The sequence below is a fragment of the Brevundimonas sp. GW456-12-10-14-LB3 genome (genome assembly GCF_059424365.1).
Genome location: NZ_JBWKZJ010000014.1, coordinates 1 through 57,671, shown reverse-complemented (window position 1 = coordinate 57,671; position 57,671 = coordinate 1). Strand labels below are relative to the sequence as shown.

The window sequence follows — 57,671 nt, the reverse complement described above, 5'->3', positions numbered from 1 at the left end:
CATGGTTGCGGCCTTGCTGGCGAGTTCGGCGCTGGTCGCGCCGGCCTACGCCCAAACGGGGGCCCAGACCGCTGAACCGGCGGCGACGCAGGAACCGACCGAGGTCGGCGAAATCGTCGTGACCGGCATCCGCGCGTCGCAGACCCAGTCGATCAACGTCAAGCGCAATGAGACCGCTTTGGTCGATGCGATTTCGGCGGAAGACATCGGCAAACTGCCTGACGTCACCGTGGCCGATGCCCTGCAACGCATCGCCGGCATCCAGATCCGCCGCACCGCAGGTGAGGGCTCCACCGTCAACATCCGCGGCCTGCCGCAGGTTGTGACCCTGCTGAACGGCGAACAATATCTGAGCCCCGGCAACCTGGGCAGCGCCCAGCCGAACCTGAACGACGTGCCGTCGCAGCTGATGAGCTCGATCGTCGTATTCAAGTCGCAGGACGTGACGAACGCCCTGTCCGGCATCTCCGGCACCATCGATCTGCGCACCCGTCGTCCGATGGACTTCAGCTACGGAACGACCGTCACCGGCGCCGCCGAATACCAGACGGGCGAACGCACTCGTCAGGACGACTACCTGATCAACGGCCTGCTGAACTGGCGCGGCGACCGCATGGGCGTCATGGTCTCGGGCGTGCTCAGCAATTCGAACCTGGGCAATAACTACGCGGGCACCGCCGGCAGCCTGTTCGGCAGCAACGACTGGGGCGGTTCGGGCAACGCTTGGCTGGCGCCCCACGGCTACGAAATGTTCAACCGCGTGGTCGAGCGCGAACGGGTCGGTCTGAACGCCGCCTTCCAGTTTGACATCGAAGACGGCATTCGTCTGACGGCCGAGGCCTTCTACACCAAACAGGACGAGTACAATCGCGCCGCCGGCCTGAACGTCTCCAACCGCTGGAGCGGGCTGGGGTGGACCACCCCGACCGAGTCGACCGACACGGGCCTGGGTTGGCTCGACGTCGAGGAATATGATCTGGACGCCTGGTGGGTGAACTCCTTCACCGTCAACCGCGTCACCAACAATGAGTCCAAGAACTTCAACCTGGAGCTGGACTACGACAAGGGCGGTCCCTTCACCTTCAATGCGCGGGCGATCAAGGCCGAGGCCTCGCTGCTGAGCATGAACGGTCAGGTCCAGGGCGACCTGTCCAACTGGGAGTACGGATCGGACCGCGCCTTCACCCTGTTCCGCCAAGCGGCGGACCGCACCCGCGGCACCTTCTACCCCGCCTCGATCGCCGCCCTGTATCCGGCCTCACGCTATTCCAACAACGTCGTCGGCAGCCAAGGCGGTCGCTACATCACGCCCAACCCCTTCGGTTATGGGGCGGACCCGCAACTGCATATCGATACCGGCGGTTCGAAACTGGCCTGGAGCGGGTTCGAAAACAACATCGTCGGCGGCTTGGGCAATGTGCCGCTGAGCCAATATATGTCGAACCTCGATTCCTATACGGTCGGGGCCTATTCATCCGAAGGCAACCAGCGCAACAACTCGGACCTGACCGTTGTCCGTTTCGACGGCTCGTATGAGTTCCAGGAGCGCCCTGCTTTCGGCTTCCTGACCCGCGTCGACGCCGGGGTTCGCCACAGCGGTCGCGAGGTGGAGATCACCAACTTCCATCTGTTCTCGGACTTCTACGCCAATGCCGGCGCCGGCAACCAAGCGGGCTGCTCGGCCCAGTGGAAGGCCATCGACGTCGTGATGGACAATCCGCAGTGCCAGTCTGGCGAGTTCGTGACTAACCCCGGGTTCAATCCGGCCTTGGCGGTTGCGACCACGCCCAGCAGCTGTACGGCCGGCACGGTGGCCAACGCCCCCACCTGCTTCCAGGGCTATACCGTCAACCGCCCCACGCTGCTGCGCGAAAACAACAATACCTACTTCCTGACCGACTTCGGCTCGGTCGCCTCGGGCATTCCAGGGGTATGGGTGGCCGATCCACGCGATTTCGACGACCCCCGCGCCTTCCAGCAACGGGTCTTCGGCAACGCCTATGACGTCATCATTCCCGGCAACTCCTATGACGTCGATCTGTATGAGGACAGCGCCTATCTGAACGGCGCCGTCGAGTTCGGCGCCCTGCACGGCGACGTGGGCGTGCGGATGGTCCGGACCGAGCTTCGGGTCCGTCAAAATCAGACCGGCGACGTGCGCGCCTATGGCGACACGAACAACGATGTCGGCGACACGATTTCGAGCCGCAGCTACACGGACTGGCTGCCGTCGGTGAACCTGGCCTACGACTTCAGCGACAAGCTGCGTCTGCGGGCCGCCTACGCCAAAACCATGATCCCGCTGGATCTGGGCAACTACGGCGGCGGCGTCACCATATCCACGGCGGACTCCCAAGGTCCGACGCCCGCCGATCCGACCGCTCCGCCCGTCGGCGTTCGTCGGGTGACCGGGGCCACCCTGTCCGGAAGCCCGGACCTTGACCCTTGGCGTTCGGATAACTTCGATCTGGCGCTGGAGTACTATTACGGCCCGGCGACGATGTTCAACATCGCGGCCTTCCGCCTGAACATCGATAGCTTCGTCACCCGCGCCACCGTCCCCCAGAGCGGGTCATATGCGGACGGCGATGGCGTCATCCGCAGGCTGGTGGACGTCAACCGTCCGGTACAAGGCGACGGCGGCCAGCTTCAAGGCATCGAAATAGGCGCCAAGATCGGTCTGTCGGATTTCATCGACACGCCCATCTGGTCCGATTTCGGCTTCGACGGCAGCTACACCTTCTCGGACAGCTCCTCCAACTCGACGGCCCTGAACGGGGACGAACTGCCGTTCCAGGACAACTCGAAACACTCGCTGAACGCCGCCGTCTGGTACCAGGGCGACAAGCTTCAGGCGCGGGTCGCCTGGAACTATCGCACGCCGCGCCTCAACAGCACGTTCGGCAGCATCCCGATCTATCAGGATACGTCGCAATACGTGGATGTGAACGTGACCTATGACGTCAACGACATGGTCACGGTTTACGCCAACGGATCGAACGTCCTGGGCGAAATCGAGGAGTACTACCTCGAGTTCAAGCCGGGTGCGGAACAGTTCCAGAGCCGCAACGAGTTCGAGCCGCGCTACACCATCGGCGTCCGCGCTCGCTTCTGATCTCTTCCTGAGCAGACTGGCCGGCGGCATTCGTGTCGCCGGCCTCTTTTTTCGCGTATTGGGATCAGGCCATGGATGAGATCGACGATCCTCGCATCCGTTCCGTCGTCATCGTCGGCGGCGGCACCGCCGGCTGGATGACGGCTGCGGCCCTGGTCCAGCATTTCCGCAGCACACCGCTGAAGATCACCGTGGTCGAGTCCTCCGACATCGGCACGATCGGCGTGGGCGAGGCGACCATTCCCACCATCCGTCGCTTTTATGGCCAGCTGGGTCTGCGCGACGAGGACGTGATGCGCGCCACCCAGGCGACCTGCAAACTGGGCATCCGCTTCATCGACTGGTCCGGGCCGGGCTCGGACTTCATCCATCCCTTCGGCCTTTACGGGCAGGACGTGAAGGGGATCGGTTTTCATCATTACTGGCTGAAGCAGAAGCGCGCGGGCGACCCCGCGCCGCTGGCGGCCTATTCCTTGGGCGCGTCCCTGGCCGCCGGGGGCAAGTTCATCCAGCCCTCGCCCAATCCGCCGTCCCAGCTGTCGGTGTTCGACTGGGCGCTTCATCTGGACGCCGGCCTGTTCGCCCAACATCTGCGCGCCTATGCCGAGGCCGGGGGCTGCGCCCGGATCGACGCCCGCATCCGCTCGGTCGAACTGCGGCCCGAGGACGGTTTCGTGCGCGCCCTGACCCTGGACGACGGGCGCGAGGTCGAAGGCGATCTGTTCGTCGATTGCTCGGGCTTCAAGGGGCTGGTGATCGGCGAGGCCCTGGGCGTCGGGTTCGAGGACTGGGGCCGCTGGCTGCCGTGCGACGCCGCCTATGCGGTGCAGAGCGCCAACCGCCCCGGCGACGCCCCTGCCCCCTTCACCCGCGTCACCGCCCGATCAGCCGGATGGCAGTGGGGGATTCCGCTCCGCCACAGGGCCGGCAACGGCCTGGTGTTTTCCAGCGCCCATCTGAGAGACGATCAGGCCCTGGCCGAGCTGATGCCCCATCTGCTGGGCGATCCGCTGACGGAGCCGCGGCGTATTCCCTTCCGCCCCGGCCGGCGGTCGCAGGCCTGGGCCAAGAACTGCGTCGCCATCGGCCTGTCGTCCGGCTTCCTGGAGCCGCTGGAGAGCACCAGTATCGCCCTGATCGAGACGGGCATCGAGCGACTGAAGGCCCTGTTCCCCGACCGCCGCTTCGCCCAGCCGATCCTGGACGAGTTCAACGACCAGACCGCGCGGGAGATGGAGCGGGTGCGGGACTTCATCATCCTGCACTACAAGCTGAACCGGCGGAGCGACACCGGCTTCTGGCGCGACTGCCGCGAGATGGCCGTCCCCGAGACGCTGGAGCGCAAGCTCGCCCTGTGGACCGCGCGGGGTCAGTTCGTCCGCTATCGCTGGGAGATGTTTCACCCGGCCAGCTGGCTGGCCATCTATGACGGCTTCGGCCTGTATCCCGACGATTACGACCCCGCCGTCGACGCCATGGAGCCGGCCTATCTGGCGCGCAGCCTGGCCGAGATGCGGACCAATATCGCCGACTTCGTCGCTCGGACCCCCGATCACGCCCAATTCCTGGCGGGGCTCGATCCCGCCGCCTCCGCCGCATGAGACCCGAAATGGATCAGCCCCGCCGCCCCCTGAAGAAGATCTGCATCGTCGGCGGCGGCACCGCCGGCTGGATCGCCGCCGCCCTGATGGCCGAGCATTTCAAGGGCCGGATGGCCCAGGTCGAACTGGTCGAGTCCGACGACATCGGCACGATCGGGGTCGGCGAATCCACCGTGCCCCCCTTCCTGGAAATGCTGAAGAAGCTGGGGATCAACGAGCAGGACTTCATCCAGCAGACCCAGGCCAGCTTCAAACTGGGCATCCAGTTCGACGACTGGACCGAGAAGGGCGAAAGCTATTTCCACCCGTTCGGCGCCATCGGCGTGCCGGTGGACGTCAGCGACTTCTATCCCGTCTGGCTGAAGGCGCGAATGAACGGCTATCGGCGCCCGCTGATGGACTTCGCCTCTGCGGCGCAGATGGCGGCCCACGAAAGGTTCATGCTGCCCTTCAAGGCCCAGCGCAGCCCCATCGGCGGGGCCTCCTACGCCGTCCATGTGGATGCGAAACGGGTGGCCCGCTATCTGCGCGACTTCGCCGAGGCGCGGGGGGTGAAGCGCACCGAAGGCATCGTCGAGGATGTGATGACGCGGCCCGACGGCTTCGTCAGCGGGCTGAAGCTGAAATCGGGCCAGACGGTCGAGGCGGACTTCTTCATCGACTGCACCGGCTTCCGCGCCCTGCTGATCGGCAAGACCCTGGGCGTCGGCTATACGGACTGGTCCGAATGGCTGATGTGCGACCGGGCCATCGCCGTACAGACCGAGAATGTCGGGGCGCCCAAACCCTATACATTGGCCCAGGCGCAGGACTGCGGCTGGCGCTGGCGCATCCCGCTGCAGCACCGGACCGGCAACGGCCATGTCTTCTGCAGCCGCTACATGTCGGACGACGAGGCGACGGCGCGCCTGCTGGCCCAGGTCGAGGGCCGACCGGTGGTCAATCCGATGGTGGTGCCGTTCAAGACCGGGGTGCGGCAGAAGATCTGGGACCGGAACGTCCTGTCCCTGGGTCTGGCCAGCGGCTTCATCGAGCCGCTGGAATCGACGGCCATCCATCTGATCTATCGCGGGATGGACTTCTTCTTCCGCCTGATGCCGGACCTGGACTGCGATCCGAAACTGGCCGCCGAATACAATCGGCGGATGACCGTGGATTACGAGGAGATCCGCGACTTCATCATCCTGCACTACGCCCTGACGCGGCGGGACGACACGCCCTTCTGGCGGGCATGCCGGGACATGGTCCTGCCCGAGGGGTTGCAGCACAAGCTGGACGTCTTCCGCGCCAACGGCAGCCTGGTCGAGGCGCTGGACCCCCTGTTCCGCAATGTCAGCTGGTACGCGGTGATGGACGGCATGGGGGTGAGGCCCCGGTCCTATCCGCCGCTGGTGGACCGGATCGACTTCACCGGCCTGACCGCCGAGATGGACCGGGCCGCCGATATTCTGAACGCCTTCGTCAAGGACCTGCCGTCGCATCAGCAGTTTCTGCAGGACAACTGTCCCGCCCCGCCGGTCGACCTGGCGCCGGTCGCCCCGGCCGCCGTACCCGCTTGATGCCGGCGCGCTTGCCTTGTCGCCGCCGAGCCTGACAGTATGAGGCGGGGATAAGGAACCAGAGTTTGCGCCGCGCCGTCACCATCAAACACGTCGCCGCCGAGGCGGGCGTTTCGCTGCAGACCGTGTCGCGGGTCATCAACAACGAACCGAACGTGCGGCCCGTGGTGCAGGAGCGGGTGCGGGCGGCCGTGGCCAAGCTGGGCTATGTGCCCAGTCTGGCGGCCCGACGGATGGGGGGCTCGCGCTCCTATCTGCTGATGGCGCTGAACGACCGGGACCGGACCATCGAGGGCTGGAAGTCCGGCGAGGGCACCGACTGGGTCGACCAGATGCTGATGGGCGGCATGCTGAAGTGCGAGTCGCACGGCTATCGGATGATCTTCGAACTGGTCGACACCCATTCCGACCATGTGGATCGCGCCGTGCGCGCCGCCCTCGCCGCTCTTCACCCCGATGGCGTCATCCTGACCCCGCCGCACAGCGAAAACCCGGCCATCACCGGCCTGCTCAGCCAGTTGGGCCTGCCCTTTGCGCGGATCGCGTCGATCGCCGAGGGCGACGGTTTCGCCGTATCGATGGACGACGCCGAGGCCGCCGCCCACGCGACGGATCATCTTCTCTCCCTCGGCCATAGGCGCGTCGGCTTCGTCACCGGCAGCCCGCAATATGCGGTCAGCGACGCCCGCCTGTCCGGCTATCGCGCCGCCATGATCGCCTCGCCCCATGGGCTGGACGAGACCCTGATCGGACGCGGCGACTTCTCCTATGAGTCGGGTGTCGCCGCTGTGGACGCCCTGCTCGATCTGCCGTCGCCGCCGACGGCCGTCGTCTGCAGCAATGACCGCATGGCCCTGGCGGCGATCCGCACCGCCCAGCGGCGCGGTCTTTCCACGCCGTCGGATCTGTCGGTCGTCAGTTTCGACAACACGCCCCTGGCGCGGTTCGCCGACATGACGGCGGTTATCCAGCCGGTCGCCGAGATGAGCGCGGTCGCCGCCGACCTGCTGATCCGGTTCAAGGCGGGGGAAACGGACCTGCCGTCCCAAAGCAGGGTGGCCTTCGGCTTTGCGCCTCGCGGCTCGACCGCCCCGCCCCGGTCTGGCGGCTCACGCTAGGCGACAGTCTTTTCGCGGAGGCCTTAATAAGTCCAGCAGCGCCCGGATCACATGATATAGGGCCGTCTCTCCTGTTCGTTTGAGGATGTTAGGATGCGCGTCGCGATGATCGGCACCGGCTATGTGGGCCTGGTGTCTGGGGCCTGTTTCGCCGATTTCGGCCACGTCGTGACCTGTATCGACAAGGATCCCTCCAAGATCGAGCGTCTGGAACGCGGTGAGATTCCGATCTTCGAGCCGGGGCTGGATGATCTGGTGGCCGCCAACGTCAAGGAAGGTCGGCTGTTCTTCACCCTGGACGGGGCCGAGGCGATCCGCCGGGCCGACGCGGTCTTCATCGCCGTGGGCACCCCGACCCGCCGCGGCGACGGCCATGCGGACCTGTCCTACGTCTATGCGGCGGCTGAGGAAATCGCCGGCCTGATCGACGGCTTCACCGTGATCGTCACCAAGTCCACCGTCCCGGTCGGCACCGGCGACGAGGTCGAGGCGGTGATCCGCAAGGCCAATCCGAACGCGGACTTCGTCGTGGTCTCCAATCCCGAGTTCCTGCGCGAGGGCGCCGCCATCGGCGACTTCAAACGCCCCGACCGGGTGGTGATCGGCGTCAACGACATCGAGGGCGAGGCCGGCGCCCGCGCCAAGGCGGTGATGAGCGAACTGTACCGTCCGCTGAACCTGAACGAGAGTCCGCTGCTCTTCGTCGGCCGGCGCACGTCCGAACTGATCAAATACGCCGCCAACGCCTTCCTGGCGATGAAGATCACCTTCATCAACGAGATGGCGGACCTGTGCGAGGCGGTGGGCGCCGACGTGCAGCAGGTCGCGCGCGGCATCGGTCTGGACAAGCGGATCGGGTCGAAATTCCTGCACGCCGGCCCCGGCTATGGCGGCTCCTGCTTCCCCAAGGACACCCTGGCCCTGGTCCGCACGGCCCAGCAATATGAATCACCGGTTCGGCTGATCGAGACCACGGTCGAGGTCAATGACGCGCGCAAGAAGGCCATGGCCGGGCGGGTCGAAACCACCCTGGGCGCCGCCGTGGCGGGCAAGACGGTGGCCCTGCTGGGTCTGACCTTCAAACCCAACACTGACGACATGCGCGACGCCCCCAGTCTGGACATCGCCCAGGCCCTGATCGCCGCCGGGGCCCAGGTCCATGCCTTCGACCCCGAAGGCATGCACGAGGCGGCCAAGCTGCTGCCGGACGTGAAGATGAAGGCCAACGCCTATGACGCCGTCGAGGGCTGCGACGTCGCCGTGATCGTGACCGAATGGGACCCGTTCCGCGCCCTGGATCTGGACCGGATCAAGCTGCTGATGAAACAGCCGGTGCTGATTGATCTGAGAAACATCTATCGTCCCGACGACATGGCGCGGCGTGGGTTCAAATACTCCGGGATCGGCCGCGGATGAGCGAAGGGCCGATCCTCGTCACCGGCGCCGCCGGCTTCATCGGCATGCATACGGCCGAGCGATTGCTGGCGCGGGGCGAGACGGTGGTCGGGATCGACAACTTCAACACCTATTACGACCCGGCCCTGAAGGAGGCCCGCGCGGCGCGGCTGCAGGCCCGCGAGGGCTTTCGCCTGGTTCGGGCCGACATCGCCGAACATGAGCAGGTGCTGGCCCTGGTGCGGGATCAGGGGATCAAGCGGATCGTCCATCTGGCCGCCCAGGCCGGGGTTCGTTATTCGCTGGAGAATCCCTTCGCCTATGAGCGGTCGAATCTGGCGGGACATCTGTCGATCCTGGAGGCGGCCCGTCACGCCGAGGTCCAGCACCTGGTCTACGCCTCGTCCAGCTCGGTCTATGGCGATCGGCCGCTGGAAGGCTCGGGCTTTCGCGAGGACGATCCGACCGTGACGCCGGTCTCCTTGTACGCCGCCACCAAACGATCCTGCGAACTGCTGAGCCAGAGCTACGCCAAGCTGTACGGCTTTCCCCAGTCGGGTCTGCGCTTCTTCACCGTCTATGGCCCCTGGGGTCGGCCCGACATGGCCTATTTCAGCTTCACGCGGAAGATCGCGCGCGGCGAACCGATCGAAGTCTATGGCGAGGGCCGCATGGCGCGCGACTTCACCTATATCGACGACATCGTGGACGGGATCGTCGGGGTCTTGGATCATCCGCCTGCACTGGGCGGTCATGAGGTCTACAATATCGGCGACAGCCAGCCGGTCGGCCTGATGGAGATGATCTCCACCCTCGAAGCGGCGCTCGGCGCCGAGGCCGAAAAGATCATGCGCCCCATGCAGCCAGGCGACGTCACCGCCACCTATGCGGACGTCTCCAAGCTGAACGCCCTGATCGGCTATCGGCCAAAGGTGCCTCTGAAAGAGGGGCTTGAGAAGTTCGCCGCCTGGTGGCGCGGGTATGAAAACGGCTGAAGATCGAGGGCTGAGGCCGGAACGGACGGCGCTGAAGGCGGTTTTCAGCCCATGCCCAGACGCGCCCCCAAACCCCCGATCCTGAAGAGCAAGCGCGGCGTCGCCATCCTGCTCCTCGTCTTGGCCCTGATCTTCGGCCTGCTCTACTTCGGCGTCGGCGCCACCGCCTTCCTGCGAACCCAGCCGCCGATCTAGGCGGGCGTGCTCAGCCCTCGTTCAGATCATCTACAGCCTCGTCCTTGGCGGTGGTCGGGACGGGCGTGCTGGGATCGCCGCTGATCGGCCCCTGGGGCAGGTCGCCTTAAGGGCGCTGGTCGTGCGGCGTCTTCTGAACCGCCAGCGTATTGGGATCAGGGCCGATCTGGCCGCCCGGACCGACGCCGCCGGCCCGTTCCTGCAGCGCCTCGGACGGGGTGTTCAGCGACCGCCCGCGCGCCACGCCCGGCGGCAGGGCCGCCTCGGCCTCTTGTTCCTTGTTCATGTCGAACCTCCATCCAATGGGGACCAGGAGGTAACCGAACCCTGCCTGCCCGGTTCCTGCATCGTGTCAGGGTGTCGGGCTCCGGTCGCAAATTGACACCGGTAACAAACCTGACAAGCTGGCCGCAAAACAGGGATGAGGGAAACGCCCATGAGGTTCATCGACCGCCGCGCCGCACTGACCGGCCTTCTGGGCGGTGTCGCCGCCTCCGCCCTGCCGGTCCGGAGCGTTCTGGCCCAGACGCTGGAAGAGGCCGCGCCGCTCGGCCGCGAATGGGCGAACATGAAATGGCGTCGCGGGATCGAAAACCAGCGGATGGCGGACCTGGGCGACGGGACCTTCCTCAACCCGATCCTGTCCGGCGACCACCCCGACCCGTCGATCCTGAAGGACGGCGACGACTATTACATGACCTTTTCGTCGTTCGAATCCGTGCCGGGCATCCATATCTGGCATTCGCGCGACCTGGTGAACTGGCGCCCCGTCACTGCGGCCCTCACCACCAATATCGGCTCGGTCTGGGCGCCCGAGCTGATCAAACACGAGGGGCGATTCTACTGCTACATCCCCGCCCGTTTCCCGGAGTATCGGTCGAACTACGTGATCTGGGCCGATCGAATCGAAGGGCCCTGGAGCGCGCCGATCGACCTGAAGCTGCCGGCCCATATCGACCCCGGCCACATCGTCGGCGAAGACGGCAAACGCTATCTGTTCCTGAACGGCGGGGACCGAGTCCGGCTGACCGACGACGGCCTGGCGGTCGATGGTCCGGTCGAGGAGGGCGTCTATGACGCCTGGCGCTATCCCGAGGACTGGATCGTCGAAGGCTTCGCCCAGGAAGGCCCCAAACTTCTGAAGCGCGGCGATTATTTTTACATGATCACCGCCATCGGCGGCACGGCGGGTCCGCCGACGGGGCATATGGTCATCGCCGCCCGTTCCCGGTCCATCCATGGCCCGTGGGAAGACTGCCCGCACAATCCGATCGTCCGCACCCGCTCCGGCGCTGAAAAATGGTGGTCGCGCGGTCACGCCACCCTGGTCGAAGGTCCGGCCGGCGACTGGTGGATGGTCTACCACGGCTATGAGAACGCCTATTGGAGCCTGGGCCGCCAGACCCTGCTGGATCCGATCGAATGGACCGACGACGGCTGGTTCCGCGCCAGGGGCGGCGATCTGTCGCAGCCGATCGCCAAGCCGCGCGGCGGCCAGGCCGTGCCGCACGGCATGGCCCTGTCGGACGATTTCTCAACCGACAAGTTCGGCCTTCAGTGGAGCTTCTATGATCCGCAGCCGAACGAAAAGGACCGTCTGCGGCGAGACAGCGGCGTGCTTCATATGCGCGCTAAAGGCAGGGCGCCGGCGGACTGCTCGCCCCTGACCTTCGTTCAAGGCGAGCAAGCTTATGAACTTGAATGTGAAATCGAGATCGATCCCGGCGCTGTGGCGGGGCTGATTCTGTTCTATGATCGCGCCCTTTACGCCGGTCTGGGGTTCGACGCTCAGCGCTATGTCACCCACCAATACGGAATCGAACGCGGCCGCCCGGCCAATCCCCACGGACGGCGCATGTTCATCCGCCTGACCAACGCCTATCAGAACCTCCATTTCGACACCTCCGGCGACGGCGTGACCTGGCGGCGGTTCGATAGAGGCATGGAAGTTTCCGGCTATAATCAGAATGTTAGGGGCGGCTTCATGATGTTGCGTCCGGGCCTCTACGCCGCCGGAGAGGGTGAAGCGCGGTTCAGGAATTTCCGCTTCCGCGCGCTCGGCGCCTAAGCCGCCCGGGCGGCGTCGATGGGCGGGGATCGCCCCGTCCTTTTCGGCCCATTCCAATCAAACGCTGATTTTTGCCCTGGCGCTCGCCACATTTTCGCCATATGACACCGGTGACATTGTCCTGTCTCGCAACGGCGGGGGGACCAAGACGATCCCCTCATCAAGAGGGGGACAGAGGATGTCGGCATCCGGCCCGCCAGAGGTCGGAGCGCGACAGCAACGGAGGGAACGGATGCACAACCAAACCACAGGACAACTGCGCGCGGCGGCGTCCCCGGCGGCGCTTCTGATCGGCGCCCTGCTGCTGGCGGCGCCCACTTGGGCCCAGGCTCAACAGGCCGATGATCAGGAGGCTACGACCGTCGATGAGATCGTCGTCACCGGGATCCGCGCCTCTCTCGCCAGCGCCCTGAGCGAAAAGCGTCGGTCGAACACCATCGTCGACGTCATCAACGCCGAAGACATCGCCGACTTCCCCGACGCCAACCTGGCGGAGTCGCTTCAGCGGATTCCCGGCGTCTCGATCGACCGCGAAAACGGCGAGGGCAATTCGATCTCTGTCCGCGGCCTTGGCGGCGACTTCACCCGGGTTCGGCTGAACGGGCTGGAGACCCTGTCCACTTCCGGCGCCAGCAGCGCCGACGGAGCCCTGCGGCGCGACCGCGGCTTCCAGTTCAACACCTTCGCCTCCGAGCTGTTCAACTCCCTGAAGGTCCAGAAGTCCGCAGACGCCCAGACGGACGAAGGCTCCCTGGGCGCGACCGTCGATCTGATCTCGGGCCGCCCGTTCGACTTCACCGAACGCCGTCTCGCCCTGACCCTTCAGGACGCCTATTACGAGAACGGCGGCAACCACAGCCCGCGCGTGGCCCTGTTGGCGTCTGACCGCTGGACCAGCAAGATCGGCGAGTTCGGCCTCTTGGGCTCGGTCGCCTACAATGAGCGTAAACAGGTCATCGACAGCTACGCCCGTCAGGTGGGCTCGATGGACTACGCCTATCGCGGCGCGACGTTCAACAACGCCGGCGCCAACGCCGCAGGGGATCCTCAAGGCTTCGCCCTGCCGATCGGCACGCCCAACTCGGCCCTGCCGCGCGTCACCAATCCCGAAGCGCGCAACTATCTGATCGGCTCGAACCCGGCCGCCTATGCCCTGATCAACGGAACGGGGAACCGCGGCTCTCTGGTTCGCATCCCGGCCCTGGCCACCCTGAATCACCGCGAGGTGGATCAGGATCGCCTGGGGGTCACCCTGTCCGGCCAATGGCGGCCGACGGAGCGGACCACGATCAGCTTCGACAATCTCTATTCGGAGATGACCCAGACCTCGACCAACTATCAGATCGGTCCGGTCGGCCTGAACCGCAACAACACGAACGGCAACCGCACCGCTACGGCCTTCAGCTATCAGACCGCGACGACCGCCAGCAACTCCAACAACAGCTACAATAACCGCCGCAGCGTATACGCCAACTGCACGGCCCAGACCGCGACCGAGTTTCGCGACGCCATCGACTGCGGGCAGTCCCTCTATGGCAATACGCCGATCTTCACCACGGCGCCGGGCGCCACGAACCAGACTCTGGCAGCCGGCGTCGGCAGCTTCAATCCGAACAACCTCGACGTCTACGACTACTATAACCAGCCCGGCTCGGTCGGCTATGTCGCGCATCCGCAGTATTTGGCCATGCGCGGCGCCTTCATCGGCCGCCCTTCGGTGCGCCTAATCGACGCCGGGCTCAGCGAGACCGGCGCCAACGCCAACTATCTGGTGCTCGGCAACGTCGACATGCGCTCGGCGGTCGATCAGGGCTCCTATACGACCAAGTTCCGCCAGAACTCGATCAATATCGAGCATGACTTCAGCGACCGCTTCAGCATGTCCCTGTTGCTCGGCGATTCCGAATCGACCAATGAAAACATGGGTCTGCTCGCTGACTTCATCCGGCTGGACTCCGGCCAGGGCGTCGCGGGAAACGACTACTTCGTCTATGACGACCGCGCGGGCGGCGACATGCCCTTCATCGACTTCGGCTTCGACGTCGCCGATCCCAACAACTGGGACTTCGTGAAGGGCTATTCCGCCCTGCGCGCCTTCCGCACCGTCACCGAAAACGGCTATCAGACGGCCAAGGCCGACTTCCGTTGGGATTACAACGACTACGTCACCCTTCGTTTCGGCATCGGCAAGCGGAAGTTCGACTTCTACTATACGCGGTTCGAGCGGCTGGTCAGCGACACCATGAACCCCAGTCTGCTGGAGGGGGTGCGCAGCGGCCTGGCTCAGGCCACGACAGTGGCTGACATGGGCCAGACGGTCAGCTGGGGAGACGGTCTGAACGTGCCTGACGGCATGCCGACGTCCTTCTTCGCCCCCAATCTTCAAGCCTTCCAGAACCGCTTCGGCTTCGACTGCGACTGCATCAACGAATGGGGCGACTGGCGTCTGTCGGACCTTCGCAACGGCGGGGTCAACACCTTCTGGGTCGATGAAGAAAGCCTGTCCTACTACGGCCAGATGGATTTCAACCTGCCTCTGTTCGCCGGAACCCTGCGCGGCAACGCCGGTCTGCGGAGAGCCGAGACCAGCGTCGACTCACGCGGACGTTCGCCCAGCGGCCGCCCCATCAGCAACGACAACGACTATAACGACACCCTCCCCTCGCTGAACCTGGCGTGGGAGGTCAGCGACAGCCTGATCCTGCGCTTCGCGGCGGCCAAGGTGATGGCGCGCCCGCAGATGATGGCCTTGCAGCCCGGCGTCACCTCCTTCACGGTGCCTGTGGGCGTCGCTGGGGCGGCGGCCGAGTTCGACGGCTCAAACGCCCAGATCAGCCTGGGCAACACCAAGCTGAAACCGTTCCGAGCCACCAACCTCGACTTCAATGTCGAATGGTATTTCGCCAAGGACGCCTTGTTGTCCGTGGCCTATTTCCACAAGGAAATCGAAAGCTTCCCGCAGGTCGTGCTGCGTGAGGGCAGGCTGAGCGAGGTTTTCAGCAGCGAGCAGATCGCCAATCTTCGGGCCGCCTATGACGACCTGACCGACCTGGCCTCCGACAGCCGCCGCGCCTATATCGACGCCGATCTGCCGTTCGTCCTGCGTCAATACAATGACGCGCCGGGCGGGACCCTGTCCGGCTTCGAGGTCGCCTATCAGCAGAACTTCACCTTCCTGCCGGCGCCGTTCGACGGTTTCGGGGTTCAGGCCAACTACACCAACATCGAATCCGAGCTGGAATACATCCTCGATCCCGCGCGGAACCTGACCGGAACGGCCCCCTTCCTGGGCGCCTCGCCGGAATCCTTCAACGCGACCGTCTTCTATGAGGTGCCGCGGTGGAGCGCCCGCGTTTCGGCCGCCTATCGGGCCGCTTACCAAACCACCTATCCGCTGGCCTCGGGCGGCTGCGATCCGGGCCAGTGCGACTCGCCCCTGATCAACGACTTCATCGGCTCCAATGAGACGCTGAATGTGGACGCCGCCTTCACCTACAAACTGACCGACAACGTCACGATCACCGCCGAGGCCCTGAATCTGACGGATCAGCCGGACGAGCGCTGGGCCTATCAGGCCGATCCGCTGGTCAACAGCTATGGCAGCACAGGTCGCCAATATTTCGTCGGCGCCCGCTTCATCTTCTGAGGCGGACCGACGCTCCCTGCCCCCTGAAGGGACGTCGCCCCGGCGACGTCCCGCTTTTTTTGCCCTTCGATCCAGGAAAGCGCCATGCTGAGAGCCACCCTGATCCTAAGCCTGACGGCGATCGCGGGCGCCGCCTGCGCCCAGACCCCGCCGCCCGGGTCCCAACGGGTTGCAGCGGCCTCATCCATGGTTTGGGGGTCGTCCGCCGTCAGCCGCCCGGCGGGCTGGTACGGCTCGGATGAGGCGCGTCGCCTGGCCCTTCAGGTCATCGCGCATCAATCGCCCCAAGGCGGCTGGCCCAAGAACACGGATCTGTTCGCACCGCCCGCGCCGGATGCGGATCCGGCCCTGACCAACACCATCGACAACAACGCCACCACCCTGCCCCTCGCCTTTCTCGCGCGGGTGATCGAGGCCGGCGATTCGACGCCGCGCGCCGCCTTCGACAGGGGTCTCGACTATCTGCTGGCCGCCCAATATCCGAACGGCGGATGGCCCCAGTACGCTCCGCTGCGGGGCGGCTATCACGACGCGGTCACCTATAATGACGACGCCATGGTGCGGGTGCTGCGCCTGCTGGACGAGGTCGCCCAGACCAAACCGCCTTACGGCTTCGTCGACGGCGCGCGGCGCGAGCGGGCGGCCCAGGCCGTGCGGCGCGGCGTGGACGCCCTATTGAAATCCCAGGTGCGACAGGACGGCCGACGGACCGTCTGGTCCGCCCAGCACGATCCCGTCACCCTGGCGCCCGTCGGCGCCCGCCGGTTCGAGCCGGCGTCTCTGTCGGGGCAGGAAAGCGTGGGCCTGGTGCGCTTCCTGATGGGGATCGACCCGCCCGGTCCTGACGTGATCGCCGCGGTCGAAGGCGCCGTTGCCTGGTTCCGCGCCACGGCCCTCTACGACATCCGCATCGAGTCCTTCACCGACGCTGAGGGACAGGCGGACCGACGGGTCGTGCCGGCGCCGGGCGAAGGCCCGCTCTGGGCCCGTTTCTACGGGCTCGAGGACAATCGCCCGCTGTTCACCGGCCGCGACGGCGTCCCGCGCCCGGCCCTGGCGGACATCGAGCGGGAGCGCCGCGCCGGCTACAACTACTATGGAGACTGGGCGAAGACGCTGCTGGAGCGGGACTATCCCGCCTGGCGCGCGCGCCTTGCCCGGCCGAACTGACAGGGCCGGCGAAGCGAAGGCCTCGCCGGCCCTAGAGCATGATCGTTTCGGGCGGAACCGCTTCGCGGTTCCGACAGAAGCGTGAATCATGCTCTGGCTTTAATCTGGAGCCTCAGAACCGCTTGGTCAGCTGCACGCCGTAGGTGCGCGGCTCGTTGACGAAGGCGGTCAGGTTGTTGAAGTCGATCGCGCCGATGACGTTCTCTTCGTCGGTCAGGTTGCGGACATAGGCCGCCGCTTCCAGGCCGCGGCCCAGGTCGCGCCAGCCGGCCCGCAGCCCGCCCTCGAAGTGCGTATCCTGCATGAACTCGACCGATTCATAGAGGAACAGGTTGAAATCCTTCTGCATCGTCCAGTCGGTCGAGGCGAAGAACTCGGTGTCGTCGCCCAGGGGCAGGACGTAGTTCAGCGTCAGATTGGCGGTGTATTCCGGCGCCTGCGGGAAGGGGTTGCCGTCGACCTTGGCGCGACGGGTCGTGCCCACGGTGACGATCGGGTCGGTGACGGTGCAGTTGGAGCCGCAGATGGCCACCAGCAGGTCGCCGTCCTTGATCTCCGTGTGGTTCCAGGCCGCGCCGGCCGCCAGGCTTAAGCCCGCGCCCAGATACAGGTCGCCGTCCAGCTCCAGGCCGTAACCTTCGCCCTTGTCGGCGTTGATCAGGCGGTTGGTGTTGTCCGCCCCGCCGATGGCGGTGAACTGCATGTCGCTGACCTCATAGGCGTAGGCCGTGCCGTTCAAACGGCCGCGGCCGTCGAACAGACGGGCCTTGAAGCCGGTCTCATAGGACATGACGGTTTCGGAATCGGCCGTGGTCAGGACCGGGAGGTTGCGGCCCTGGATCGACGGACCGCGATAGCCCTTGGCCACGCGGGCGAACAGGTTGAGGCTGTCGTTGACCTCATACAGGGCGCTGACGTCCCAGCTGACCTGCTCGTCGCCGACCGAGACGGCGCCCGTCCCGCCGGCGCCGGTTCCCAGGACGATCCGACCGAAATAGTCGCGGTTGTCGTCGGTATAGCGCAGACCCGCCGTGACCTTCAGGGCCTCCGTCAGCCTGTAGCTGCCCTGACCGAACACGGACCAGGAGTCCGACTTCTGCACGATGTCGGTCACGCGCGTCGGCTGGGGATTGCCCACGCCGTTGAAGGTGCCCGAGACCAGATTGATCCGCTCATCCCAATAGAAGGCGCCGATCTGCCAGCCTAGGCGCGCATCGCCGTTCGAGGCCAGGCGCAGCTCGTAGGTGTTCTGCAGCAGATCGCTGGACAGGGTGCCGGTCTCGGAGTTGAACGGCGTCTTGTAGGAGGCCGTCGCGGGGGCGCTGGCCACGCCGCCGTCGATGTCGCCGTCGCCCTGCGACCAGCCCTGGTAGGAGCCGACGATGCCGGTCAGGGTGGCGGGGCCGAAGTCATAGGCCACGCGCAGCGACTGGGACGTGGTCTTCTGCTTCTGGAAGTTGTTGCGGCCGCCGTCGTAATAGACGGTGTCCCGGTCGAAGTTGTCGTTCAGCTTGTTGGAGCCCTTGGTCAGGGCGTTGGCGCGGTTCATCGTGCCCGTGCCTTCATAGTCGCGAGCCTGAAGGGTCAACAGGGTCGACAGACGCGCGGTCGGGGTCCAGGCGACATGGACGCGGCCGGCGATGTCGTCGAAATTGCCCAGGTCGTCCTTGTCCGGATTGGCGAAGGACGGGTTGTAGGCGTTGTTCACCCAGTCGTCGCGGTGGTTCCACAGGAAGGCCCCGCGCACCTGGAGCGTCTCGGACGCCGGCAGGGTGACGGCGGCCTCGGCCCGGGTCGAACCCAGGTTGCCATAGGTCAGGGAGCCGAAACCGGTGAAGTCGTCCGACGGCTTGACGCTGTCGATCTTGATCACGCCCGCCGGGGTGTTGCGGCCGAACAGGGTGCCCTGCGGTCCGCGCAGCACTTCCAGCTGCTGCACGTCGAACAGCGGAAAGCCCTTCAGATAGACGCTTTCCAGAACCACGTCGTCCAGCACCACCGAAACCGGCTGGGAGGCGGTGAAGTCGAAGTCCACATTGCCCAGGCCGCGGATGTAGAAGCGCGGCGCATAGCGGCCGTTCGAGCTTTCGACCTGAAGGCTGGGCACGCGGCCCGACAGGGCCAGAACGTCGGCGCCGCCGGCCGAGATGTCCTGCAAGGTCTGGGGCGTCAGGGCGGAGACGGCGAAGGGAACGTCGCGGATGTTCTCGCTGCGACGCTGGGCGGTGACGACGATGTCATCGACGCCGGCCGGTTCGGCGGCGGTTTGCGTCTGGGCCTCGGTCTGGGCCTGGGTCTGAACCTGAGCGAGGGCCGAGCCGGCGCTCAGCAGGGCGATGCTGCTGACGGTGGCGGCCAGAAGGGCGGGACGAAGCATGGCTGAACTATCCTTGGCGTCGTGGGGAGGAACGATCGCGCGACGCCGTAAAGCTTCGAAAAGGGAATCGCCAGCGTCAGACGGGCCGCTTTGTTGAAGCTTTGAAGACGCGGACACAGTGGTGTGACAATCGGCCTCAGGCGGGGCGCCGCGCGGCCCCCCAGTCTTGTTCGAACAAGGTTGAAGTGCGACGATGTAAGGGTGCGTCTCTCCGCTGCGCGCCCCTTCCCCATATCCTGGATTGCGCATGTCTCTCGTCAGGCCTTCCCGCCGCCGTCTTCTGCAACTGGCCGGGGCGACGACGCTGGCGCCGGGCCTGATCGGCCTGAGAGCGAAGGATCAGACCAAGACGATCGGCCGGGTGCTGGCGGTTTCGGACATGCATTCGGCCTATGAACGCACCGCCCAACTGCTGGCCGCCTTTGAAAGGGAGGTGCGGACCCATCCGATTCCCCATGTGATCGCCGTCAACGGCGACCTGTTCGAACACGGCAACGCCGTGGCCGTGCGGTCCGGCGGTGTGATCGACTGGGCGTTCGTCGAGGCCCTGCCGCGCCTGGCGCCCACGGTGTTCAACCTGGGCAATCACGACAACGACCTGACCCCGGACCTGGCTGAGGTCGTGGCGCGGCTGCGGACCCTAGGCGTCCAGGTCGTCACCACCATCGGCGACCGACGCACGGGCGAAGGCTACGCCCCCTCTTCGACCACCCTGCCCTTCGGCGCCCGATCCTTGCGCGTCGTGGGCATAGGGACCGACGCCCTGAACACCTATCCCAAGGTCTCTCGCGACCAGTTGGACATTCCATCTCCTGCGGTCTGGGCAAGGGCCCAACTTGGAGCCGCATTGTCGGGCGCCGATCGGGTTCTGATCCTGAGCCATGCGGGTGTCGCGGCCGATCGCGACATCCTGCCCCTGCTGCCCGACGGCGGCCTGATGATCGGCGGCCACAACCATCTGCTGTTCCAGCATCAACAGGGCCGCAGCGCCTATGCCCACACAGGCTCGTGGACAAGCGCCTATACGGTTGGCGAATTCCGCGCCGACGGCTCGGTCACGGCCGCCTCTCACCCGGTCGCGGTGGACGCCGCGGCCGATCAGCCCCTGGCCGAACGGATCGCCGCGACCCTGGCCGCCCAGATGACGGCGGAGGAGCGGGCCCTACTGGGCGTCAGCCCCCGCGCCCTGTCGCTGGGCGACACTGGACGGCGGGTCGCGGCAGGCCTGGCCCAGGCGGCAGGCGTCGATGCGGGCTTCATCGGCCACACCACCCTGGGCGCCGGCCTGCCCGCCGGGCCGGTCAGCCGCTACGTCTTCGACGCCGTCGTGCGTTTCGACGGCCGGCTGATGACCGCCGTCGTCCCGCGTGATCGGTTCGACGCCTTTCTCGCCCGCGCCAACCAGGACCGGCCGATGCCGCTCAGCGCGCGCAACGGCGACTTCCTCTACGCCGCCGGCGCCGCGCCGACGGACGGCCCCGTGCGCATCGTCACCACCGACTGGTGCGCGACCAATCAGGCCGAATATTTCGGCGTCGCCGACCTCGTCTTCGCCGAAGCGCCCGGCCTGACGGTCAAGACGGCGGCGGCGGCGGCCCTGTTGGAGCCGCATTGACAACGGCCGCCCAGCCGGAGCCAAGATGGATCATGGCGATGCGCTCGATACTGTCGACCATCCTGGCCCTGGCGGCCTTGGGACAGGGTGGGAGCGCGGCCGCGCAGACGACGGGGCGTTGGACCGTCGATCAGGCCTACGCCGTCATCGACTTCCAGACCCGCCACGACGTCCGCAGCATCGCCCAAGCCTTGGAGCGCCATCTGCGCCGTCACGGTTTCCGGGCCGTCACCCGCCACCAAGCCTCCGGCGACCCGCCCCGCACGCCCGGCCGTTTCACCCTGGCGGACCCGGCCACGCCCAGTGGTTTCGGTCTGGAGGATCCGACGACGCGCGCCGCGGCGGGCTGGCTGCGGCCGGTCCGCACGGTCGTCTGCAACGGCGCCGCCTGGCGCGCCGAAGTCAGCCCGCGTCAGGTCGGGCCGGTCGAGACCCGCTACACCCTCTGTCTCTTTCCCTATCGCGACGGCGCGCGCCAGGGACTTCAGCTCGACATCTACGCCGCCGCCGTCCTGCACGGCGATCCAGAGACGCCGATCGCGCCGCAGTCCGAAGCCGTCTCGCCCGAAGCCTTCATGCGGGGCGCGGTTCAGGCGGTCGAACAAAGGATCCGTCAGCCCGGCGCCTGGATCGAACATCGCCCGGCCAATCGCGACCGGCCCTTCTTCCTGGACGACGACGCCCTGTCCGCCGGTCCCCACTGAAGTCTTTCGACTGAGCCCGAAAACGATCGCGCCCCCGACGGAGCCGTCGGGGGCGCGAAAGTCAGCGTTCAGGCGGGATCAGAACTTGACGCTGAAACGGCCGAAGATGCGGTTGTCGCGGTACTCGTCCTTGTAGAGGCCGGTGTAGCCCATCTCCAGCGCGGTCCGTTCGGTCGCCTGGACTGTGAAGGCCAGGCCGCCGGAGATGACGTCGTCCCCCGGATTGGCGCCGTTGATCACGAAGCCGGGTCCGTCGGCGAAGGCGGCGTCGAACACGGGCCCGTCGCCGTTCAGATCGTGGGTATAGGCCAGGTGGGTCACCGCCGACAGACGCGGACGGCCCTGACCGCCGGCCAGGACGGTGCGGGTGCGGAAGCCGGCCGTGACCAGATCCGCCGTCTGTTCGACCTGGCCCGACAGGGCGGCGTCTCCGCCGACCTCGACGACGTCGGCGTCGTACTGGACATGGCTGAAGGCGCCGTAGGGTTCGAACATCGTCGCCCCGACCGCTCGGCTCCAGGCCAGTTCGCCATAGACCTGCCAGACGTCGCCGTCATAGTCCCCGGCCAAGGCGTTGCTGAACTGATTCAGTTGAGCGGTGCGGTCGGTGCGGACGTCGGCCTTGGCCCAGGATCCGCCGACACGGACCTGGAAGTCGCCCAGGGCGCCGCCGCCGTAGACGCCGATCTGTTCGCTGTTGACACGACCCGTCGAGTTCAGCCGCGCCGACCGCAGTTCCGAACGGCTTTCGCCCAAGGCCAAGCCGATGTGAACATCGTCCGACAGCGCCTTTTCGGCCCCGACCAGATAGCCGGACGATTCGCTGCGGAAGGCCGCCAGGCCGTCATGACGCGAGCCGCGGCCGTCGCCGAAGACGCCGCTGCCCCAGACCGAAACCCCGTTGCCCGCATAGGTCTGACCGCCGGCCTGACCCCGGCCGCGGTCCGACATGGCCTCGCGGATCGCGCGCGTGTCGGACACCGCCAGGCCGGCCAGAGAGGCGTGAACCTCGCCAGTCAGGCTGGGCAGGGCGGCCTGAACCGCGGGCACGCTGGCGTCCAGCAGGGCGTTCTCCAGCGACAGGTCGCGGCTTCCGCTGGTCGCCGATCCGTTGATCATCACGTCCAGGGCTGCGCCCGCCGACTTCTGGTTCGAGTTGGCGCCTAGGGACGCCACCGTCACGTCGTTGCGGCGCACCGTCAGCGTGACCCCGTTGGTCGAATAGGTCAGGACCGGCGTCAGGAAGGCCAGATCGCTCTGCGCCCCGGTGAAGGCGCCGGTGACTGCGCCCGTCGACTGAATGATGTTCATCCGCGAGCGCAGGTTCCATTCGCCGCTGTCGGCCTTCAGCACGACCTGACCGCCCTCGAGGCGCGTCGCCCCGCCGACGTTCAGCCGCGAATAGGCGCCGCCGTTGACGCTGGAGCGGATCCACAGGAAGGAGCCCGGCTTGAAGTTGACGTCGCCGGCGACGGTCAGGGTTCCGAACGGATTGGCCCCGTCGCCCGGCGCGACCACGCCGCCGCTTTCCGCCGTCAGGTTCAGCAGACGACCGACGCCGCCGATCATGCCCACGCCGCCGACGGTGGCGTTCGAACGCAGCAGGCTGCCGTTGACGGTCAGAAGACCGCCCTCGACGCGGGTCGGGCCGCTGTAGTCATTGGCGCCGGTCAGGATCAGCTGCCCCCCGCCCTTCTTGACCAGACCGCCGATGTCATTGCCGAAGTTGGCCCGCACCTCGGCCGAATAGCGGTCGCGGGCGTCGCCGATGTTGTTGCTCCAGACATCGACGGTGCCGACCGCCACGGTGACGTCGCGGGTCGCCCGCAAAGCGGTCGGGCCGCCCAAGGCGACGTTCATCTGGGGCGCGCCCCAGCCGGACTTCAGATCGACGCCCGGCGTGTCCAGATCCCGCGAGCTGGACACCAGAATGTCCGAAATCAGGGCCGTGGAATATTCGGGGAAGTTCTCCATCAGGAGGGCGGCGAAGCCCGACACGTTCGGCGCCGCCATCGACGTGCCGGTATAGGCCGCATAGCCGGCGCCGGTGTAGCGGATGTACTGGTTCAGCACCCGCTGCAGTTCGGCGTTGGCGTATTCGAGCACGGCGCCGGAGAAGGCCGGGGTCAGGATCGCCATGTTGTTGGTCGAGACCAGCAAGCCCGCCAGGGTGGAGGTGAAGCTGTCGGGATCGCCCAGGCGGGCTCCCGCAACCAGGGTGATGGCCGCCGCTTGCCGAGCCACTTCGCGCCGTTGCGCGTCCTCGTCATAACCGGGTCCGCCGGCTTCTCGCGCGTCGAGATAGTTGTTCAGCACGACCAGAAACTGGTTCACGGCCGCAGATTGCAGGGCCGAGACGGTGGTCGCAGCATAGAGTCCCGTATAGTTCGCCCGGGGATATAGGGCCAGGATGCCGGCCCGGTCCATCGTATAGGCGGGCACGGACGAGACGACGGCCGAACCCGGTCCGGCGACGCACCAGGTCGCCGTCTGACCGCAGAAGCTGGTCGACGGGTCGGCGGCGGTGAAGCTGGAATAGTTGGCGACCGACAGCCAGTTGGAGCGCAGGCGCGGATCCGACAGGGGCGCCACGGCGTCGATGCTGGCGTGGACGCCATAGCCGTTGCCGGCCGAGAAGACCACCAGCACGTCCTTGTCCAGCACGGGCTTGTAGTAGTCGCCGTAGTTCCGGTTCATCGACGCCAGAACGGTCGACAGCGACGCATTGTACGGCAGGGACGTGCCGCTGCCCCAGCTGTTGTTGATGATGCGCACCTGCCCCGTATTGGCCAGATCGACGATGTTCTGGTTCGAGGTCGCGACGATGTCGCCGTCGATATAGACGTCCTTGAACCACAGGAAGTCGCCGGCCGCGAAGTTGGTGGTGGCGGCGTAGAGCTTGGCGCCGTAGGCGTTGCCGAACATGGGCTGACCCGCGACCCGGTCGCCGGCGATGGTGCCCGCCACATGGGTGCCGTGGCCCTCCCATCGACGACGCGGATTGATCCGCCCGTCATTGCCGTAGCCCTCGACGACCTGGGTTCGCAGCCCCGTCACCTTGCCCGCCGATCCGAACAGGGGGTGGTCCATATAGACGCCGGCGTCATTGACCCCGATCGTCTGACCCCGCCCGGTCAAACCCATGGCGTAGGCATGTTCCAGCCCCAGGAAACGCTTGGAATAGTCGACCGAAAACTGGGCGTCCGACCGCCACGAGGCCAGGGCCGTCTGATAGTTGGTCGTGCGCGTCCCATTGGCCATATAGAAGCCGCCGGCCGGCGGGGTCGGCGCGGTCTGCGCCGCCGCCGCGCCCGCCAGGACCGACACGCCCGCCGTCGCAGCCATCAGGCCGATTTTGAAACTGAAAGCCACTCTTTCCCCCTCTTCGGCCGACGGCCGAACGCTTAAGCTTGCAACCCCACGGCGCAATTCAAACACTCAATCGACCGGCGCGAGCACCGTCGTCAACACATTTCGGACAAAAGACGGGCGCGGCGTTTCGTCTTTTAGGGGATAAAATTCCGACGCGTTCTGCGCGGCCAGCCGTAGCCTTCTCCGCATTGTCATGCGCTATTCGGTTCAGCGGCGCAGGTCCAGACCATCGCCGGGCCGAAGCAACTCGCTCGCAGGGGGGGTACGGAGGGAAAGCCGTGGCGGACAGAGAGGGATTCGAACCCTCGGTAGGCTTTCACCTACACACGCTTTCCAAGCGTGCGCGATCGACCACTCCGCCACCTGTCCGTTTCACGCCAGCTCGTGCGCGCCGCCGGAGGTCGATCCGGCGGGAGGCGGGCCTGATAGAACACCATGGCCCCCTCGGCAAGCGCCTGTGACGTCCCCATATGGGGGCGGACGACATTTTCCTTATTGGGGAACCCCATGCTGCTGACCAAGACCGCCGAACTGCCCACCGCCGAGACCGCCCTGCCCGGACGCGCCGAGCCCCTGGCGACGGACGAAACCCATTTCGTCAGCGGCCATCCGCTGAAGGGGCCCTATCCCGAGGGTTTTGAAACGGCGATCTTCGGCATGGGCTGTTTCTGGGGCGTGGAGCGGGTCTTCTGGTCCCTGCCGGGCGTCTGGGTGACGTCGGCCGGCTATTCGGGCGGAATCACGCCCAATCCGACCTATGAGGAGACCTGCACCGGCCGGACCGGGCATGCCGAGGTGGTCAAGGTGGTGTTTGACCCGTCGGTCATAACCTACGGCGACCTGCTTAAGGCTTTCTGGGAAAACCACGACCCGACCCAGGGCATGCGCCAGGGGAATGACGTCGGCACCACCTATCGGTCCGCCATCTACACTCTGAACGACGATCAGCAGCGCGAGGCCGAGGCGTCGCGTGACGCCTATCAGGCGGCCCTGACCGCGGCCGGGCGCGGCGCCATCACCACCGAGATTCAGCCTGCCGGCGAATACTATTACGCCGAGGGTTATCACCAGGGCTATCTGGCCAAGAATCCGGCCGGCTATTGCGGCATCGGCGGCACCGGCGTGGTCTGTCCGATCGGGATCGGCGTGAGGGCCTGACCGACGTCCTTGGATGACGGTCGAGCGAAATGTCCTGTCCGCCTCCGGCTAGGCGTGGGCGGCGGACAGGCGTAGGGAAGCCGAAAAAGCCACGGGAGATCCGCCATGTCCGCCTTCGTCCATCCCGATGAAATTCGCAGCCGTTTCTCGGCCGCCCTGTCGGCCATGTACCGAGCGGAAGTGCCCCAGTACGGGGAGCTGCTGACCCTGGTGGCCGAGGTCAACGCCGAGGCCTTGAAGGCCGATCCGGCGGGGGCGGACCGGCTGGCCGCAGCCGGCGAACTGGCGCGGCTGTCTGAGGAACGGCACGGCGCCATCCGCGTCGGCACGGCGGACGAACTGGCCACCATCGCCCGCGCCTTCGCCGTCATGGGCATGGCGCCGGTCAGCTATTACAATCTGGCCCCCGCGGGGGTGCCGGTCCATTCGACCGCCTTCCGCCCGGTCGATCCGGCGGCCCTGGCGCGCAATCCCTTCCGGGTCTTCTGCTCCCTGCTGCGGCTGGAGCTGATCGCGGATCAGGACCTGCGTCAGGAGGCGGCCGCCGCCCTGGCCCGGCGCGACATCTTCACCCCGGGCGCGCGGGCGCTGATCGAGACGGCCGAGACCGCGGGCGGCCTGGACGAGGATCAGGCCGACCGCTTCGTCTCCGAACTGCTGGAGACCTTCCGCTGGCACGCCGAGGCGACGGTCAGCGCCGAGACTTACGAGCGCCTGGTCGCCGCCCACCGGCTGATCGCCGACGTGGTCAGCTTCAAGGGGCCGCACATCAACCATCTGACGCCGCGCACCCTGGACATAGACGCGGCCCAGGCCGCCATGCCCGAACGGGGCATCACGCCCAAGGAGACGATCGAGGGGCCGCCCGCCCGCGCCTGCCCGATCCTTCTGCGCCAGACCAGTTTCAAGGCCCTGCAGGAGGCCATCGCCTTCCCCGGCGCGGACGGGGCCGTCCAGGGGGTGCACACCGCCCGCTTCGGCGAGATCGAGCAGCGCGGCTGCGCCCTGACCCCGACGGGACGCGCCCTGTACGACGCGGCCCTGGCCAGCAAGGACTTTTCGGCCCTGCCCGACGACTGGACGGCCCTGCGCCGGAACGGCTTGGCCTGGTTCCGCTATCGCGCGACGCCGCAGGGCCTGGCCGGCCGCGCCGAGACGGCCGATCTGGAGGCCCTGATCGCCCTGGGTCACGTCGTCGCGGAGCCGATCACCTACGAGGACTTCCTGCCCGTCAGCGCCGCCGGAATCTTCCAGTCCAACCTGGGCGCCGAGGTGCGCGAAGCCTATGCCGTCGACCCGGCCAAGGCCGATTTCGAACAGGCCCTGGGCCGGTCGGTGCTGGACGAGATGGTCCTGTATCAGGCGGAGCAGGAGGCTTCGATCGCCGCCGCCCTGAAGGCCTTGGGTCTGGCCGAGGCCGCGGCCTGAGCAAATCCGAGACCATCCGCCGTATTGCCTGACGCCCCGCGCCGGATCATAGACGCGGCCGTGCCCCCCTCCGCCCCCTCGTCTGCGCGTCGTTATGATCTGGACTGGATCCGGGTTGGGGCGTTCGGCCTGCTGATCCTCTATCACGTCGGCCTGGTCTACGGGGTCTACGGCTGGCACGTGCACAGCGTTCACACCTTCGAGTGGATGCGCGAAGCCATATTGATCACCAATCCGTGGCGGCTGACCCTGCTGTTTCTGGTGTCGGGCGCGGCCCTGCGGTTCATGACCTTCCGCCGCACGCCGCGCCAGGTGGCCCGGGCGCGGTTCGAGCGGCTGGTTCCGCCGCTTCTGTTCGGGGCCGTGGTCCTGGTGCCGATCCAGTCCTGGATCGAGGCGATGGACAAGGCCGGCTGGCCCGGCGGCCTGGCCGGCTACGCCGCCTGGATGGTGCACGAGTTCAGCTTCAGCGGCCTGGCCGACGGCGTGCCGGTCAACCACCTGTGGTTCATCGTCTATATCGCCGCCTACAGTATCGTCGCCATCCTGCTGTGGCGGCGGCCCGGCCTGATCGACCGGATCGGCGGATGGCTGGAGACGGCCCTGGCGGGGCCGCGCCTTCTGATCCTGCCGATCCTCTATCTGATCGCCATCCGCATCCTGCTGTTTCCCTGGTTCGGGGTGACCAATGTCCTGCACTGGGACTGGTACAATCACGCCCTGTCGCTGGGCGCCTTCGTCTTCGGCTTCAGCATCGTGGGCCGCGAGACCCTCTGGCGCGACATGGAGCGGTATCGCTGGGTCGCCCTGGGGCTGGCGGCGGTCGCCCTGCCGATCATGATGGCCCAGGTCTGGCATCCGGGCGGCCGGGCCTTCTGGGGCGTGCCCAAGGCCATGGTCTACGGCCTGGACCAGTGGGCGACGATCGTCGCCATCCTGGGCTTCGGCAGCCGGCATCTGCGGTCGCGCGGCGGGCCGGTCCTGCCCTATCTGACCGAGGCCACCTTCCCCCTCTATCTGGCGCACCAGACCATCCTGGTGGCGGCGGTCTGGATCATCCGCCCCGCCCGTCTGCCGGCGGGGCTGGAGGCCCTGTCCCTGCTGCTGATCACCTTCGTGGGCAGTTTCGCGGTCTATGAGATCGTCAAACGCATCCCGGCCGTCCGCCCGCTCTGGGGCCTGAAGCCGCTGGACGGCCGGCCCTGGCCGCTGGACCTCCAGGCCCTGCGCAAACCTTCCGCCCGGTATCACCGGCGCCGCCGCCTGCTGGCCGTCGGCGTCGCCGCACCGCTTCTGGCCCTGACCGTGGTGGCGGCCGCCATCGCCGCCTATCCGGGGTTCGACAACGCCACCCAGTATCTGAGCGAGCTGGGCGGGGCGACCGCCCCCCTGCCCCTGATCTTCAACGGCGGGGTCTTCGTCGCCGGGGTGATGGCGGGGCTGGCGGGAATCGGCTTCGGCCTGGCCGTCTACGCCCTGACCGAGAAGCGCGCCGCCGGGGCCGTGATCGCCGTCGTCTTTGTCCTAGCGGGCGCCGGCATGTCGGGCTCGACCCTCTACCCCTGGCCGGACCCGCGCCACATGATCATCAACCTGGCCCTGGGCATTCAGCTGGCGCCGGTGCTGCTGCTCTGGGGTCTTGCGTCGCGCCGAGATCTGCCCCGGCTCAAAATCTTCCTGACCGCCATCTTTGTCATCATGGCGTGTCTGACCGTTGTTACAAAACACATGATCTTTCCCGGCACGGTCAACGACGCCAACGTCGGCTGGTGGGAGCGGGCCTACGCCCTGGTGCTGGTCGGCTGGGTCGGCGTCGCCGCCTGGCTGCTGGACCGCAAGTTGTTGCAGGAAGCGATAAAATCCCCGTCTGGCGGGTCCGTCGCCCAGGTCGCGGCGGCGGGTGAGTAAAAAAACCCCGAATTTTTCGCCCCTATCAACATTGCGTGATTGAAAATCGCGCGAATGTGATCGACTATAGGGGTCGTGCTGCGATGCAGCGCGCACCGCCTTCCTGCCTTCGGAAGCGCGGCTGGTCAACACGGGGGCGCTCAGAGCGGCATGAACAAGCTGGCGATCCGGCCTGTCGAACAGGCTGAAATCGAGACCCTGAACCCGGCGCCGCAGGGCCCGGCCTGGTCCTGGCTGCCCGACGAGGCGCCGCTGGCCATGCCGGTCCAGTCCCTGACCGCGCCCGACGCCGTCGCCGAGGCCATCCCCGCCACCTCCCCGCGCGCGGTCGGCCTGCGCCGGCTGATGCTGCTGGCCGGCACCCTGGTCCTGACCGGCCTGTCCGCCATCGCCCCCTTCTATCTCTACGCCCGCAAGGGTTGGGACGGGACCGAGGTTCTGGCCTTCGGCATCTTCATGGTGCTGATCACCGCCATCTCCTGCTGGTTCGTCAGCGGCCTGATGGGCCTGTTCGTCATGCTGCGCGGCAAGGACCAGGCCGACCTGTCCTTCGCCCCCCACCCGGCCCTGCCGCGCACCCGCACGGCCCTGCTGATGCCGCTGTACAACGAGGACGCCCGCGCCTCCTTCGCCCGTCTGGCGATGATCGACGCCTCGCTGACGCGCCTGGGCGCCGCCTCGGCCTTCGACATCTTCGTGCTGAGCGACTCGACCAAGGAAGAGGCCGCCGCCGACGAGCGTTCGGTCTTCCAGGCCTTCCGCCAGACCGCCGGCTGCAAGACCTTCTATCGTCGCCGCACCGAGAACACCGAGCGCAAGGCCGGCAATCTGGCCGAATGGGTCCGTCGTTTCGGCGGCGCCTACGAGACCATGATCGTTCTGGACGCCGACAGCACCATGGCCGGCGAGACCCTGCTGCGCATGGTCGACGCCATGGAGCGCAACCCCGGCGTCGGCCTGATCCAGACCGCCCCCGTCATCATCAAGGCCCGCACCATCTTCGCCCGGGTGTCGCAATATTCGGTGCGCCTGTACGGCCGCGTCGCCGCTGCCGGCCTGGCCTACTGGACCGGTTCGGAATCCAGCTACTGGGGCCACAACGCCATCATCCGCACGCGCGCCTTCGCCGCCTGCTGCGGCCTGCCCCATCTGAAGGGCAGGAAGCCCTTCGGCGGCCATATCATGAGCCACGATGTGGTCGAGGCCGCCCTGATGCGCCGCGCCGGCTGGGCCGTCCACGTCAGCGCCGCCCTGGAAGGGTCGTGGGAAGAGACCCCGCCGTCGATCACCGACTTCATCCGCCGCGATCACCGCTGGTTCCAGGGCAATCTGCAGCACCTGGGCCTGATCGGCGCCAAGGGCCTGTCGCCGATGAGCCGCCTGCAGCTGGCCATGGGCTGCATGGCCTATCTGTCCTCGCCCCTGTGGATGGCGTCCCTGATGGTCGGCCTGTTCATCCAGATGTTCTATCCGGTCGACTGGACCAGCTTCTTCTACATCCTGAACCCGCAGTTCACCCCCTTCATGCTGGCCTCCTTCCTGTCCGGCGTCCTGCTGATCGGGCCCAAGTTCATGGGCGCCGCCCTGGTGCTCAGCCGCCCGGCCGAGCGGCGCGCCTTCGGCGGACGCCGCGCCATCGCCAAGGGCATGGCGGCCGAGATCGCCCTGTCGGCCATCCTGGCCCCCATTCTGATGGTCGCCAACACCAAGGCCTTCATTCAGATCCTGTCCGGCCACGACACCGGATGGACCACCCAGCAGCGCGAGGCCGACGGCCTGGCCTGGTCCGACGCCTTCCGCGCCATGCGCTGGCAGATGATCGCCGGCGTCGGCTTCATCGCGCCCCTGTGCGTCCGCCCCGACTTGGCCACCTGGTTCGCCCCGATCGTCCTGCCCCTGCTGCTGGCCGCCCCGATCGCGGTCTGGACCTCGCGCGTCCGTTCGGGCGACGCCCTGGCCCGGAAGGGCTTCCTGGTCACCCCGGCCCAGGACGGCGTCAGCGTCAATCCGGCCGTGCTGCACACGCCCCGTTCGCCCCTGCGCGCGGTCGCCGGCGGCGTCCTGGCCCCGGTCGCAGCCCCGGCCATGGTCCCGGCTCGCGCGCCGGAGCTCTAAGCCCCGCTCTATCCGCCGACCGATGCAGGACGGCCACAGAACCGTCACAACCGCTACAGCCCCGCTCGACGCAGGGCTCGGTCTTGATCATCTTCAGTCATCAGCTCTGCTGAGGACCGATTCCATGACCAAGAAGACCAGCGCCGATTCCAAGCCCGAACTCCGCATCGTCGGGACCGAGGCGGCCGTCTATGACCTGATGCGAGCGCCCGAGACGACGGCTGAGCGGGTCAAACGCCTTCAGATGGAGGCGCACGCCCTTGCCCTGGAAGAGATCGACCAGTTCGAGAAACTGCTGAGCCAGGCCGCGCAAAAGGCCAAGGACATCGCCTCGGGCGGCGACGCCTATCCGGTCGGCGTTCGCGAGATCGCCACGCGCCTGGCCGCCGACCTGCCGACCCGGGCCGAGACCATACGCACGATCGTGGGCCGCCTGGGCTGACCCCAGGGGGTCCGGCCCTCAGGCAAGGACGTCGTCATAATCCGGGTGTCGCTTGTGCCAGGCCACGGCGTAGCTGCATTGCGGGAACAGTTTCAGCCCGTGTTCGCGTGCATGTTCGGCCATCGCCTGCATGAAGCGCCCGGCGGCGCCCGAGCCGCGCAGGCTCTGGTCCGCCTCGACGTGCAGGATCATCCGCGCCCCGCCGCGCACGGCGTAGTCGGCCCAGACCCGTCCCTCGCCGCCCTCGCCGTCGAACATCTGTTCAAAGCGGTTGTCGTCCCTGGCGTCGGTGAACGGTCCCATGCTCAACTCCCTTTACGCTTCAACAGCCTGGGAGAAGGGACGTTCCATCGGCGCCGACGCCTCAGATCGGCTTGTCCTGCAACAGATTGATCAGGCCCAGCACGCTCTTCACCGTGAACCAGACACTGAGCAGGAACCAGATCAGCAGGAACAGCAGCAGGAAGGGAATGCCGATCAGCACCACCGAGGCCAGGGCGCTGGCGAAGATGCCGACCCAGGCGGCGATGGTCCACCAGAAGACCGACCAGAAGAGGCGGATCTGGGCGTCGATATGTTGCCGGGCCACGCCCGCGGCCGTGCTGCGCGTCACATAGGCCACCACCAGCCCGACCAGGACCAGCACATTGGCGCTGGGGATGGACAGGATGAACAGGGCCCAGGCGATCAGGGCGCCGACCTTGCCTTCCGGCTCCTGGCCGGGGGTGAAATTGGGTTCGGTCGTCATGGTCGTCCTTTCAGAACAGCCAGCTGCGCGGATTGTCGATCGGCCGCCCGGCCTTCAGACGCATCACGCCGAAGACGCCGCGCGCCAAGATCCACAGGGCCGACAGGAACAGGACGAAGACCCCGATATTGACGATCACCAGCAGGCCGCCCAGCACCACCGCGACGGCGGCGATCCACAGGGTGCGCCTCTGATACAGGAAGTGGCTGGCGGCCAGACGCTCCTGCGGGCCTTCGCGCCCGGTCACGGCCACCAGGGCCAGAAGCGCCGAAACCCCCAGGGTCGGCACGGCCAACAGGATCAGCACATAGACGGCGTAAAGGCTCATCGGCGCGGGCGGCTGTTCCTTTCGGCGCCCCAGGCTGTCGCGCAGGGCGTCCACCGGGCCGGGCCGCACGGACCGGTCAAACGGTCCCGGCTGGGCGGGGGCGAGCGCCGCAACGGGGTGGGGCTCGGGCGGATCGAACAGATCGGCTTCGCGCTCAGGGGCCGGCGTCACGGGCTCGGCCCTGGTCGGCGCGGCGACCGGCGCAGCGGGCGTCGCCTCCGGCTCCCGGCGCCGCCCCGCCAGCGAAGCCGCCGAGACGAAGCCGACCAGGGCGTCGTGATCCTGATCATCGGACGCGGCCTGGGGCTGTGCGGACTCTGAGCCTTGCGGATCGCCGGGTTCGGCCATGGACAGGATACGCTTCTCTCGCGCCGCCGAGACGGCTGGACTGTTAAGGACAATGGCCGCCCGCGCGGGCGGACGCAACCTATCGCGCCAGCACGATCTCGCATCCGGGCGCGATCACGGCCGACAGGGCGCCGGGCTTTTCGATCCGCACCCTGGCCCGCATCACCCGCCGGTCGTCCAGACAGGCCCGCGCCAGCCGGTCGGCGAAGGTCTCGACCAGTCCCACATGGCCCTCGGCGGCGATGGCGCGCGCGGCCTCGGCGACGGTCTCATAGTTGATGGTGTCGCCCAGCCGCTCGATCGGCCGGGGCTCCAGCTCCAGGGTCACGTCGATGACCAGGGTCTGAAGCCGCCCCTGTTCGTGGTCATAGACCCCGATCCCCGCCTGAACCTCCAGCCCGCGCACGAAGACGCTCAGCCGCTCGCAGCGCAGCGGTTCGTCCGCCGGAAACGGCGACACCGACGACGACTGAACCACGCGACCTACTCCTGGATGTCCGGGGTGCGCCAGGCCAGATGCTGGCCCCCATCGACGGCGATCATCTGGCCCGTCACCATTCGCGCGTCAATGAGCCACAGCACGGCCTCGGCCACCGCTTCCGGGCTGCCGGGCGTCTGCAACAGGGTGGCGCGCGCCTCGGCGGCGAATTCTTCGGGCGTCTGATGGATCGACGGCAGGGTCGGCCCCGGCCCCACGCCGTTGACGCGGATGCCCGGCGCCAGGGCCTGGGCCAGGGTCTGGGTCGCCCACCACAGCCCATTTCGCGACAGACTGTAGGAGAAGAAGCGCGGATCGGGCTTCAGCACCTTCTGGTCCAGCAGATTGACGATCGCCCCTTCCACCGTCTGGGCGGCGAAGGTCTCGGCCAGCACGATCGGCGCCCGCAGATTGGTCTCCAGATGCTTGTCCCAGCTGTCGCGCGTCAGGCCGCCGATCCGGTCGTCCTCGAACACCGAGGCGTTGTTGACCAGCACCGTCACCGGCCCCAGGGCCTCGGCCGCCGCCGGCACCAGGGCGCGCACCCGCGCCTCGTCCGTCAGATCGGCCTGCAACAGACAGGCGCGCCGCCCCAGGCCGCCGATCGCCTCGGCCAGATCCCGCGCCGCCTCGCCCGAGGCGTGATGATGGATCGCCACATCGAACCCGGCCCTGGCCAGGGTCAGACATATGGCCCGCCCGATCCGCCGCGCCCCGCCCGTGACCAGGGCGACGCCCCGGCCCGAGGTCGCCGATTCAGTCAACCCGACCGAACTCGACGAAGTTCATCAGGGCCATGACGGCGATGAAGCCGAAGATGATGCCGAGCGCCAGCATGGTGATCCTCCTGTTTCCCCAAGGCTTAGAGGCAGGCGGGGCGCGGTTCAAGCGGAGGATGGGGGTGGGGCGGAAGTGACTCTTCTGGGACCTTTGGAAGGTCAGCTATTGAGGCCGCACGAAGCAGCTGACTCCGGCGATCCGGCGATGGCGTGACGTCGACATTCCACCGTCTTTGCTCAATTCAGGTCGTTGATCAGCCTTGGCCGCAGGTCGGGGCTTTCGGATTTGATCCGACAGATGCCGGCGAGGAGCGCACACACACTCGATGGACCGAAGCAAAATAGCCAGGCCGACGCATCCCGCAGCCCGACTACTGGTGTGGTCCAGCGAGCTGGAACTCCGTTTCAGAGTCAATGGCAGCAGCCAAGTCGCCAATAAATTCCAATACGCGCGAAGCGTCGTCGCGGGCGACTGGATTTGGGGATAGTGCGCCAGGTGGGGTGTCGACCGAGTGAGCAATCAAATCGCGACGGTCGCCAATGAACGTCAGTTCTTCCCGGATATCCTGTTCCGTGCGTTGCTCATATCGCCCTGTCGCCTTCATGCGGCCGAAGATGCGAGCCCACTTTTCTTTAGCCTCGCAGATCCAGATAAAGCTGAGCGCTTCCGAGACCTTTTCAGGCTTGTAGAATGAGGTGTAGCGCACCGCCGAATACACATGATCGCGGTATAGCAAGAGCCTTTCGGTAGGCAACGCCTGATCCATCTCAAGCACGCTCCCAAGCGGCACTCGAACTGATCTTAAGTTCGTAGTAAGCATGGGCGGTGAACGGTCGATCCAGCGCAACGCTGACTCGGAGACGAGTTCCGTCATGTAGAGATCGAATGCCGAGACGCTGGAAATCCAGACATGCCTAAGGGCAAATTCGTCCCCACGAGCGTCGAAGTTCTCGATGCACTGAACGCCGACCGCTAGGTGGTCATCGAAGCGCGCTTTAGCCGTTGTCATGGTCGATGATTGTCACGATCTTCGTGCAGACAGCGTCGAAGATCGAGTCAAACGTCTTAATGTTTTCCTGCACGCTGCTTTTTACATTTCCGCGTAGGTCCGCTTCCTTCAAATCTTCGTCGTCTATATTAAAGACAGGCTTTCCGAATTCTGCGGCGATATGGCTGACTTGAGCAAAGTCGGGAATGCGGGCGAGTGCGTACAGTCGATCCTTGTCGGGGTCGCGGGCTGCTTCGGGCAGCTCTATGAGAGCAGCCTGCACATAGGCCTCGAGGCTGAACAGGCATCCACTAGGCTGAAGTTTGGGAACGAACTCGGTCTCGATGCGATCATCGATTTGCGACAGGCGCTCATGATACCGCCCTGCCGCCTTGCTCTTGTGACGATTGAATCGGGAGTGGAGGGCCCCGAGGAATTTTGTCGATCCTGTCGGCAGAGGATAGGTGGCGTCGGAGAACGCGCCTCCAAACGTTTCCTTCCAGTGCACCCATTTCTCGATCTCCAGACCCAAGGTCTTGAGTGACATCAACGAAAACGGATCGGGATTGGTAGGCACGATGAAGGAGTCGCTGATCATGAAGAAGTTCTGATTCAGCGCGCCGAGGCCTGGGTTGATGTCGATGATGCTGTAGTCAATGTCGTGCCGCTCTTCCTCGAGCGAGATAATGCGGTGCAGTGCTCCCGGCAGGTTTTTAGTGACGGAAAGCGTGCCTCGCGTTTCCTGAGCCAGGCTGATTTGACCTTCGAGCGAAGATAGGTCCGGGTGTCCTGGAAGGACGAATAGTCGTTCGCCGTTTTCGGCCAACGGGCAGTCAAACGCTTCGATCGGTGCGGGCCGGCCTTCGAAAATCGGCCTTACCGCATCATAGATGTTGTTGAGGCGCGTATCGGACTGTTCGTCGTAATGCTCTTCAAACCGATCACCGAGGGATCGGGCGGTTAGATTGACCTGCGAGTCTCCATCGACAAGCAATACGCGATACCCTTGCTGCGTCAGCTTCCAGCCAATGTTGTAGGCTGAGGTGGTCTTCCCGACTCCGCCTTTATGATTGAACAACAATATTCTTTTGGCCATCAGTATCCCCGCCTGAGCGTGATAACGCTCGCGCCTCAAAGACAGATCTCAAGGCAACTAGCCAAATGCGACCTCTCCCGAACTTATGAGCAGAGAAGCGACGGTAGCAAGTGGATCGCGTCTCGCTCAAGCTACCAACTGAGGCTTCTTGGCCGCCCGGCTCATGAATGTCGTGTTCCTGGTGGTGCATCAACGTCGGCTGTTGGCGCAATGCGCCCGTTCTCCCTTAGAAAGATCAGCCGATATCGAGCCCCACGCCGACACCCCCATGACCTGGCGCATCCACGTCGAACCCTTCACCCGTCCGCTCTTCTTCGCCTGGTCGCGCCTGACGCGCGGCAAGACCCTGGGCGTGCGGGCCGTGGCGACCGACGCCGGGGGGCGGGTGCTGCTGGTGCGGCACACCTATCTGAAGGGCTGGTGGTTGCCGGGGGGCGGGGTGGATCGGGGCGAGACGACCCATCAGGCCGTGGTGCGCGAACTGCGTGAGGAGGCCGGGCTGATCGCGCGGTCGGCGCCGCGCCTGGCGTCGATCCATTCCAATGAACGGTTCTTTCCCGGCGATCACGTCGCCGTCTTCGTCATCGACGCCTTCGAGCCGGGCGAACCGACCAGTCGCGGCGAGATCGCCGAGGTCGGCTGGTTCCACCCCGCCGCCCTGCCCGCCGACGTCAATCGGGGCTGTCGCGCGCGGCTGGCCGAAATCTTCGACGGCGCCCCGGTTTCCGACCTCTGGTGAGACGGAAATGATCCGCTGATCCGTTTCAGAACGGCCAAGCCTGTTCGGAAAGGATCCTTCTATGCCCGTCTCCCGTCGCCTGGCCCTGATGGGGCTGGCCCTCGGCGCCCTCTTGCCCAATGCTGCTCTGGCCCAATCGCGCGGAGATCGGCGGCGCCGTCGAACGGGGCCGCCCGCGGCGACCCCGGCGCCGTCCCAGACCGTCGCCTTCGGCCCCGATCCGCTTCAGGCCTATGACCTCTATGCCGACCGGGGCGCAGGACCGGTCCTGATGTTCGTCCACGGCGGCGGCTGGTCGCGGGGCGAGCGGACGCGGGTCAATGAGCTGCCGGCCTATGCCCGCCGCCACGGCCTGACCCTGGCCTCGACCGGCTATCGACTGGCGCCCGCCGTCAGCGCCCGCGAGTCGGCAATGGACGTCGCCGCCGCCGTCGCCGACCTGAAACGCCGCCTGCCCGGCCGGCCGCTCTATCTGATGGGCCATTCGGCCGGGGCGCATCTGGCCGCCCTGGTCGGGATCGACCCCGACTATCTGGGCGCCGTCGGGCTGAGGCCGTCGGATCTGGCGGGGGTGATCCTGCTGGACGGCGCCGGCTATGACGCCACGGCGCCGCGCGGGGACGGCCGCATCGACCAGTGGCTGGGCCAGACCTATGACCAGGCTTTCGGCGACCAGGCCGCCGCCCTGTCGCCCACCCTGCGCGTCCGCCCCGGCGTCGCCTATCCGCCCTTCTTGATCTTCCACGTCGCCCGGCGTCAGGATTCGGCCGTCCAGAGCCGGGGCCTGGCCGAGGCCCTGACCCGCGCCGGCGGCCGGGCCGAGGTCGTTCCCGCCCCCGACGACAGCCATATGACCATCAATCGGGGCTTCGGCGCCGCCGGCGATCCGGAGGGCGAACGCGCCGCCCGCTTCATCTCGGGCTAACAAAAGGCCGGCGACGTGCTAGCCAAGGCCCATGAACCCGTCTCTGTTCGCCATCCTCGTCGTCGTTCTGGCCGGGGGCGCCACCGCCCTTCAGGCGCCGACCAACGCCAAGCTGGCGACCGCCGTCGCCTCGCCGGTCAATGCGGCCTTCATCTCCTTCGCCGTGGGCACGACGGTGCTGGGCATCCTCGCCGCCCTGATGCAGACCCGGCCCGACATGGCCGCCGCCCGCGCCCTGCCCTGGTACGCCTGGCTTGGCGGGGTCTACGGCGCCTGTTTCGTGGTGGCCGCCGCCTGGGGCGTGCCGCGCCTGGGGGTGGCCATGACCATCACCCTGATGGTCGGGGGCCAACTGCTGCTCAGTTTGATCCTGGATCATTTCGGCGCCCTGGGGGTGCCGCGCCAGCCGCTGAACCTGGGCCGGATCGCCGGTGTGGGCCTGGTTCTGGCCGGCGTCCTTCTGGTTCGCCGCTCGTAAATCCAGACCCTCTCCCGCTTGCGGGAGAGGCAGCGCGTCGATCGCGCAGCGATCCAGCGACGGAGAGGGAAGTCTTCTTCCCTGAAGTGAAACTCCCCCATCGTCAGCCGTCTCGCTACACTCGACGAGCTGACACTTCCCCCGCAAGCGGGGGAAGGACATGCGCCGCCTCGCGCGAAGCCCTATATCCATCCCGATGACCGAGGAGACGCTCGATTCGACATTGAAGGCCGCCGCCCTGATCGCCGACGAGGCCCGGCGCGCGCCCGACAAGCCGGGCGTTTATCGCATGTATGGCGAGGACGGCTCTTGCCTGTACGTCGGCAAGGCCAAGTCGCTGAAGAAGCGCATCGTCCAGTACGCCCAGGGAAGGTTCCACACCCAGCGGATCGGCCTGATGGTCTCGCTCACCCGGTCGATGGAGCTGGTGGTCACCGCCACCGAGACCGAAGCCCTGCTGCTGGAATCCAACTTCATCAAGAAGCTGAAGCCGCGCTTCAACGTCGTGTTGCGCGACGACAAGTCCTTCGCCGAACTGATGATCCGCAGCGACCACCGCGCCCCCCAGATCCGCAAGCATCGCGGCGCCCACACCACGCCGGGTCAGTATTTCGGGCCCTTCGCCTCGACCTGGGCGGTGAACCGGACCCTGAACACCCTGCAGAAGGCCTTCCTGCTGCGCTCCTGTTCGGACAGCGTCTATGAGACCCGCACCCGGCCCTGCATGCTGCACCAGATCAAGCGCTGTTCGGCGCCCTGCACCGGTCTGATTTCGCTGGAGGACTACGGCGAGCTGGTCGACGAGGCCGAGGCCTTCCTGCGCGGCAAGTCGCGGGCCGTCATCAGCCGCCTGTCGCAGGAGATGCAGGCCGCGTCCGACGCCATGGATTTCGAACAGGCCGCCCGGGTCCGCGACCGCATCCGCGCCCTGTCCGCCATCTCGATGGAGAACTCCGTCAGCGCCGACAGCGTGGCCGAGGGCGACGTCTTCGCCCTGCACACCGACGGCGGCCAGGCCTGCGTCCAGGTCTTCTTCTATCGCGCCGGCCAGAACTGGGGCGGGCGCGCCTATTTCCCGCGCGTCGACAAGACCGACACCGATCCGGAGATCCTCGGCGCCTTCCTGGGCCAGTTCTACGAGGACAAGCCGATCCCGCGCCTGATCCTGTCCAATGTCCGGCCGCACGAGTTGGAACTGCTGGAAGAGGCCTTCTCGATGAAGGCGGACCGCAAGGTGGAGATCGCTCGGCCGATGCGGGGCGAGAAGCTGGCCCTGGTCGACCACGCCCTGACCAATGCGAAAGAGGCCCTGGGCCGTCGCCTCGCCGAAAGCTCCGCCCAGGGCAAGATCCTCGACGAGGTGTGCGAGGCCTTCGGCCTGGAGGCCCGGCCCGAGCGGATCGAAGTCTATGACAACGCCCACATCCAGGGGACCAATGCGGTGGGCGGCATGATCGTGGCCGGCCCGGAAGGCTTCCAGAAGTCCCAGTACCGCAAGTTCAACATCCGGGGCGAGGACCTGACGCCCGGCGACGACTACGGCATGATGCGCGAGGTCATGCGCCGCCGCTTCGCCCGTCTGATCAAGGACGAAGAGGAGGGCGAGGAAGTGGTGCGCCCGGACCTGCTGCTGATCGACGGCGGCGCGGGCCAGCTGGCCGAGGTTCTGGCCGTTCTGGCCGACCTGGGCCTGGACGACATCACCGTGGTGGGGGTCGCCAAGGGACCGGATCGCGACGCGGGGATGGAGAAGTTTTTCATGCCCGGCAAGCCGCCCTTCATGCTGCCGCTGAAGTCCCCGGCCCTCTACTATCTCCAACGGCTGCGCGACGAGGCCCACCGTTTCGCCAACGGCGCCCACGCCAAGCGCCGCTCGATGGACATCCGCAGGAATCCGCTGGACGAGATCGAAGGGGTCGGCCCGGGCCGCAAGAAGGCCCTGCTCCACGCCTTCGGCTCCGCCAAGGGCGTCGGCCGCGCCTCGGTCGCCGACCTGGTCAAAGTGGACGGCGTCAGCCAGGCCCTGGCCGAACGCATCTACGCCTTCTTCCATCCCCAGGCGCGGTGATTCAGGGCTAGGCGCGATCCGGCGCACGCTCCAGGCTTCGAAACACCTCCTGCGCCAGCAGCTTGGCGGGACCGCCCGAGCCGCGCGCCGACACCAGGGCGATCTCGCTGTCGTGCAGGGCGGGCAGGGTCTTCACCACCGCCAGATCGCGCGGCGCCATGGCGGCCGGCAGAACTCCGACGCCCAGCCCCGCCCGCAGCGCCGCCATCTGACCGGCAAGACTGGGCGAGGTGAAGGACGCCCGAAATCCGATTCCCGCCGCCTCCAGCGCCTGTAGCGCGCGCTTGCGATAGATGTCCGGCGCAGGCGCGATAATGAGGGGCAGCGGCGAGGCCTCCGCGACCGAGGCGTCCTGGGCCACCCAGACCAGCGGCTCGCTCCACACCTTCAGCCCCAGGTCGGCGCCCCCGGCCTCGCGCTTGACCAGGGCCAGGTCCAGCAGTCCGCGCGACAGCTGATCCAGCAGATTGGCGGTGTAGTCGCACGTCACCGACAGCCGGATGCGCGGGTGGCTGCGCGCGAAGGCGCCCAATATGCCCGGCAGATGAACCGTGGCGATGTCTTCCGGCGCCCCGAACCGCACCTCGCCCTCGGGCTCGCCGTCGCTCAGGGTGGCGATGATTTCGTCGTTCAGCTTCAACAGCCGCCGCGCCTGGGGCAGCAGGGCCGCCCCCTCGGTGGTCAGTCCCACGCGTGCGCCCCCCCGGTCCAGAAGCGGCGCCCCGAGCTGCTGCTCCAGGCGGCGCATCTGCAAGCTGACGGCCGGCTGGGTCAGGCCGCGTTGCTGGGCCGCCCGGGTGAAGCTGTGGGTTTCGACCACCGTCACGAAGGTCCGCAGCAGGTCGATGTCGAGACTGGTCATGCCATAACTGTTCGTTATGCCGCACATCAAGTCAATAAACTGGCGCGTCTGGCGCGGGGCGGGCAAAGGGCCCGCCACTGAGTTTTGGAGCCCCCATGCCCGATATCGCCGCCAGTCTCGGACTGCTGTCCTCGCCCGCCATCCTGTTCTTCTTCGTGGGCGCGGCGGCGGCCTTTGCTCGATCAGACCTGTCCATACCGGAGCAGGTCGCCAAGGCGATCTCCCTTTATCTGATGCTGTGCATCGGCTTTCGCGGGGGTGTGGAAGCGCGCGAGGCTGGGCTTCAGGGCGACTTTCTGACAGCCGGGGCTCTGGGATTGGCGCTCAGCGCCCTCATGCCGCTCCTGGCCTTCATCCTGCTGCGGTGGACGTCGCGACTGGATCGTCCGACCCTGTGCGCCCTCGCGGCCACCTACGGATCGGTGTCGGTGGTGACCTTCGCCGCCGGTCAGCAGCATCTGACCGCCCTGGGCCTGGCGCCCGGCGGCTATATGGCGGCGGTGCTGGCCCTGATGGAGACGCCGGCGATCCTGACCGCCCTGGTCCTGATGCACGGCGCCGGTCGCGAGCCGTCGACCGGCCGGGGCGTCGTCCTGCGCGAAGTTCTGGTCGGAGCGGCGACGGTGATGCTGCTGGGCAGCTTCCTGGTCGGCCTCATTTCAGGCGAGGCGGGGCTGAAGAAGCTGGACCTGTTCGTCAATCCGCTGTTCCAGGGCGCCCTGTGCTTCTTCCTGCTGGACCTGGGTCTGACCGCCGCGCGCAGCCTGATGACGGATCGGCGCAAGCTGACCTGGCCGGTGATCGGTTTCGCCCTATGCTTCCCCGTCCTGTCGGCAGGCGTCGCCCTGGCCCTGGGAAGACTGGCCGGTCTCGGACTCGGCGACGCAGCCATGCTGGCCGTCCTCGCGGGCTCGGCCTCCTACATCGCCGTGCCCGCCGCCATGCGGGTCGCGGCGCCCAAGGCCGATCCCGGCGTCTTCGTCACCGCCTCCCTGGCCGTGACCTTTCCCTTCAACCTCGTGATCGGCATCGCCCTCTATACGGCGGCCGCAGTCTGGCTGTGGGCCTAGACGCCTGACCGAAGGGGTGCGGAACTGGAGAGGCGACGGCGATTTTCCCGTTTTCACCTCTCCCCCGCCCCGAGATTGGGTCCTATACCCGCCCCATGTCCGATCCGTCCAAAGATCCCCTCTTCTCCGGCTACCGCCGTTTCCGCGCCGAACACTGGCCCGAGGCGCATGCCGAGTACGAAACCCTGGCCGAAAAGGGCCAGAAGCCGCACACCCTGATCGTCGCCTGTTCCGACAGCCGCGCCGACCCGGCCCTGATCTTCGACGCCAAGCCGGGCGAGCTGTTCGTGGTCCGCAACGTCGCCAATCTGGTGCCGCCCTATGAGCCGGACGGCAAGCTGCACGGCGTCTCGGCGGCCCTGGAGTTCGGGGTCAAGGTTCTGGGCGTCAAACGGATCGTCGTCATGGGCCACGCCCACTGCGGCGGGGTCAACGCCATGATCAACGGCGCGCCGGACGTCGTCGCCGACTTCGTGGCCCCCTGGATCGCCCAAGGCACGCCGGTGGTTCAGCACGTCGCCGAAACCGTCGCGCCGAACGAACTGGAGCGCGCCGCCGAAGAGGCCGTGGTGCGTCTGTCGATCCGAAACCTGCGCACCTTTCCCTGGATCGCCGAGCGTGAAGCCAAGGGCGAACTGGAGCTCAGCGGGCTTCATTTCGGAATCGCCGACGGCGTCCTGACCGCCCTGACTGACAAGGCGAGGTTCGAGCCGTTGGGGTGACGACCGCCTTCCCCGGCTCGCCTATTCTTGTTATGTTCACCCCATGGCCACCAACGTCCACCTGACCCCGGAATTGGAGCAGTTCGCTCGAGATCGTGTGAAGACAGGCCGCTATGCCAATATGAGCGAAGTGGTTCGCGACGGTCTGCGCCTTCTGCAGGATCAGGAAGTGGCGCGTCAAAGCGCGGAAGCCGCTCGACGGGAAGAACTGGCCCGGCAGCAGGAAGAAAGCGCGCGCCGTCAGCTGGCGTTCAAGGCCATGTTGGACCGGTGGAGCGCCATGCCCTCGATCGACATAGGCCCCTGGACCCGCGAAGAGCTGTACGATTGAGGATCGCCCTCGATACGAACGTCATCGTCTACGCTGAAGGGCTCAACGGTCCCGCACGACGCGCTGCGGGCAGACGACTGATCGACCGGCTTCATGCGGATCATGAGCTCATTGTCGCCGCCCAATGCCTGGGAGAGTTGCACCGCGTCCTGGCCGGCAAGGCGCGAATGACACCCGCAATGGCGTCGGAGATCGCGGACAGTTGGCGACGCCTCGCAATCGTGCCCGCGACCAGCGAAGCCGTCGTCTTCTCGGCCTTTGAACTAGTCGCCACCCACCCGCACCAGATCTGGGACGCCATCATCCTATGCGCTGCCGCCGAAGCCGGCTGCGGCCTTCTGCTTTCCGAAGACATGCAGGACGGCTTCGTCTATCGAGGCGTCACCGTCGCCAATCCGTTCGCGGAGACGCTTCACCCCCTGCTCGCGTCCCTGCTGGAGATCCCGTCATGACCGCGCCCGCCCTCCGCGCCAATCCGATCCCCAACATCCTGACGGGCATCCGCCTGTTCGCCGGGGTGGTGATGTTCGCCATGCTGGCCGGCGCCGCGCCGGGGGCTCTGGACGCCTGGCTGTCGCCGGCAACCCAGCTGAAGTTCGGCCTGTGGGCCTTCTGGATCTTCGTCATCGCCGCCTCGACCGACTGGGTGGACGGCTTTTTGGCGCGGCGCTGGAACGCCACCACCCGCTGGGGCGCCATTCTGGACCCGATCGCGGACAAGGTTCTGATCACCGGGGCCATTCTGGGCGTCTTGGCGTCCGGCTCCCTGCCGGGCATCGCCCTGCCCTGCGGCCTGATCCTGTTCCGTGAGTTCGCGGTCTCGGCCCTGCGCGAGACCATGGCGGGGCGCATCGAACTGCCCGTCACCCTGGCCGCCAAATGGAAGACCACGGTCCAGATGGTGGCGCTGGCGGCCCTGCAACTGACCCTGCTGTGGGACGCCTTCGGCCTTCAGAACGAGGACGGCTCGCCCCTGTCCTGGCAGCCGGCCTTCGAATCCTTCGCCGTCTTCCTGATCTGGTTCGCCGCCGTCATCACCCTGTGGACCGGCTGGCAGTATTTCCGCGAAGCTCGGCGTCAGATGCAGGATCTTTAGGGTCTCAGCGTCAGACCCGCAGGCGTCGCCTCAAAGGCCGACAGCCGCCCCAGATAGCTCATGCCCAACAGGGAATAGGCAAGCCCCTCTTCGACCACCAGGGCCTGGACCCGCTCGACCCGCGCGCCTGCGACCGAGACCGCCGCCAGTTCGACGGGCGCGGCGCGGGCCAGGCCTGAGGCGGTCTGCACCCGCCCCGTAAAGGCGTCCGGCTCCGGATCGACGCCCAGCCGTCGCGCATCGGCCCGCGTCAGGGCCACCACACTGGCGCCCGTGTCGATCAGAACCCGCACGGCCCGGCCCTCGATCGTCGCCTGGGCCCAGTAGTGACCGTCCGGCCCCTTCACCACCTGGGTCGCGGTCCCAGAAGCCGGCGCGGGCGCGACGACGAGGCGTTCCGGCTGGGCCGCCGCCAGGGCGGGGTCGCCGCCGTCCAGGTGACGGATCGCCAGGGCCGTCGCGAACGAGGCCGCCAGAGAGGCGCCCAGCACGACGACAGACTGAAGATCGATACGGATCATGCCCTTTCAATAACCGTCGCCCGTTGGGATGCGGTGAAGCGACGTGGCTGACGAAGTCTTAAACGCCCATCCCCCCGACCCCGCCCCCTCAGCCCAGTTTGGCGGGGTCGATCCGGCCGCGCCGCGACGGCAGTTCCGCCATGATCCGCGTCCGCTCTTCCTCCCCCAGGGCGCGCCAGCCGGCGATCTCCTTCAGGGTTCGAAAGCAGCCCAGACACAGGCCGCTTTCACCGTCGATGGCGCAGACCATGACGCACGGCGTGGCGATCGCCTTCGGCGGAAGCCGGGGCGGGCTGGGCGCGCTCAACGCGACATCTTCATAAAAATTGCTCCGGTTACTGACTTAAAAATTTGCATTTTGGACGGAGATGGCTATCTTGGTCATCGACGCGAAACGACTGATGGTGAGATCCCTAGGTACGACGCGTCTCTTTTCATCGTTCTGCGAAAGGAGACGCCAAGATGAACGATAAGGAGCGCAACCTCCAACACGCCATGATGTCCTTCGCCCTGTGGGGCGGGATGCTGGTCAACAGTCGGCACATGCCGTCTAACTCGGGACGGGCGGCCAGCCATCCGTCCAACTTCGTACCCTATACGCCCAAGAAACGCTGACGGCTTCGCGAGCCGGACGTGCAGGAGCCCCGGTCCCGACCGGGGCTTTTGCAATTCCGACCTTGCCTGACGCGACGGCGGCGGACGATGAGAGGGGGAACAAGGGAGACGACCCATGGGGCTGATTGCCGAAACCCGCCAGGGCGCGGTGCTGATCTGGACGCTGGACCGTGAGGCGCGGCTGAACGCCCTGCCCGACCTGGGCGACGGCGACGAATTCGCTGAGGCCTGCGCCCGCGCGAATGCGGACATGACGGTCAAATGCGTCGTCCTGACCGGGGCGGGGCGGGCCTTTTCAGCCGGGGGCGATCTGACCGCCATGCGCGACCGACGCGACCTGTTCGAAGGCTCGGGCGCGGAGATTCGCGTCCGCTATCGCCGCGTCGTCCACCGGATCGTCCGCAGCCTCTATGATCTGGAGATTCCGCTGGTCTCGGCGGTCAACGGCCCGGCCATGGGCTTGGGCTGCGGCATCGCCGCCACAGCCGACATCCGCATCGCTTCGGACCGGGCCAGCTTCGGCGTGCCGTTTCTGAAGCTGGGCATCATTCCCGGCGACGGGGGCGCCTGGCGGCTGCCGCGCGACGTCGGCTACGCCCGCGCCGCCGAAATGCTGTTCACCGGCCGCAGCATCGACGCCGAGACGGCCGAGCGCTGGGGCCTGGTCAACCGGGTCGTGGCGCACGACCGGCTGATGGACGAGGCCCTGACCATAGCCGGTGAAATCGCCGCCCAGCCGCCCCAGGCCCTGCGCATGGCCAAGACCCTGATGCGCCAGGGCCGCGACCAGACCTTCGAACAGATCCTGGAGCTGTCGGCGGCCATGCAGGCCCTGGCCCATATGACCGACGACCATCAGGAAGGCGTCAAAGCCGTGCTGGAAAAGCGGCCGGCGGATTTCACCGGCCGCTGATCCGATCCCTTACTTCTGCCCCGCCGGGCGCATGGCCTGGTCGGGGCCGACGCCGGCGGCGACTGGACGGGCGACGCCGGCTTTTTGACCGGGCTTCATGAACTTCACCAGGACGCGCTGGCCGATCAGGAAGGGGGTGTCGTCGGCCGAGACCACGACCTCGACCACCCGTTCGTCGGTGCGGGCCGAAGGGTCTTCGGACTGCAGCTGGCGGGCGCCGAAGACGGCGGCGCGGCGCAGGACGCGGCCCACCGAAATCTTGGTGGGATCGCCTTCGGGGGTCAGTTCGACCTCCTGGCCGACGGTCACGTTGGGCAGGTCGGCCTCGACGATCTCGGCGCGAACGATGCGGTCGGTCTCGGGCTCCAGATCGAACATGGCCGTGACGTTCAGGGTCGAGGCGCCGGCGCCCGGCTGGGCGTAGCGGCGGGCGATGCGGCCGTTCATCGGGGCGCGGATCACCGTCAGCTCCTGATTATAGCGCGCCTCGTCCAGGCGGGACTGGGCGGTCTGGACGGCGGCGTTCTGGGACGCCATACGGGCCTCGGCCTGGGCGATCTGGTCGCGGGCCTGGTCCAGACGCTGGGCGGCGACGAAGTTGGTCGCGGCCAGTTTCGACAGCCGCTCATATTCGCGGCGGGCCGTCGCCAGCTCCACCCGCGTCATGCCCAGCTGGGCGCGCGCCTCGGACACCGCAGCCGCCGCGCTCTGGGCCGCCAGACGGGTCTCGTCGTCTTCCTGGCGGGCCAGGATCTGGCCGGCGACCACCTTGTCGCCCTCATTGACGAAGACTTCGCGGACCACGCCGCCGCGACGGGCGGCGACCTTGATCACCCCGCCCTCGACGTCGGCCTTGCCGTTGGCGATGGCGGCGTAGGGGCTGTCGATCTTCTGGGCGGCGGCCTTTTCGACCTCGGCCTTCTTGGCGGCGCCGGCCTTGCTGAAGGCCATGAAGCCGACGACCAGGACCACGATCAGGATCAGGCCGATCCAGAGCCATTTGTTTTTGAGAAAGGCGGGCATGACGGTTCAGTCCGTTCGAAAAGAGCTTAGTGGGACGCCAGCTGGGCGTCGGGATCAGGGGTGCGGCGTTGATCGTCCAGAATCTTGCCGTCTTCGATGTGGATGACCCGGTCGGCCCAGGCTTCCAGGCGCGGGTCGTGGGTCACGCAGATCACGGCGGCGCCGTGTTCGGTGGCGGCCCGGCGCAGCAGTCGAATGACCACCTGGCCGTTTTCGCCGTCCAGCGCCGAGGTCGGTTCGTCGGCGAACAGGATCTGCGGGTTCTTGGCCAGGGCGCGGGCGATGGCGACGCGCTGCTTCTCGCCGCCCGACAGGGCGCTGGGCCGCTGGTTCAGACGATGGCCCAGGCCGACCTCTTCCAGGGCGGTGGTGGCGCGCTTCTTGGCCTCCGACGGCGACAGGCCCTGATATTTCAGCACCGTCATCACCTGTTGCAGCGCCGTCAGCGACGGAAACAGGTTGAAGCCCTGAAAGATGAAGCCGCAGTGATCCAGCCGGAACTTGTCGATCCGGCCCGAGCCGTATTTCCACAGGTCGTCGACGTCCAGAATATCGACCCGCCCCTCTTCAGGCTTCAGCAGGCCCGACAGATTGGCGATCAGGGTCGACTTGCCCGAGCCGGACGGCCCCATGACCATGGTCAGGTCGCCGTGGCGCGCGTCGAAATCGACGCCCTTCAGCACCTCGACCCAGCTGCGGCCCGTCTTGAACCGCTTGACCAGACCCTTGGCCTCGATGGCGAAATCGCCGTGCTTGCCGTGGACTTTGGTATGAACGCTCATCGCAGCAGGTCCGCAGGCTGGCTCTTCTTCAGGACGCCCAGCGACAGGAAGCCGGACAGGAGGGCGATCACCACCAGCATGGCCGAGACCATCATCACCATGGTGGGCGGGAAGGACATGGTCAGGCCCGAACCCGCGGCCAGCAGGCTGACGGCCCAGGTCAGGGCGAAGGCCGCCAGAACCCCGGCGATACCGACCCAGAAGCTGAGTTCCAGCACGATCCGCCGCAGCGACCCCATGGACACGCCCAGAGCCCGGAGCGAGGCGAACTCCTTGATGTTCGCCATGATGGCGCCGCGCAGCGTCTGCCAGGTGATGGCGACCCCGATCAGAATGCCCAGGAACAGCGAGAAGCCCAGCATGATGGCGATGAAGCTCTCCTTCATCATCGCCCCCTCATTGGCCTTGGCCAGGTCCTGGCGCGTCCAGGCCTTGAACTGGCCGTTGGAGATGGCGTTCAGCTGGGCCACCACGATCGGGGCGCGCGAGGGATCCTTGATCTGGACCATCAGCGGCCCGACCCGTTCGCCGGTATTGGCCTCGCCCAGCATCCGCAGGGTGTCGCGTGACATGACGACCGTGGCCTGCATCATATTGGGATAGCCTTGGGTCACGGCCGCGACCCGCACGGTCTTGCCGTTATAGGTGGCCTGGTCGCCCAGTTTGACGCCCAGCCGTCCCAGGGCGGTCTGGTCCACCGCCACCGCATAGGGCTGGCGCAGGGCCTCGACCAGATCGTCGGAATAGTCGACGGGCACCGTCACCGCGCCGGGCATGGCGTCGATGGTGGTGACGTTGACGAACTCCATCTTCTTGGCGCCGGGGGCGGCGGGCTCGGCGCCCGGCTCCTTGTCCTTGACGATGTTCTGCCAACGCCCGCCGGACCCGTCCAGGTCGGCGACGGCCAGGACTTCGGGGTGCTGATAGACCACCGGCATGATGCGCCGCGGCACGCCCGAGGGGCCGCCGTTGAACAGGGCCGTGGCCCCGGGGCTCAGGATCATGATGTCGGCGCGGGCGCGGTCGATCTGGGCCGTGAAGGCCTTGCCGATCCCCATGAACATGCCGACCTGGGCCAGCACCAGCAGGCCGGAAAAGGCGAGCGCCACAATGGCCGCCATGTAGCGGCGCCACTCGTAGAGCAAGGTTGATAATGCAAGCGACATGGTCGTCGATAAACCCCCGGTATGGGGTCTATCTGACCGGCGCGTGCCTCAGCGCCAAGTTAAATCGGGGTAAGGCTTCGCATCGGCGCGATTGCGAGGGACCGATCGCCGGGCTATCGGCGTCTGGCTCTTGGCGGCGTCGATGAAACGGCGCTAGTTACAAGATAACAGCGGATCAGCCCGGTCCCGCGCTCTGGAGGAAGTTTCCAAATGTCCCTGCCGTCCCTTCGTCTCACCGCCTCGCTGGCCGCCCTCGGCGCCGCGACCGTCGTCCTGTCCGCGCCTGCGACCCCCGCCAAGGCCGATGAGGGCATGTGGACCTTCGACAACTTCCCCATCGCCACGGTGAATGAGAAATACGGCACGAACCTCGACCAGGCCTGGCTGGATCGGGTGCGCAACGCCGCCGTGCGTCTGCAGGGCTGTTCGGCTTCGCTGGTTTCGGGCGAAGGCCTGATCCTGACCAACCACCACTGCGTCGTCAGCTGCGTTCAGGACCTGTCGGACGCCCAGAACGACTACGTCAAGAACGGCTGGATGCCCGCGACCCGCGAGGAAGAGAAGAAATGCCCCGGCCAGACGGCCGAGATCCTGACCGACATCACCGACGTCACCGACCGCGTCACCGCCGCCGGCGCCGGGCTTGAGGGCGCCGCCTTCGTGCGCGCCCGCGCGGCCGAGATCGACAAGATTCAAAAAGAAGTCTGCGGCGACGATCAGAAGCTGACCTGCCAGGTGATCAGCCTCTATCGCGGGGGTCAGTACAAGCTCTACAAGTTCCGCAAGTACGAGGATGTGCGTCTGGTCTTCGCGCCCGAGTTCCAGGCGGCCTTCTTCGGCGGCGATCCGGACAATTTCAACTTCCCGCGCTACGCCCTGGATGCGGCCTTCCTGCGCGCCTACGAGGACGGCAAGCCGGTCTCCACGCCGAACCACCTGACGTGGAACCCCAATGCGCCCAAGGAAGGCGACGTAACCTTCGTCGCCGGCAACCCCGGCTCGACCTCGCGCCTGTTGACCATGGCCCAGCTGGAGGTCCTGCGCGATCAGCAGCTGCCGATCACCCTGATCCAGACCTCGGAACTGCGCGGTCGCCTGCTGGAATATGCGACCACCAGCGAAGAGGCCAAGCGGGTCTCGGTCGATCCGATCTTCGGCCTGGAGAACAGCTTCAAGGTCTATTACGGCCAGCAGGGCGCCCTGACCGACCCCGCCTTCATGGCCAAGAAGCGCGCTGAGGAGCAGGAGCTGCGCCAGCGCGTCGCGGCCGACCCCGCCCTGGCCCAACGGATCGGCGACCCCTGGGCCGAGCTGGAGCGCGCCGCCGCCGCCCAGCGCGACCTTTACCTGCCTTATCGCCAGCTGGAATCGGGTCCGCGCTCGCAGCTGTACAGCTACGCCAAGGCCATCGTCCGCGCAGCCAAGGAGCGGGCCAAGCCGGCGGCCGAACGCCGCGCCGGCTATTCCGAGGCGGACATCGCCGCCCTGGGCCGCCGCCTGGCGCAGGACGCCCCGATCTCCGACGACATCGAGAAGATTCAGATGTCGTTCTGGCTGTCCAAGACCCGCGAATATCTGACGGTGGACAATCCCAGCGTTAAAGCCCTGCTGGGCAAGGAAAGTCCCGAGCAGATCGCTGAGCGCACCGTCGAGGGCACCCGCCTGGCCGATCCGGCCTTCCGCGCCGAAGCCTTGGCCATGACGCCGGAACAGCTGGCCGCCTCGGGCGATCCGATGATCCAGTTCGTTCTGGCCAATGACGACGCCGCCCAAGCCGTCCGCACCCAGTGGGAAGCGGCCGTGTCCGGCCCGACCAGCCGCGCCGCCGAAAAGATCGCCCAGGCCCGGTTCGCGGTCTACGGAACCAACCTCTATCCCGACGCCACCTTCTCCCTGCGCCTCTCCTACGGCCAGGTTAAGGGCTGGACCTATCGCGGCGTGACGGTGGAGCCCTTCACCTATATCGGCGGTCTGTACGAGCGGAATACGGGCGCCGAGCCCTTCAACGCGGCCGAGGACTGGCTGGCGGCCGAGGGCAAGGTGAACAAGTCGACCGTCTATGACTTCGTCTCGACCAACGACATCATCGGCGGCAACTCCGGCTCGCCCGTCATCAACGCCAAGGGTGAAGTCATCGGCGCCGCCTTCGACGGCAACATCCACTCGCTGGGCGGCAGCTTCGGCTATGACGGCGAGCTGAACCGCACCGTCACCGTCTCGACCGCCGCCATCACCGAGGCGCTGCGCACCGTCTACAACCAGCCGCGCCTGCTGCGCGAACTGGGCGTGCGGCGGTAAGGCCGGGTCATAAAGTCTCCTCCCGCTTTGCGGAGAGGGGTACCGCGTAGCGGTGGAGGGGCTCTTCACCACCGCACCGGCGCCTGTCATGTATCTCAGAGCCCCTCCGTCACGGCGCGAAGTCGCGCCGCGCCGCCTCCCCATCGCGGAGCGATGGGGAGGAGACTTCAAGGACCATCCCATGCGCCTCGCCCTTCTCGCCTCCGCCGCCGTCGTCGCAGTCGCCTTCGCCACTTCGGCCGGCGCCGAAGAAGGCATGTGGACCTACGACAACTTCCCCATCGCCCGCGCCAATCAGACGCTGGGGACCAATATCGACCAAGCCTTCCTGGACCGCGTCCGCCTGTCCTCGGTCAAGTTCGGCGGTTGTTCGGCGGGCGTAGTCTCGGGCCAGGGCCTGGTGATGACCAACAATCACTGCGTCGCCACCTGCGTCGCCAACCTGTCCACGCCCCAGGTCAACTACGCCGAGACCGGCTTCCTGCCGAAATCGCGCGAGGAAGAGCTGAAATGCCCCGGCGCCACCGCCGAGATCCTGACCGATATCTCGGACGTGACCGAGCGGATGCACAAGGCGGGCGAAGGGCTTGAAGGCCAGGCCTTCACCCAGGCCCGCGACGCCGAGGCCGGTCGGATCGAAAGCGAAGCCTGCGGAAACGACCCCAAGATCCGCTGCCAGGTCGTCAGCCTGTACCGGGGCGGCCAGTTCAAACTCTACAAGTACCGCAAATATTCCGACGTCCGCCTGGCCTGGGCGCCTGAGGATCGGGCCGCCACCTTCGGCGGCGATCTGGACAACTTCTCCTTCCCCCGCTTCGCCGTCGATGCGGCCTTCATCCGCCTGTACGAAGACGGAAAGCCGGTCGAGACCCCGACCCATTTCGCCTGGAACCCAAACAAGCCGACCGAGGGCGAGGCCGTCTTCATCTCCGGCAACCCCGGCGCCACCCAGCGTCTTCTGACGATGGACCAGCTGACCACCATCCGCGACGTGGTGCTGCCGCTGGACCAGTTGATCGCGTCCGAGCTGCGCGGCCGGCTGATCCGCTATTCCGAAGAGGGCGAGGAGCAGGCCTTCATCGCCATGGACCCGATCGTCGGTCTGGAAAACACCTATAAGCGCGGGCGCGGTCGCATGGCCGCCCTGATCGACCCGGCCTTCATGGCCAGAAAGGCCGAACAGGAGGCCGACTTCCGCGCCCGCGCCGCCGCGTCCGGCGTCGATCCCTGGTCGGCGCTCAGCGCGGTCCAGCCGGTCGCCCGCGAACTCTATCCCTCCATGGCCCTGCTGGAGGGCGGCACAGGCCTGGGCACGACCTCGGTCGCCGGGGGATCGCAACTGTTCAGCTATGCCCGCACCTTGGTGCGCAGCGCCCAGGAGCGGGCCAAGCCGTCCGACCAGCGTCTGCCCGAGTTCGCCGACAGCCGCCTGTCCGGCGTCGAATCCCGCCTGTTCGCCGAACGCCCCACCTATCCGGAACTTGAGCAGATCCGACTGGAGTGGTGGCTGTCCAAGACCCGCGAATGGCTGACGGTCGACAACCCCTCGGTCCGCACCCTGCTGGGCAAGGAAAGCCCCGAGGGCCTGTCGGCGCGTCTGGTCGCCGGCACGACCCTGGCCGACCCGGCCGTGCGCCGCGCCCTGTGGACCGGCGGTCTGGCCGCGATCCAGGCCTCGACCGATCCGATGATCCAGTACGCCCTGGCCATCGACGCCGACGCCCGCGCCGTTCGCGACGCCTGGGAGACCCGCGTCCAGGCCCCGACCGACCGCGCCTCGGAACAGCTGGCCGCCGCCCGTTTCGCCGCCTATGGCGACGCCGTCTATCCCGACGCCACCGGCACCCTGCGCCTGACCTACGGCCAGGTCGAAGGCTCCGACGTTCCGGGCCAGAGGTTCGCCGCCTTCACCACCTTCGCCGGCCTGTGGGACCGCGCCACGGGGGCCGAGCCCTTCGCCGTCGCGCCCAAACTGCTGGCGGCCAAGGACCGGATCGACCCGAACGCGGTGATGGACATGGCCGTCTCGACCGACACCATCGGCGGCTCTTCCGGCTCGCCCGCCATCAATGCGAAGGGCGAGATCATCGGCGCCAACTTCGATTCCACCGTCCTGACCCAGCGCAACGCCTATGGCTATGACCGCGCCGTCAACCGCAGCGTCATCGTCACCACCCAGGCCGTCACCGTAGCCCTGCGCGACGTCTATGGCATGGATCATCTGGTGCGGGAGCTGGGCGTTTCCCAAGACCGGGAGCGGTGAGCGAGATCGCCTTCCGCGCGGCGACACTCGACGACGTCGCCGCGCTTCATCCCCTGATCGAGCGGGCCTATCGGGGCGAGACGGCCAAGGCCGGCTGGACCCACGAGGCGGACCTGCTGTTCGACACCCGCACCAGCGCCGAGGAACTGTCGGCCCTGATCGCCGATCCCGACCGGGTCATTCTGCTGGCCCACCGCAACGGCGCCCCGATCGGCTGCGTCCAGGTGGCCCGCGTCGGCGACGGCCGGACCTACCTCGGCATGCTGACGGTCGAGCCCATCCTGCAAGCCTCCGGCCTGGGCCGCCGTCTCCTCGCCGCCGCCGAAGCAGAGGCCGTCGCCCGCTTCGCCGCCCGCCGCATGGAGATGACCGTCATCCATCGCCGCGTCGAACTGATCGCCTGGTACGAACGGCGCGGCTACCATCCCACCGGCGAAACGCGCCCCTTTCCCATCGACCCGCCCCGGCCGGATCTGGACTTCGTGGTGCTGGAGAAGGGGCTCTAATTCCTTCCTTCTCCCATGGGGAGAAGGTGGCCCGAAGGGCCGGATGAGGGCCCGCCGGCGGGCCGGTTCGCACCACCGCGCCCTCACCCTTTGGCTGCTTCGCGGCGCCCTTCGGGTGGCGCAAGACTGATCGCTACGCTCTCAGGCGCTCAAGCCCTCTCCCGCTGGGAGAGGAATCTTCGAAGACCTCCCCTTGCAAAACGGACACTCGTGTCCATTTAAGCGCGCCACCATGTCGCGCCCCGCCCCCAAACCTCTCCGCAAGGACGTCATCCACAACCGCGCCGCCCTGCTGGACGCCGCGCGCGCGGTCTTCGCCGACCAGGGTCTGGACGCGCCGCTGGACCTGATCGCGGAAAAGGCCGGCGTCGGACGCGGCACCCTGTATCGCCATTTCGCCGACCGCACCGAACTGGCCCTGGCCGTGCTCGAAGCCGACGTCGCCGACCTGGACCGCCGCACCGCCGAACAGGGCGAGGTGCCGGAGACCTTCTTCTGGTTCCTGGACCGGTTGGCCGAGGACATGATCCGCAACGCCGGCCTGGCGGGCCTGGTGCGGAACGTTCGGTCGCCCGACGCGCTTACGCCCCTGCGGCAAAGCTTGATGGAGGCGGGCGCCGCGCCCCTGGCGCGGGCCCAGGCGGCCGGTCTGGTGCGAAAGGATCTGCGACCGATGGACATCCGCCTGATCGCCACCCTGCTCGGCGCCGGCTTCCAGGGCGCGGACGAAGCCGAGCGCCAGGCGGTCTCCCAACGCACCCGCGTCCTCATCCTCGACGGCCTGCGGCCCCGGCCCGAGGCGTCCTGATGCCCCGCCGCGCCGATCACAACTGGCATCTGCCGTGGGACCAGTATCTGGCCACGCTGAAACCCCACGAGCGCCCCACCCTGCCCGGCTCGCCCGCCACGCCCGACCACACGGCCTGGCTGAGGTTTCAGTACGCCCTGACCGGCGTCTTGGTGGCCCTGGTCGGCAGTCTGGGCAATGCGGCTGTGACCGCCAATCTGACGAGTCTTCAGGGCTCTCTGGGAATCACCCCCAGTGAAGCCGCCTGGCTGCCGGTCGTCTTCGTCATGACCAACGCCTGCATGAACCTGATCCTGTTCAAGTTCAGACAGCAGTACGGCCTGCGCCTGTTCACCCAAATCTGCCTGACCGCCTTCGTCGTCACCTGCGCCGCCCACCTGGCGGTCGACAACTATGAGTCCACCCTGTTCGTCCGGGCCGTGGCCGGCATGGCGGCGGCGGGGCTCAGCAGCCTGGGCTTCCTCTATATGATCCAGGCCTTTCCGGCCCAGCACCGGTTGAAGGGCCTGGTGATCGGCATCGGCCTGTCCAGCTTCGCCGTACCCATCGCCCGCCTGATCATGCCCAGCCTGCTGGAGCTGAACGACTGGCGCGCCTTCTACACCTTCGAACTGGGCATGGCGCTTCTGGCCTGGGCGGCGGTGCAGGTGCTGCGCCTTCCACCGTCAGAACGACTGAAACTGTTCGAGCCGCTGGACTTCGTCACCTTCGCCCTGTTCGCCCCCGGCGTGGCCCTGCTGGCCGCCGTTCTGGGCCTGGGCCGGATCGTCTGGTGGACCGAGGCCGCCTGGATCGGCTGGGCTTTGGCGGGGGCGATCCTGCTGCTGACCGCCGCCCTGATGATCGAATACAACCGCAGAAATCCGCTGATCAATGTGCGCTGGCTGACCGGCCCCGACATCCTGCGCCTGTTCGGCGCCATCCTCTTGATCCGCATCACCCTGTCGGAACAGACCTCGGGCGCCGTGGGCTTTCTGACCGTTGTGGGCCTGGGGCCGGATCAGCTGCACGGCCTGTTCCTGGTGATCCTGTTGGCCATGATCGCCGGCACGGCGGTCGCCGCCCTGACCCTGGACATGACGCGGCTGAACCTGCCCATCGCCATCGCGCTCGGTCTGATCGCCGTCGGCGCCTTCATCGACAGCCACGCCACCGTCCTGACCCGCCCGGCCCAACTCTATCTCAGCCAGGCCCTGATCGCCTTCGCCTCGGCCCTGTTCGTCGGCCCGGCCCTGCTGATCGGGGTCGGCAAGGTGCTGCAACAGGGGGCGCGCAACATCATCAGCTTCATCGTCATGTTCAGCGTGCTCCAGAACCTGGGCGGCCTGGCCGGCTCGGCCCTGATCGGCACGATCCAGGTGGTGCGCGAGAAATTCCATTCGAACCAGCTGGCCGCCGACATCACCAGCCTGGACCCCCAGGTGGTTCTGCGCCTGCGCCAGCTGTCCGGCGCCTACGCCTCGACCGTCACCGATCCCGCCCAGCTGAACGCCGAAGGCGCAGCCCTGCTGACCCGCCAGGTGACGCAACAGGCCAATGTCCTCGCCTATAACGACGTCTTCCTGATCATCGCCGGGGTCGCCGGCCTGGGCTGCGCCTGGGTGACGGCGGTCCATCTGCGCCCCCGCCTCAAGGCGCGCCGTCAGGCCAGACGTGACGCCCGAACCCCCGCGCCCGAGGCCGCAACCGCCGCCGCCGCCGACTGATCCCTGAGAGCCCCCGATGACCGACACCGCCC

At 67.0% G+C, this 57,671-nt stretch carries 49 protein-coding genes and 1 tRNA gene (1 of these 50 running past the window's edge); 33 read left to right on the top strand and 17 right to left on the bottom strand.

Annotated features, from left to right (window positions below; translation table 11 throughout):
• The 7 genes from AC07XS_RS08055 to AC07XS_RS08025 all read left to right on the top strand — a co-directional run.
• Positions 1-3,115, top strand: partial view of a TonB-dependent receptor gene (locus tag AC07XS_RS08055; protein WP_227976064.1) — the 3' portion only. Its footprint begins 20 nt before the window's first position; only the last 3,115 of its 3,135 coding nucleotides appear in the window; the start codon falls outside the window, past its left edge; the stop codon is at positions 3,113-3,115.
• A gap of 71 nt (positions 3,116-3,186) precedes the next feature.
• Positions 3,187-4,716, top strand: a complete 1,530-nt coding sequence (locus AC07XS_RS08050) for a tryptophan halogenase family protein (RefSeq protein WP_182713959.1) — start codon at positions 3,187-3,189, stop codon at positions 4,714-4,716.
• Between the two features lie 8 nt (positions 4,717-4,724).
• Positions 4,725-6,275 (top strand): tryptophan halogenase family protein, encoded by a 1,551-nt coding sequence (locus AC07XS_RS08045; protein WP_182713960.1) that lies wholly within the window; start codon positions 4,725-4,727, stop codon positions 6,273-6,275.
• 65 nt (positions 6,276-6,340) lie between these two features.
• Positions 6,341-7,393, top strand: a complete 1,053-nt coding sequence (locus AC07XS_RS08040) for a LacI family DNA-binding transcriptional regulator (protein WP_191555289.1) — start codon at positions 6,341-6,343, stop codon at positions 7,391-7,393.
• A gap of 93 nt (positions 7,394-7,486) precedes the next feature.
• Positions 7,487-8,809 carry a UDP-glucose dehydrogenase family protein gene (locus AC07XS_RS08035; protein WP_182713961.1) on the top strand — a complete coding sequence of 441 codons (1,323 nt, stop codon included), beginning with the start codon at positions 7,487-7,489 and terminating at the stop codon, positions 8,807-8,809.
• Positions 8,806-9,783, top strand: coding sequence for an NAD-dependent epimerase/dehydratase family protein (locus tag AC07XS_RS08030; RefSeq protein ID WP_182713962.1), 978 nt, complete (start codon positions 8,806-8,808; stop codon positions 9,781-9,783). Before AC07XS_RS08035 ends, AC07XS_RS08030 begins: the two co-directional genes overlap by 4 nt.
• A 51-nt stretch (positions 9,784-9,834) precedes the next feature.
• Positions 9,835-9,978, top strand: coding sequence for a hypothetical protein (locus AC07XS_RS08025; protein ID WP_152949691.1), 144 nt, complete (start codon positions 9,835-9,837; stop codon positions 9,976-9,978).
• A 106-nt stretch (positions 9,979-10,084) separates the two neighbouring features.
• Here the strand turns inward: AC07XS_RS08025 and AC07XS_RS08020 are convergent, their stop codons facing one another.
• Positions 10,085-10,264, bottom strand: a complete 180-nt coding sequence (locus tag AC07XS_RS08020; RefSeq protein WP_182713963.1) for a hypothetical protein — start codon at positions 10,262-10,264, stop codon at positions 10,085-10,087.
• Between the two features lie 150 nt (positions 10,265-10,414).
• Between AC07XS_RS08020 and AC07XS_RS08015 the strand changes: the two genes are divergently transcribed.
• The 3 genes from AC07XS_RS08015 to pelA all read left to right on the top strand — a co-directional run bounded on the left by AC07XS_RS08015 (position 10,415) and on the right by pelA (position 16,862).
• Complete coding sequence (locus AC07XS_RS08015) at positions 10,415-12,046, top strand: family 43 glycosylhydrolase (RefSeq protein WP_182713964.1); 1,632 nt, start codon at positions 10,415-10,417, stop codon at positions 12,044-12,046.
• 232 nt (positions 12,047-12,278) lie between these two features.
• Positions 12,279-15,692, top strand: a complete 3,414-nt coding sequence (locus AC07XS_RS08010) for a TonB-dependent receptor domain-containing protein (protein WP_182713965.1) — start codon at positions 12,279-12,281, stop codon at positions 15,690-15,692.
• Between the two features lie 84 nt (positions 15,693-15,776).
• Entirely contained in the window at positions 15,777-16,862 is a 1,086-nt protein-coding gene (gene pelA, locus AC07XS_RS08005) for a pectate lyase (protein WP_321208002.1), read from the top strand.
• A 112-nt stretch (positions 16,863-16,974) separates the two neighbouring features.
• On the opposite strand, the gene AC07XS_RS08000 is transcribed toward pelA, so the two are convergent.
• Positions 16,975-19,239, bottom strand: a complete 2,265-nt coding sequence (locus AC07XS_RS08000; protein ID WP_182713966.1) for a TonB-dependent receptor domain-containing protein — start codon at positions 19,237-19,239, stop codon at positions 16,975-16,977.
• A gap of 247 nt (positions 19,240-19,486) precedes the next feature.
• Here AC07XS_RS08000 and AC07XS_RS07995 point away from each other — a divergent pair, with 247 nt between their 5' ends.
• Both AC07XS_RS07995 and AC07XS_RS07990 read left to right on the top strand, forming a co-directional pair.
• Positions 19,487-20,854, top strand: a complete 1,368-nt coding sequence (locus tag AC07XS_RS07995) for a metallophosphoesterase (RefSeq protein ID WP_182713967.1) — start codon at positions 19,487-19,489, stop codon at positions 20,852-20,854.
• Between the two features lie 32 nt (positions 20,855-20,886).
• Complete coding sequence (locus AC07XS_RS07990; protein ID WP_182713968.1) at positions 20,887-21,558, top strand: hypothetical protein; 672 nt, start codon at positions 20,887-20,889, stop codon at positions 21,556-21,558.
• A 78-nt stretch (positions 21,559-21,636) separates the two neighbouring features.
• Here the strand turns inward: AC07XS_RS07990 and AC07XS_RS07985 are convergent, their stop codons facing one another.
• Together AC07XS_RS07985 and AC07XS_RS07980 are read right to left on the bottom strand one after the other, a co-directional pair.
• Entirely contained in the window at positions 21,637-24,930 is a 3,294-nt protein-coding gene (locus tag AC07XS_RS07985) for a S8 family serine peptidase (RefSeq protein WP_182713969.1), read from the bottom strand.
• A 279-nt stretch (positions 24,931-25,209) separates the two neighbouring features.
• Positions 25,210-25,299 (bottom strand) — tRNA-Ser (locus tag AC07XS_RS07980).
• 138 nt (positions 25,300-25,437) lie between these two features.
• Between AC07XS_RS07980 and msrA the strand changes: the two genes are divergently transcribed.
• The 5 genes from msrA to AC07XS_RS07955 all read left to right on the top strand — a co-directional run bounded on the left by msrA (position 25,438) and on the right by AC07XS_RS07955 (position 31,981).
• Positions 25,438-26,088 carry a peptide-methionine (S)-S-oxide reductase MsrA gene (gene msrA, locus AC07XS_RS07975; RefSeq protein ID WP_054764969.1) on the top strand — a complete coding sequence of 217 codons (651 nt, stop codon included), beginning with the start codon at positions 25,438-25,440 and terminating at the stop codon, positions 26,086-26,088.
• Between the two features lie 105 nt (positions 26,089-26,193).
• Complete coding sequence (locus AC07XS_RS07970) at positions 26,194-27,516, top strand: VOC family protein (protein WP_054764968.1); 1,323 nt, start codon at positions 26,194-26,196, stop codon at positions 27,514-27,516.
• Between the two features lie 60 nt (positions 27,517-27,576).
• The gene (locus AC07XS_RS07965) at positions 27,577-29,424 is read left to right on the top strand and encodes an acyltransferase family protein (protein WP_321208003.1); all 1,848 of its coding nucleotides are present in this window, start codon (positions 27,577-27,579) and stop codon (positions 29,422-29,424) included.
• A 150-nt stretch (positions 29,425-29,574) separates the two neighbouring features.
• Entirely contained in the window at positions 29,575-31,539 is a 1,965-nt protein-coding gene (mdoH, locus tag AC07XS_RS07960; protein ID WP_182713971.1) for a glucans biosynthesis glucosyltransferase MdoH, read from the top strand.
• A gap of 124 nt (positions 31,540-31,663) precedes the next feature.
• A complete protein-coding gene (locus AC07XS_RS07955) occupies positions 31,664-31,981 on the top strand; it encodes a hypothetical protein (protein WP_182713972.1) in 318 nt (105 codons plus the stop codon).
• Positions 31,982-31,999: 18 nt separating this feature from the next.
• Here AC07XS_RS07955 and AC07XS_RS07950 read toward each other — a convergent pair whose 3' ends face one another.
• From AC07XS_RS07950 to AC07XS_RS07920, 7 genes are all read right to left on the bottom strand, one after another.
• Positions 32,000-32,284: a GNAT family N-acetyltransferase gene (locus AC07XS_RS07950; RefSeq protein WP_182713973.1), complete on the bottom strand. Its 285-nt coding sequence runs from the start codon at positions 32,282-32,284 to the stop codon at positions 32,000-32,002.
• 61 nt (positions 32,285-32,345) lie between these two features.
• Positions 32,346-32,729: a hypothetical protein gene (locus AC07XS_RS07945; protein ID WP_182713974.1), complete on the bottom strand. Its 384-nt coding sequence runs from the start codon at positions 32,727-32,729 to the stop codon at positions 32,346-32,348.
• 10 nt (positions 32,730-32,739) lie between these two features.
• Complete coding sequence (locus AC07XS_RS07940; protein WP_182713975.1) at positions 32,740-33,405, bottom strand: DUF4870 family protein; 666 nt, start codon at positions 33,403-33,405, stop codon at positions 32,740-32,742.
• Positions 33,406-33,484: 79 nt separating this feature from the next.
• A complete protein-coding gene (gene folB / locus AC07XS_RS07935) occupies positions 33,485-33,883 on the bottom strand; it encodes a dihydroneopterin aldolase (protein ID WP_182713976.1) in 399 nt (132 codons plus the stop codon).
• A 5-nt stretch (positions 33,884-33,888) separates the two neighbouring features.
• Positions 33,889-34,647, bottom strand: coding sequence for an SDR family oxidoreductase (locus AC07XS_RS07930; protein ID WP_182713977.1), 759 nt, complete (start codon positions 34,645-34,647; stop codon positions 33,889-33,891).
• 386 nt (positions 34,648-35,033) lie between these two features.
• Positions 35,034-35,672 (bottom strand): hypothetical protein, encoded by a 639-nt coding sequence (locus AC07XS_RS07925; protein WP_182713978.1) that lies wholly within the window; start codon positions 35,670-35,672, stop codon positions 35,034-35,036.
• Positions 35,659-36,747: a ParA family protein gene (locus AC07XS_RS07920; RefSeq protein ID WP_182713979.1), complete on the bottom strand. Its 1,089-nt coding sequence runs from the start codon at positions 36,745-36,747 to the stop codon at positions 35,659-35,661. The genes AC07XS_RS07925 and AC07XS_RS07920 overlap by 14 nt, the downstream gene beginning before the upstream one ends.
• Before the next feature lie 268 nt (positions 36,748-37,015).
• On the opposite strand from AC07XS_RS07920, the gene AC07XS_RS07915 reads away from it, so the two are divergent.
• The 4 genes from AC07XS_RS07915 (at position 37,016) to uvrC (ending at position 40,957) form a co-directional block, all read left to right on the top strand.
• Entirely contained in the window at positions 37,016-37,486 is a 471-nt protein-coding gene (locus tag AC07XS_RS07915; protein WP_182713980.1) for an NUDIX domain-containing protein, read from the top strand.
• A 61-nt stretch (positions 37,487-37,547) separates the two neighbouring features.
• Entirely contained in the window at positions 37,548-38,411 is an 864-nt protein-coding gene (locus AC07XS_RS07910; protein WP_182713981.1) for an alpha/beta hydrolase, read from the top strand.
• Positions 38,412-38,442: 31 nt separating this feature from the next.
• Positions 38,443-38,889: a DMT family transporter gene (locus tag AC07XS_RS07905; RefSeq protein ID WP_054764958.1), complete on the top strand. Its 447-nt coding sequence runs from the start codon at positions 38,443-38,445 to the stop codon at positions 38,887-38,889.
• A 196-nt stretch (positions 38,890-39,085) separates the two neighbouring features.
• Positions 39,086-40,957: an excinuclease ABC subunit UvrC gene (gene uvrC, locus AC07XS_RS07900; protein ID WP_182713996.1), complete on the top strand. Its 1,872-nt coding sequence runs from the start codon at positions 39,086-39,088 to the stop codon at positions 40,955-40,957.
• Positions 40,958-40,964: 7 nt separating this feature from the next.
• Here uvrC and AC07XS_RS07895 read toward each other — a convergent pair whose 3' ends face one another.
• Positions 40,965-41,819, bottom strand: a complete 855-nt coding sequence (locus AC07XS_RS07895) for a LysR substrate-binding domain-containing protein (RefSeq protein WP_182713982.1) — start codon at positions 41,817-41,819, stop codon at positions 40,965-40,967.
• A 95-nt stretch (positions 41,820-41,914) separates the two neighbouring features.
• On the opposite strand from AC07XS_RS07895, the gene AC07XS_RS07890 reads away from it, so the two are divergent.
• The 5 genes from AC07XS_RS07890 to pgsA all read left to right on the top strand — a co-directional run bounded on the left by AC07XS_RS07890 (position 41,915) and on the right by pgsA (position 45,038).
• Positions 41,915-42,889 (top strand): sodium-dependent bicarbonate transport family permease, encoded by a 975-nt coding sequence (locus AC07XS_RS07890; RefSeq protein ID WP_182713983.1) that lies wholly within the window; start codon positions 41,915-41,917, stop codon positions 42,887-42,889.
• A gap of 95 nt (positions 42,890-42,984) precedes the next feature.
• Complete coding sequence (locus tag AC07XS_RS07885; RefSeq protein ID WP_182713984.1) at positions 42,985-43,611, top strand: carbonic anhydrase; 627 nt, start codon at positions 42,985-42,987, stop codon at positions 43,609-43,611.
• Positions 43,612-43,654: 43 nt separating this feature from the next.
• Positions 43,655-43,942 (top strand): type II toxin-antitoxin system ParD family antitoxin, encoded by a 288-nt coding sequence (locus AC07XS_RS07880; RefSeq protein ID WP_182713985.1) that lies wholly within the window; start codon positions 43,655-43,657, stop codon positions 43,940-43,942.
• A complete protein-coding gene (locus AC07XS_RS07875; protein ID WP_182713986.1) occupies positions 43,939-44,394 on the top strand; it encodes a PIN domain-containing protein in 456 nt (151 codons plus the stop codon). Before AC07XS_RS07880 ends, AC07XS_RS07875 begins: the two co-directional genes overlap by 4 nt.
• Positions 44,391-45,038 carry a CDP-diacylglycerol--glycerol-3-phosphate 3-phosphatidyltransferase gene (gene pgsA, locus AC07XS_RS07870; protein WP_182713987.1) on the top strand — a complete coding sequence of 216 codons (648 nt, stop codon included), beginning with the start codon at positions 44,391-44,393 and terminating at the stop codon, positions 45,036-45,038. Before AC07XS_RS07875 ends, pgsA begins: the two co-directional genes overlap by 4 nt.
• On the opposite strand, the gene AC07XS_RS07865 is transcribed toward pgsA, so the two are convergent.
• Positions 45,035-45,559 (bottom strand): retropepsin-like aspartic protease family protein, encoded by a 525-nt coding sequence (locus AC07XS_RS07865; protein ID WP_054764950.1) that lies wholly within the window; start codon positions 45,557-45,559, stop codon positions 45,035-45,037. The two genes, pgsA and AC07XS_RS07865, sit on opposite strands and share 4 nt — an antisense overlap.
• Before the next feature lie 88 nt (positions 45,560-45,647).
• Positions 45,648-45,866: a DUF1289 domain-containing protein gene (locus tag AC07XS_RS07860; RefSeq protein WP_321208006.1), complete on the bottom strand. Its 219-nt coding sequence runs from the start codon at positions 45,864-45,866 to the stop codon at positions 45,648-45,650.
• Between the two features lie 155 nt (positions 45,867-46,021).
• On the opposite strand from AC07XS_RS07860, the gene AC07XS_RS07855 reads away from it, so the two are divergent.
• Both AC07XS_RS07855 and AC07XS_RS07850 read left to right on the top strand, forming a co-directional pair.
• Positions 46,022-46,174 carry a hypothetical protein gene (locus AC07XS_RS07855; RefSeq protein ID WP_007390126.1) on the top strand — a complete coding sequence of 51 codons (153 nt, stop codon included), beginning with the start codon at positions 46,022-46,024 and terminating at the stop codon, positions 46,172-46,174.
• A 115-nt stretch (positions 46,175-46,289) separates the two neighbouring features.
• Positions 46,290-47,087 (top strand): crotonase/enoyl-CoA hydratase family protein, encoded by a 798-nt coding sequence (locus tag AC07XS_RS07850; protein WP_182713988.1) that lies wholly within the window; start codon positions 46,290-46,292, stop codon positions 47,085-47,087.
• Positions 47,088-47,096: 9 nt separating this feature from the next.
• On the opposite strand, the gene AC07XS_RS07845 is transcribed toward AC07XS_RS07850, so the two are convergent.
• The 3 genes from AC07XS_RS07845 to AC07XS_RS07835 are packed head-to-tail and all read right to left on the bottom strand — an operon-like array spanning position 47,097 to position 50,058.
• Positions 47,097-48,110 (bottom strand): HlyD family secretion protein, encoded by a 1,014-nt coding sequence (locus AC07XS_RS07845; RefSeq protein WP_182713989.1) that lies wholly within the window; start codon positions 48,108-48,110, stop codon positions 47,097-47,099.
• A 26-nt stretch (positions 48,111-48,136) separates the two neighbouring features.
• Positions 48,137-48,892 (bottom strand): ABC transporter ATP-binding protein, encoded by a 756-nt coding sequence (locus AC07XS_RS07840; protein ID WP_152949665.1) that lies wholly within the window; start codon positions 48,890-48,892, stop codon positions 48,137-48,139.
• Entirely contained in the window at positions 48,889-50,058 is a 1,170-nt protein-coding gene (locus AC07XS_RS07835; protein ID WP_152949664.1) for an ABC transporter permease, read from the bottom strand. Before AC07XS_RS07835 ends, AC07XS_RS07840 begins: the two co-directional genes overlap by 4 nt.
• Positions 50,059-50,268: 210 nt before the next feature.
• Between AC07XS_RS07835 and AC07XS_RS07830 the strand changes: the two genes are divergently transcribed.
• The 5 genes from AC07XS_RS07830 to AC07XS_RS07810 all read left to right on the top strand — a co-directional run bounded on the left by AC07XS_RS07830 (position 50,269) and on the right by AC07XS_RS07810 (position 57,639).
• Positions 50,269-52,356 carry a S46 family peptidase gene (locus AC07XS_RS07830; protein WP_054764944.1) on the top strand — a complete coding sequence of 696 codons (2,088 nt, stop codon included), beginning with the start codon at positions 50,269-50,271 and terminating at the stop codon, positions 52,354-52,356.
• Positions 52,357-52,537: 181 nt separating this feature from the next.
• Entirely contained in the window at positions 52,538-54,619 is a 2,082-nt protein-coding gene (locus tag AC07XS_RS07825; protein WP_182713990.1) for a S46 family peptidase, read from the top strand.
• On the top strand, positions 54,616-55,125 hold the full coding sequence (locus AC07XS_RS07820) for a GNAT family N-acetyltransferase (protein ID WP_182713991.1): 510 nt from the start codon (positions 54,616-54,618) through the stop codon (positions 55,123-55,125). Before AC07XS_RS07825 ends, AC07XS_RS07820 begins: the two co-directional genes overlap by 4 nt.
• Before the next feature lie 232 nt (positions 55,126-55,357).
• On the top strand, positions 55,358-55,933 hold the full coding sequence (locus AC07XS_RS07815) for a TetR/AcrR family transcriptional regulator (protein WP_182713992.1): 576 nt from the start codon (positions 55,358-55,360) through the stop codon (positions 55,931-55,933).
• Positions 55,933-57,639: an MFS transporter gene (locus AC07XS_RS07810; RefSeq protein WP_182713993.1), complete on the top strand. Its 1,707-nt coding sequence runs from the start codon at positions 55,933-55,935 to the stop codon at positions 57,637-57,639. The genes AC07XS_RS07815 and AC07XS_RS07810 overlap by 1 nt, the downstream gene beginning before the upstream one ends.
• The last annotated feature ends 32 nt before the right edge of the window (positions 57,640-57,671 follow it).

Bases quoted from the DNA above. Each gene is read 5' to 3' on its own strand.
- msrA (WP_054764969.1), top strand. From the start codon at position 25,438: ATGCTGCTGACCAAGACCGCCGAACTGCCCACCGCCGAGACCGCCCTG.
- AC07XS_RS07855 (WP_007390126.1), top strand. From the start codon at position 46,022: ATGAACGATAAGGAGCGCAACCTCCAACACGCCATGATGTCCTTCGCC.
- AC07XS_RS08025 (WP_152949691.1), top strand. From the start codon at position 9,835: ATGCCCAGACGCGCCCCCAAACCCCCGATCCTGAAGAGCAAGCGCGGC.
- AC07XS_RS07905 (WP_054764958.1), top strand. From the start codon at position 38,443: ATGAACCCGTCTCTGTTCGCCATCCTCGTCGTCGTTCTGGCCGGGGGC.
- AC07XS_RS07885 (WP_182713984.1), top strand. From the start codon at position 42,985: ATGTCCGATCCGTCCAAAGATCCCCTCTTCTCCGGCTACCGCCGTTTC.
- AC07XS_RS08010 (WP_182713965.1), top strand. From the start codon at position 12,279: ATGCACAACCAAACCACAGGACAACTGCGCGCGGCGGCGTCCCCGGCG.
- AC07XS_RS07920 (WP_182713979.1), bottom strand. From the start codon at position 36,747: ATGGCCAAAAGAATATTGTTGTTCAATCATAAAGGCGGAGTCGGGAAG.
- AC07XS_RS07845 (WP_182713989.1), bottom strand. From the start codon at position 48,110: ATGCCCGCCTTTCTCAAAAACAAATGGCTCTGGATCGGCCTGATCCTG.
- AC07XS_RS07970 (WP_054764968.1), top strand. From the start codon at position 26,194: ATGTCCGCCTTCGTCCATCCCGATGAAATTCGCAGCCGTTTCTCGGCC.
- AC07XS_RS08050 (WP_182713959.1), top strand. From the start codon at position 3,187: ATGGATGAGATCGACGATCCTCGCATCCGTTCCGTCGTCATCGTCGGC.
- AC07XS_RS07850 (WP_182713988.1), top strand. From the start codon at position 46,290: ATGGGGCTGATTGCCGAAACCCGCCAGGGCGCGGTGCTGATCTGGACG.
- AC07XS_RS07890 (WP_182713983.1), top strand. From the start codon at position 41,915: ATGCCCGATATCGCCGCCAGTCTCGGACTGCTGTCCTCGCCCGCCATC.
- AC07XS_RS08035 (WP_182713961.1), top strand. From the start codon at position 7,487: ATGCGCGTCGCGATGATCGGCACCGGCTATGTGGGCCTGGTGTCTGGG.
- AC07XS_RS07945 (WP_182713974.1), bottom strand. From the start codon at position 32,729: ATGACGACCGAACCCAATTTCACCCCCGGCCAGGAGCCGGAAGGCAAG.
- AC07XS_RS07810 (WP_182713993.1), top strand. From the start codon at position 55,933: ATGCCCCGCCGCGCCGATCACAACTGGCATCTGCCGTGGGACCAGTAT.
- AC07XS_RS07940 (WP_182713975.1), bottom strand. From the start codon at position 33,405: ATGGCCGAACCCGGCGATCCGCAAGGCTCAGAGTCCGCACAGCCCCAG.
- pelA (WP_321208002.1), top strand. From the start codon at position 15,777: ATGCTGAGAGCCACCCTGATCCTAAGCCTGACGGCGATCGCGGGCGCC.
- AC07XS_RS07840 (WP_152949665.1), bottom strand. From the start codon at position 48,892: ATGAGCGTTCATACCAAAGTCCACGGCAAGCACGGCGATTTCGCCATC.
- AC07XS_RS07915 (WP_182713980.1), top strand. From the start codon at position 37,016: ATGACCTGGCGCATCCACGTCGAACCCTTCACCCGTCCGCTCTTCTTC.
- AC07XS_RS07895 (WP_182713982.1), bottom strand. From the start codon at position 41,819: ATGACCAGTCTCGACATCGACCTGCTGCGGACCTTCGTGACGGTGGTC.
- AC07XS_RS08015 (WP_182713964.1), top strand. From the start codon at position 10,415: ATGAGGTTCATCGACCGCCGCGCCGCACTGACCGGCCTTCTGGGCGGT.
- AC07XS_RS07830 (WP_054764944.1), top strand. From the start codon at position 50,269: ATGTCCCTGCCGTCCCTTCGTCTCACCGCCTCGCTGGCCGCCCTCGGC.
- uvrC (WP_182713996.1), top strand. From the start codon at position 39,086: ATGACCGAGGAGACGCTCGATTCGACATTGAAGGCCGCCGCCCTGATC.
- AC07XS_RS08030 (WP_182713962.1), top strand. From the start codon at position 8,806: ATGAGCGAAGGGCCGATCCTCGTCACCGGCGCCGCCGGCTTCATCGGC.
- AC07XS_RS07995 (WP_182713967.1), top strand. From the start codon at position 19,487: ATGTCTCTCGTCAGGCCTTCCCGCCGCCGTCTTCTGCAACTGGCCGGG.
- AC07XS_RS08045 (WP_182713960.1), top strand. From the start codon at position 4,725: ATGGATCAGCCCCGCCGCCCCCTGAAGAAGATCTGCATCGTCGGCGGC.
- AC07XS_RS07815 (WP_182713992.1), top strand. From the start codon at position 55,358: ATGTCGCGCCCCGCCCCCAAACCTCTCCGCAAGGACGTCATCCACAAC.
- AC07XS_RS07990 (WP_182713968.1), top strand. From the start codon at position 20,887: ATGGCGATGCGCTCGATACTGTCGACCATCCTGGCCCTGGCGGCCTTG.
- AC07XS_RS07865 (WP_054764950.1), bottom strand. From the start codon at position 45,559: ATGATCCGTATCGATCTTCAGTCTGTCGTCGTGCTGGGCGCCTCTCTG.
- AC07XS_RS07825 (WP_182713990.1), top strand. From the start codon at position 52,538: ATGCGCCTCGCCCTTCTCGCCTCCGCCGCCGTCGTCGCAGTCGCCTTC.
- AC07XS_RS07910 (WP_182713981.1), top strand. From the start codon at position 37,548: ATGCCCGTCTCCCGTCGCCTGGCCCTGATGGGGCTGGCCCTCGGCGCC.
- AC07XS_RS08000 (WP_182713966.1), bottom strand. From the start codon at position 19,239: ATGCTTCGTCCCGCCCTTCTGGCCGCCACCGTCAGCAGCATCGCCCTG.
- AC07XS_RS08020 (WP_182713963.1), bottom strand. From the start codon at position 10,264: ATGAACAAGGAACAAGAGGCCGAGGCGGCCCTGCCGCCGGGCGTGGCG.
- AC07XS_RS07880 (WP_182713985.1), top strand. From the start codon at position 43,655: ATGGCCACCAACGTCCACCTGACCCCGGAATTGGAGCAGTTCGCTCGA.
- AC07XS_RS07955 (WP_182713972.1), top strand. From the start codon at position 31,664: ATGACCAAGAAGACCAGCGCCGATTCCAAGCCCGAACTCCGCATCGTC.
- mdoH (WP_182713971.1), top strand. From the start codon at position 29,575: ATGAACAAGCTGGCGATCCGGCCTGTCGAACAGGCTGAAATCGAGACC.
- AC07XS_RS07950 (WP_182713973.1), bottom strand. From the start codon at position 32,284: ATGGGACCGTTCACCGACGCCAGGGACGACAACCGCTTTGAACAGATG.
- pgsA (WP_182713987.1), top strand. From the start codon at position 44,391: ATGACCGCGCCCGCCCTCCGCGCCAATCCGATCCCCAACATCCTGACG.
- AC07XS_RS07925 (WP_182713978.1), bottom strand. From the start codon at position 35,672: ATGACAACGGCTAAAGCGCGCTTCGATGACCACCTAGCGGTCGGCGTT.
- AC07XS_RS07835 (WP_152949664.1), bottom strand. From the start codon at position 50,058: ATGTCGCTTGCATTATCAACCTTGCTCTACGAGTGGCGCCGCTACATG.